At 71.4% G+C, this 57,671-nt stretch carries 40 protein-coding genes, 1 other RNA gene and 1 pseudogene (1 of these 42 running past the window's edge); 23 read left to right on the top strand and 19 right to left on the bottom strand.

All coding sequences use genetic code 11. The features are described from left to right. The 4 genes from ABT137_RS44415 to ABT137_RS44400 all read left to right on the top strand — a co-directional run. On the top strand, nt 1-291 hold the end of the coding sequence (locus ABT137_RS44415) for an LpqB family beta-propeller domain-containing protein (protein WP_351718208.1). 1,548 nt of this gene lie to the left of the window's left edge; only the last 291 of its 1,839 coding nucleotides appear in the window; its start codon lies off the left edge, out of view; its stop codon occupies nt 289-291. 255 nt (nt 292-546) lie between these two features. Further along, nucleotides 547-1,476 carry a phosphoribosyltransferase family protein gene (locus ABT137_RS44410; protein ID WP_351718206.1) on the top strand — a complete coding sequence of 310 codons (930 nt, stop codon included), beginning with the start codon at nt 547-549 and terminating at the stop codon, nt 1,474-1,476. 314 nt (nt 1,477-1,790) lie between these two features. Further along, a complete protein-coding gene (gene hpf, locus ABT137_RS44405; RefSeq protein ID WP_382734141.1) occupies nt 1,791-2,483 on the top strand; it encodes a ribosome hibernation-promoting factor, HPF/YfiA family in 693 nt (230 codons plus the stop codon). A 207-nt stretch (nt 2,484-2,690) separates the two neighbouring features. Continuing rightward, on the top strand, nt 2,691-3,440 hold the full coding sequence (locus ABT137_RS44400; protein ID WP_351718205.1) for a response regulator: 750 nt from the start codon (nt 2,691-2,693) through the stop codon (nt 3,438-3,440). Between the two features lie 36 nt (nt 3,441-3,476). Here the strand turns inward: ABT137_RS44400 and ABT137_RS44395 are convergent, their stop codons facing one another. Together ABT137_RS44395 and ABT137_RS44390 are read right to left on the bottom strand one after the other, a co-directional pair. Next, nucleotides 3,477-4,667, bottom strand: coding sequence for a winged helix-turn-helix domain-containing protein (locus ABT137_RS44395; RefSeq protein WP_351718203.1), 1,191 nt, complete (start codon nt 4,665-4,667; stop codon nt 3,477-3,479). A gap of 49 nt (nt 4,668-4,716) precedes the next feature. Continuing rightward, complete coding sequence (locus tag ABT137_RS44390; protein ID WP_351718201.1) at nt 4,717-5,292, bottom strand: GNAT family N-acetyltransferase; 576 nt, start codon at nt 5,290-5,292, stop codon at nt 4,717-4,719. Between the two features lie 291 nt (nt 5,293-5,583). Between ABT137_RS44390 and secA the strand changes: the two genes are divergently transcribed. Beyond that, nucleotides 5,584-8,427, top strand: a complete 2,844-nt coding sequence (gene secA, locus ABT137_RS44385) for a preprotein translocase subunit SecA (RefSeq protein ID WP_351718199.1) — start codon at nt 5,584-5,586, stop codon at nt 8,425-8,427. Between the two features lie 167 nt (nt 8,428-8,594). Here secA and ABT137_RS44380 read toward each other — a convergent pair whose 3' ends face one another. Continuing rightward, the gene (locus ABT137_RS44380; RefSeq protein ID WP_351718197.1) at nt 8,595-9,056 is read right to left on the bottom strand and encodes an Rv3235 family protein; all 462 of its coding nucleotides are present in this window, start codon (nt 9,054-9,056) and stop codon (nt 8,595-8,597) included. Nucleotides 9,057-9,394: 338 nt separating this feature from the next. Here ABT137_RS44380 and ABT137_RS44375 point away from each other — a divergent pair, with 338 nt between their 5' ends. From ABT137_RS44375 to ABT137_RS44365, 3 genes are all read left to right on the top strand, one after another. After that, nucleotides 9,395-9,910: a DUF6912 family protein gene (locus ABT137_RS44375; RefSeq protein ID WP_351718195.1), complete on the top strand. Its 516-nt coding sequence runs from the start codon at nt 9,395-9,397 to the stop codon at nt 9,908-9,910. 92 nt (nt 9,911-10,002) lie between these two features. Beyond that, complete coding sequence (locus ABT137_RS44370) at nt 10,003-10,668, top strand: HAD family hydrolase (RefSeq protein WP_351718193.1); 666 nt, start codon at nt 10,003-10,005, stop codon at nt 10,666-10,668. A 676-nt stretch (nt 10,669-11,344) separates the two neighbouring features. Then, nucleotides 11,345-16,282, top strand: coding sequence for an NAD-glutamate dehydrogenase (locus ABT137_RS44365; protein ID WP_351718191.1), 4,938 nt, complete (start codon nt 11,345-11,347; stop codon nt 16,280-16,282). A 182-nt stretch (nt 16,283-16,464) separates the two neighbouring features. On the opposite strand, the gene ABT137_RS44360 is transcribed toward ABT137_RS44365, so the two are convergent. Together ABT137_RS44360 and ABT137_RS44355 are read right to left on the bottom strand one after the other, a co-directional pair. After that, nucleotides 16,465-17,355, bottom strand: coding sequence for an ABC transporter ATP-binding protein (locus ABT137_RS44360; RefSeq protein ID WP_502984673.1), 891 nt, complete (start codon nt 17,353-17,355; stop codon nt 16,465-16,467). Between the two features lie 40 nt (nt 17,356-17,395). Further along, complete coding sequence (locus ABT137_RS44355; protein WP_351718189.1) at nt 17,396-18,313, bottom strand: ABC transporter permease; 918 nt, start codon at nt 18,311-18,313, stop codon at nt 17,396-17,398. 381 nt (nt 18,314-18,694) lie between these two features. On the opposite strand from ABT137_RS44355, the gene ABT137_RS44350 reads away from it, so the two are divergent. From ABT137_RS44350 to ABT137_RS44340, 3 genes are all read left to right on the top strand, one after another. Beyond that, entirely contained in the window at nt 18,695-19,321 is a 627-nt protein-coding gene (locus ABT137_RS44350) for a TetR/AcrR family transcriptional regulator (protein WP_234544057.1), read from the top strand. 79 nt (nt 19,322-19,400) lie between these two features. Beyond that, entirely contained in the window at nt 19,401-19,778 is a 378-nt protein-coding gene (locus tag ABT137_RS44345) for a DoxX family protein (protein WP_351718187.1), read from the top strand. Nucleotides 19,779-19,819: 41 nt separating this feature from the next. Next, complete coding sequence (locus ABT137_RS44340) at nt 19,820-20,746, top strand: RNA polymerase sigma-70 factor (protein WP_351718185.1); 927 nt, start codon at nt 19,820-19,822, stop codon at nt 20,744-20,746. A gap of 37 nt (nt 20,747-20,783) precedes the next feature. Here ABT137_RS44340 and galE read toward each other — a convergent pair whose 3' ends face one another. After that, nucleotides 20,784-21,764: a UDP-glucose 4-epimerase GalE gene (gene galE, locus ABT137_RS44335; protein WP_351718183.1), complete on the bottom strand. Its 981-nt coding sequence runs from the start codon at nt 21,762-21,764 to the stop codon at nt 20,784-20,786. 54 nt (nt 21,765-21,818) lie between these two features. After that, nucleotides 21,819-23,036, bottom strand: a complete 1,218-nt coding sequence (locus ABT137_RS44330) for a glycosyltransferase 87 family protein (protein ID WP_351718181.1) — start codon at nt 23,034-23,036, stop codon at nt 21,819-21,821. Nucleotides 23,037-23,391: 355 nt separating this feature from the next. Here ABT137_RS44330 and ABT137_RS44325 point away from each other — a divergent pair, with 355 nt between their 5' ends. After that, nucleotides 23,392-25,002 carry a glycosyltransferase family 39 protein gene (locus tag ABT137_RS44325; protein ID WP_351718180.1) on the top strand — a complete coding sequence of 537 codons (1,611 nt, stop codon included), beginning with the start codon at nt 23,392-23,394 and terminating at the stop codon, nt 25,000-25,002. Nucleotides 25,003-25,010: 8 nt separating this feature from the next. On the opposite strand, the gene ABT137_RS44320 is transcribed toward ABT137_RS44325, so the two are convergent. Continuing rightward, complete coding sequence (locus ABT137_RS44320; protein WP_351718178.1) at nt 25,011-25,511, bottom strand: MarR family winged helix-turn-helix transcriptional regulator; 501 nt, start codon at nt 25,509-25,511, stop codon at nt 25,011-25,013. Nucleotides 25,512-25,647: 136 nt separating this feature from the next. Here ABT137_RS44320 and ABT137_RS44315 point away from each other — a divergent pair, with 136 nt between their 5' ends. Continuing rightward, nucleotides 25,648-26,064, top strand: coding sequence for an organic hydroperoxide resistance protein (locus tag ABT137_RS44315; protein WP_351718176.1), 417 nt, complete (start codon nt 25,648-25,650; stop codon nt 26,062-26,064). Here ABT137_RS44315 and ABT137_RS44310 read toward each other — a convergent pair. The 9 genes from ABT137_RS44310 to ABT137_RS44270 all read right to left on the bottom strand — a co-directional run bounded on the left by ABT137_RS44310 (nt 26,054) and on the right by ABT137_RS44270 (nt 43,444). Continuing rightward, entirely contained in the window at nt 26,054-27,550 is a 1,497-nt protein-coding gene (locus tag ABT137_RS44310) for a hypothetical protein (protein ID WP_351718174.1), read from the bottom strand. The genes ABT137_RS44315 and ABT137_RS44310 overlap by 11 nt on opposite strands. Nucleotides 27,551-27,622: 72 nt before the next feature. Further along, nucleotides 27,623-28,990 (bottom strand): hypothetical protein, encoded by a 1,368-nt coding sequence (locus tag ABT137_RS44305; protein WP_351718173.1) that lies wholly within the window; start codon nt 28,988-28,990, stop codon nt 27,623-27,625. Then, entirely contained in the window at nt 28,987-31,176 is a 2,190-nt protein-coding gene (locus ABT137_RS44300; RefSeq protein ID WP_351718171.1) for a bifunctional glycosyltransferase/CDP-glycerol:glycerophosphate glycerophosphotransferase, read from the bottom strand. Before ABT137_RS44300 ends, ABT137_RS44305 begins: the two co-directional genes overlap by 4 nt. Before the next feature lie 2 nt (nt 31,177-31,178). After that, nucleotides 31,179-33,371 carry a bifunctional glycosyltransferase family 2 protein/CDP-glycerol:glycerophosphate glycerophosphotransferase gene (locus ABT137_RS44295; RefSeq protein ID WP_351718169.1) on the bottom strand — a complete coding sequence of 731 codons (2,193 nt, stop codon included), beginning with the start codon at nt 33,369-33,371 and terminating at the stop codon, nt 31,179-31,181. Between the two features lie 124 nt (nt 33,372-33,495). After that, on the bottom strand, nt 33,496-35,757 hold the full coding sequence (locus ABT137_RS44290) for a bifunctional glycosyltransferase/CDP-glycerol:glycerophosphate glycerophosphotransferase (RefSeq protein ID WP_351718167.1): 2,262 nt from the start codon (nt 35,755-35,757) through the stop codon (nt 33,496-33,498). Nucleotides 35,758-35,947: 190 nt separating this feature from the next. Further along, nucleotides 35,948-36,787 (bottom strand): carbohydrate ABC transporter permease, encoded by an 840-nt coding sequence (locus ABT137_RS44285; RefSeq protein WP_351718166.1) that lies wholly within the window; start codon nt 36,785-36,787, stop codon nt 35,948-35,950. Next, the gene (locus ABT137_RS44280; protein ID WP_351718165.1) at nt 36,784-38,115 is read right to left on the bottom strand and encodes a carbohydrate ABC transporter permease; all 1,332 of its coding nucleotides are present in this window, start codon (nt 38,113-38,115) and stop codon (nt 36,784-36,786) included. Before ABT137_RS44280 ends, ABT137_RS44285 begins: the two co-directional genes overlap by 4 nt. Before the next feature lie 7 nt (nt 38,116-38,122). Then, the gene (locus tag ABT137_RS44275) at nt 38,123-39,499 is read right to left on the bottom strand and encodes an ABC transporter substrate-binding protein (protein WP_351718163.1); all 1,377 of its coding nucleotides are present in this window, start codon (nt 39,497-39,499) and stop codon (nt 38,123-38,125) included. Between the two features lie 153 nt (nt 39,500-39,652). After that, nucleotides 39,653-43,444 carry an FHA domain-containing protein gene (locus tag ABT137_RS44270; RefSeq protein WP_351718223.1) on the bottom strand — a complete coding sequence of 1,264 codons (3,792 nt, stop codon included), beginning with the start codon at nt 43,442-43,444 and terminating at the stop codon, nt 39,653-39,655. A 418-nt stretch (nt 43,445-43,862) separates the two neighbouring features. Here ABT137_RS44270 and ABT137_RS44265 point away from each other — a divergent pair, with 418 nt between their 5' ends. From ABT137_RS44265 to ABT137_RS44250, 4 genes are all read left to right on the top strand, one after another. Next, entirely contained in the window at nt 43,863-45,605 is a 1,743-nt protein-coding gene (locus ABT137_RS44265) for a serine/threonine-protein kinase (protein ID WP_351718161.1), read from the top strand. Between the two features lie 124 nt (nt 45,606-45,729). Next, nucleotides 45,730-46,965 (top strand): serine/threonine-protein kinase, encoded by a 1,236-nt coding sequence (locus ABT137_RS44260; protein ID WP_351718160.1) that lies wholly within the window; start codon nt 45,730-45,732, stop codon nt 46,963-46,965. Between the two features lie 205 nt (nt 46,966-47,170). Further along, complete coding sequence (gene prfB / locus ABT137_RS44255) at nt 47,171-48,277, top strand: peptide chain release factor 2 (protein WP_351718158.1); 1,107 nt, start codon at nt 47,171-47,173, stop codon at nt 48,275-48,277. Between the two features lie 303 nt (nt 48,278-48,580). After that, nucleotides 48,581-49,426, top strand: coding sequence for a hypothetical protein (locus ABT137_RS44250; RefSeq protein ID WP_351718156.1), 846 nt, complete (start codon nt 48,581-48,583; stop codon nt 49,424-49,426). Between the two features lie 110 nt (nt 49,427-49,536). On the opposite strand, the gene ABT137_RS44245 is transcribed toward ABT137_RS44250, so the two are convergent. Further along, nucleotides 49,537-49,731: a hypothetical protein gene (locus tag ABT137_RS44245; protein WP_351718154.1), complete on the bottom strand. Its 195-nt coding sequence runs from the start codon at nt 49,729-49,731 to the stop codon at nt 49,537-49,539. 257 nt (nt 49,732-49,988) lie between these two features. Here ABT137_RS44245 and ftsE point away from each other — a divergent pair, with 257 nt between their 5' ends. Then, the gene (gene ftsE / locus ABT137_RS44240) at nt 49,989-50,678 is read left to right on the top strand and encodes a cell division ATP-binding protein FtsE (RefSeq protein WP_055723621.1); all 690 of its coding nucleotides are present in this window, start codon (nt 49,989-49,991) and stop codon (nt 50,676-50,678) included. Between the two features lie 22 nt (nt 50,679-50,700). Continuing rightward, on the top strand, nt 50,701-51,618 hold the full coding sequence (gene ftsX, locus ABT137_RS44235; protein WP_351486726.1) for a permease-like cell division protein FtsX: 918 nt from the start codon (nt 50,701-50,703) through the stop codon (nt 51,616-51,618). 37 nt (nt 51,619-51,655) lie between these two features. On the opposite strand, the pseudogene ABT137_RS44230 reads toward ftsX, so the two are convergent. Then, nucleotides 51,656-52,449, bottom strand: a pseudogene (locus ABT137_RS44230) (zinc ribbon domain-containing protein); the annotation flags it as partial. A 222-nt stretch (nt 52,450-52,671) separates the two neighbouring features. On the opposite strand from ABT137_RS44230, the gene ABT137_RS44225 reads away from it, so the two are divergent. From ABT137_RS44225 to ABT137_RS44210, 4 genes are all read left to right on the top strand, one after another. Next, entirely contained in the window at nt 52,672-53,841 is a 1,170-nt protein-coding gene (locus tag ABT137_RS44225; protein WP_351718152.1) for a S41 family peptidase, read from the top strand. A gap of 99 nt (nt 53,842-53,940) precedes the next feature. Then, nucleotides 53,941-54,483, top strand: a complete 543-nt coding sequence (smpB, locus tag ABT137_RS44220) for an SsrA-binding protein SmpB (protein WP_351718150.1) — start codon at nt 53,941-53,943, stop codon at nt 54,481-54,483. Nucleotides 54,484-54,584: 101 nt separating this feature from the next. After that, nucleotides 54,585-54,972, top strand: a transfer-messenger RNA (tmRNA) gene (ssrA, locus tag ABT137_RS44215). 516 nt (nt 54,973-55,488) lie between these two features. Continuing rightward, nucleotides 55,489-57,549, top strand: a complete 2,061-nt coding sequence (locus ABT137_RS44210; RefSeq protein ID WP_351718148.1) for a polymorphic toxin-type HINT domain-containing protein — start codon at nt 55,489-55,491, stop codon at nt 57,547-57,549. The last annotated feature ends 122 nt before the right edge of the window (nt 57,550-57,671 follow it).

Genomic DNA, 57,671 nt, shown 5'->3' with positions numbered 1-57,671 from the left:
CCTGGGTCGGAGGAGGTCACCGCGATGTCCTGGGCCGGGGACAGCAGGCTCGTGGTGGTCGGGCGCGAGCAGGGCGGCGTGCAGCAGACGCGGTACGTCCAGGTCGACGGCTCCACGCCGGACGGGCCGGCGCCCGCGGCGCTCACGGGTGTCCTGGCGATCGCCGCGTCCGAGGACGACCGGGTGCCGCTGGTGGCCGACTCGCAGGACGACGGGATCGTCCGGCTGCCGTCCGGGGACCAGTGGCAGAAGGTGGTCAAGGACGGGTCGGTGCCGGTCTATCCGGGCTGAGCCCCGCGCCGTGCGTGAGCGGCCGTCCCGGTCCGGCGTCGAGCCGACGGGGCGGCCGTTTTTTCGAGGGCTTCTCGTGGGCCTTTCGTGGGCCGCGCACGGGAGCTGTCGTGCGCCTCGGGCAACCTTTCTCCGGGCACAGCAACGCCCCTTCTCACCCGTGTGGGTGACGTGCTGTGCGTGTCGCATGGAGTTGTCCACAGGCGGTTGTCCACAGGGGTGGCCGGTCGGGCCGGGCATTGGCACAGTGGGCACATGCGGGGGTGGTGGCAGGACCTCACCGACCTGGTGCTACCGGCCGAGTGCGGAGGCTGTGGGACGCCTCGCACGGTGCTCTGCGACGGGTGCCGTGCCGCCCTGAACGGGGCCGTACCGCGCCGGGTGCGACCGGTGCCGGAGCCGCCCGGGCTGCCGGCGGTGTACGCGGCGGCGCCTTACGCGGACGAGGTACGGGCGGCTCTCCTCGCCCACAAGGAGCGCGGTGCGCTGGCGCTCGCCGGGGCGCTGGGCGCGGCGCTGGCGGGAGCGGTACGGGCCGGGCTTCAGGAGGGGCTTCGGGACGGCTCGGCCGGGCTTCGGGACGGCCGGACCGCGCGGATCGTCGCTTCGTGGAGCGGTACGGCGGGTGGCGCCGGCGCATCCGGGCCCGTGCTGCTCGTGCCCGTACCGTCCGCGCCGTGGGCCGTGCGGGCGCGAGGGCATGACCCGGTGCGGCGGATCGCCCTCGCGGCGGCCGCGGAGCTCCGGCGTGCCGGGGCCTCGGCCCGGGTGGTCCCGGTGCTGCGGCAGCGGCGGGCCGTCGCCGACCAGTCGGGGCTCAACGCCCGGCAGCGGTTCGCGAATCTCGCGGGCGCGCTGGAGATGACGGCGGGCGGTGCCCGGCTGCTGGCCGGGGGCCGGGTCGTCCTCGTCGACGACCTCGTCACCACGGGCGCCACCCTCGTCGAGGCGGCGCGTGCGGTGCGGGAGTTTGCCGGGGCCGAAGGGGCAGGAGAGGCGACAACGACTGTGTATCGGCGCGCGGCTTGGGAAGGAAGGGAGGAACGGAAGACCGGACCGGCGGAAGAGCGGGCGAAGTGGGCACGGAACACACCGGGAATGGCCGAGGTGAACGGCCTCGCAGGGCCGGTCCGTGCCGCCGTGGTCGCGGCCGCACCGGATTCTTTCGAAACGAACCGGAACTGACCGTGAACGTACATCGTTGCAGGCAGTGACGGGGTCAATTCACCTGAATGGAGGTACGCATCAGTAGAGGGTGACGACATCCGTCCGGGCGAGATATGTTCGGTTGTGAGGGAGAAAGCCGCAGGCCATGTCTCCCCTATCCGAATGCCGTGCCGCGGGTTTTCCGCAATCATCGCGGTGCTGGGGTGCAGATCTTGCCCATGGGGGAGGAGGAGGTGAAGTCGCCGAGTCCGAGGCTCCGGGGTTCACCGGAGCTGGGTGCAAAAGGGAGATGCTCCGCAGTGCAGCGGAGTGATCCGGGAACGGAGTTCTGCGTGGACATCGTCGTCAAGGGCCGCAAGACCGAGGTGCCCGAGCGGTTCCGCAAGCACGTGGCCGAGAAGCTGAAGCTGGAGAAGATCCAGAAGCTCGACGGCAAGGTGATCAGCCTCGACGTCGAGGTGTCCAAGGAGCCCAACCCCCGACAGGCCGACCGTTGCGACCGAGTGGAGATCACGCTCCGCTCCCGCGGTCCGGTGATCCGGGCGGAGGCAGCGGCCAGTGACCCGTACGCGGCACTCGACCTGGCGGCGGAGAAGCTGGACGCGCGGCTGCGCAAGCAGCACGACAAGCGGTTCTCGCGCCGCGGCGCACGGCGGATCTCGGCGGCCGAGGTCCCCGACCACGTCCCGGGCGCGGCGACGCTCAACGGGAACGGCAGCCCCGTCCACCCCGAGGACGCGGACGGAGTGCCCACCAAGAAGATGGGCTCCCTCGAGGTGCAGGGCGAAGGCCCCCTCGTCGTCCGCGAGAAGACGCATGTCGCCGCCCCGATGACTCTCGACCAGGCTCTCTACGAGATGGAGCTGGTCGGACACGACTTCTACCTGTTCGTCGACTCCGAGACCAAGGAGCCGAGTGTCGTCTACCGGCGGCACGCGTACGACTACGGTGTCATCCACCTCAACACGGACCCGATGGTCGCCCAGGCGCAACCGCCCGCGGCGGGAGGCACGCTGGGCGGCTGACCGGTCCGGCCGGCAGCTGAGCCTGTGCCCCTGGAAGCGCGTGTGCGCCCCCAGGGGCACCGGTGTGCGACCACTTCGCGCCCCGCTCGGTCACCCCGTTGTCGCCCGGGCATGGAATCATGGCCGCAACGGCCCAATCGGTGGGCCGTTGCCTTGGGTTGGCGGATGGCACAGCACCACAGGCCACAGCCTTCAGGGGGAGGAACGATGGCGGACAGCTTCGGACCGATGCAGGACGGTGATGCCGACGGTGGCGTCGTCGGCATGGGCCCGGACGCGGGCGGTATTCCACGCAAGGAACCGATCAGAGTCCTTGTCGTCGACGACCATGCCCTTTTCCGCCGCGGACTGGAGATCGTGCTCGCCGCCGAGGAGGACATCCAGGTCGTCGGGGAGGCGGGTGACGGCGCGGAGGCCGTCGACAAGGCCGCCGACCTGCTGCCCGACATCGTGCTGATGGATGTCCGGATGCCCAAGCGCGGCGGTATCGAGGCCTGCACCTCCATCAAGGAGGTCGCACCCAGCGCGAAGATCATCATGCTGACGATCAGCGATGAAGAGGCCGATCTCTACGACGCGATCAAAGCGGGCGCGACCGGATACCTCCTCAAGGAGATCTCCACCGACGAGGTGGCCACCGCCATTCGCGCGGTGGCCGACGGGCAGTCGCAGATCAGTCCGTCCATGGCGTCGAAACTCCTCACCGAGTTCAAGTCGATGATCCAGCGCACCGACGAGCGCCGGCTGGTGCCGGCGCCGCGGCTCACCGACCGCGAACTCGAAGTGCTCAAGCTGGTCGCCACGGGGATGAACAACCGCGATATCGCGAAGGAGTTGTTCATCTCCGAGAACACCGTGAAGAACCATGTGCGCAACATCCTCGAGAAGCTGCAGCTGCACTCCAGGATGGAAGCGGTGGTCTACGCGATGCGGGAGAAGATCCTCGAAATCCGCTGAGGCCGTCTGCGCCGGGGGCCTCAGCGCCGGCAGCGGTCAGCGCAGCGCGGCGATCAGGGCGCGGGTCACCTCCTTGAGGAGCGGCTCGCGCAGCTCTGGGGTGTCCACGCGCTCCACGCGCACCGTCGTGCAGTCCACCCAGCTCGCCGCCTCGACCAGCGCCTCCGCCACCGCCGGGACCGCCTTCGGGCCGTCCAGCGTGACCTGGCGGGCGACCAGGATGCCGCCCGCCTCGCGCGCCGGGTCCACCCGGCCCACGAGCCGGCCGCCGGCCAGCACCGGCATCGCGTAGTAGCCGTGCACCCGCTTCGGCTTCGGGACGTAGGCCTCCAGGCGGTGGGTGAAGCCGAAGATCCGCTCCGTGCGTGCCCGGTCCCAGATCAGCGAGTCGAACGGGGAGAGCAGCGTCGTACGGTGCCGGCCGCGCGGGGGTGCGGCCAGGGCCGCGGGGTCCGCCCAGGCGGGCTTGCCCCAGCCCTCCACCTCGACCGGGACCAGACCCGAGTCGGCGATCACCGCGTCGACCTGCTCGCCCTTGAGCCGGTGGTAGTCGGCGATGTCGGCGCGTGTGCCGACGCCCAGCGACTGCCCGGCCAGCCGGACCAGGCGGCGCAGGCACTCGGTGTCGTCCAGCTCGTCGTGGAGCAGCGCGCCCGGGACCGCGCGCTCGGCCAGGTCGTACACCCGCTTCCAGCCGCGCCGCTCGACGCACACCACCTCGCCGTACATCAGCGCGCGCTCCACGGCGACCTTGGTGCCGGACCAGTCCCACCACTCGCTGGTCTTCTTCGCGCCGCCCAGCTCCGTCGCGGTCAGCGGGCCTTCGCCGCGCAGCTGCTTGATGACCTGGTCGTAGACGCCGTCGGGGAGATCGTGGTTCCAGTGCGGGCGGCCACGGTAGGCGCGGCGGCGGAAGGCGAAGTGCGGCCACTCCTCGATGGGGAGGATGCAGGCCGCGTGCGACCAGTACTCGAAGGCGTGCGCGTCCTGCCAGTAGGCGGCCTCGACCGTCCTGCGGCCGACGCGGCCGAGGCGGGCGTACGGAATCAGCTCGTGCGAGCGGGCGAGGACCGAGATGGTGTCGAGCTGGACCGCGCCGAGGTGGCGGAGCACGCCCCGGACGCCGGAACGGCGGTCGGGGGCACCGAGGAAGCCCTGTGCCTTCAGCGTGATACGGCGGGCTTCGTCCGCCGAGAGGGCGGCGGCGGGGCGCGGGAGGGTCGTCATGGATCGGACGATAGAGGGAGGCACTGACAGCCGGGCATGAGCTGGGGTCTCAGCCCCGCGAGGGGGTCGGCAGGTAGGGCGCCGCGGAGGGCAGGCCCAGGTCCGAGGGGAGCAGGGAGCCGACCCAGCAGTCGCGTCGTACGCCCTTGTTGTTGAGGGAGGAGCGGAGGGTGCCCTCGACGGTGAAGCCCGCGCGTTCCGCGACCGCGCGGGAGGCGTGGTTGCCGACCTCGGCACGCCATTCGACCCGGTCGATCGCCATCCGCGTGAACGCCCAACGGGCGGCCGCGAGGGTGGCCTCGGCGGTGTAGCCGTGGCCGCGGTGCTCCTTGGCGGTCCAGAAACCCACCTCGGCCGTCCCCAGGGAGCGCATGGTCAGGGCGAGCATCCCGGCCAGCCCTCCCGTCGGCAGGAAGACGCCGAAGGTGAACATCGAACCCTCGGACCAGCCGTCGGGGACCATCTGCTCCGTGAAGCTCCGGGCGTGCTCGGCGAGGTAGGGCGAAGGAATCGTCGTCCAGCGCTGGATGTCGGGATCCTGGACGGCCGCGTACACCGCGTCGGTGTCCTGCGGGCCGACCGCGCGCAGCAGTAGACGAGGGGTGGTGAGCGTGACGGGTTCCATCGGCTGATTCTGCTCGCCAGGGCGTCCGGTACGCCATAGATTTCGCTCTCCGTGAGTGCGTGATCACATTTCGCGCAATTCCTCGCCCCGGCGCGGCACTATCCGCCTGCCCTGGCCGTTGTCCCGGATGAAGCACGAAGTGGGCCGGCAGGGCCCTCTGAAAGGCGACGGACGGCCGTCGGGCCGACAGGCCTCCCGACACGGCCGGGTCCTCGCATACGATGGCCGTTGCTCAGTACGTCAAATGGAAACCGACCCTCCCAGGCCCGACCGGCAAGGAGACAAACCCCCGTGTCCGTCCTCTCGAAGATCATGCGTGCAGGCGAAGGCAAGATCCTGCGCAAGCTGCACCGCATCGCGGACCAGGTCAACTCCATCGAAGAGGACTTCGTCGACCTCTCCGACGCCGAGCTGCGGGCCCTCACCGATGAGTACAAGCAGCGCTACGCGGACGGCGAGAGCCTTGACGACCTGCTCCCCGAGGCGTTCGCCACCGTCCGCGAGGCCGCCAAGCGCGCCCTCGGCCAGCGTCACTACGACGTGCAGATCATGGGTGGCGCGGCCCTCCACCTCGGCTACGTGGCCGAGATGAAGACCGGTGAGGGCAAGACCCTCGTCGGCACCCTGCCCGCGTACCTCAACGCGCTGTCGGGCAAGGGCGTCCACCTCATCACGGTGAACGACTACCTGGCCGAGCGCGACTCCGAGATGATGGGCCGCGTCCACAAGTTCCTGGGCCTCACCGTCGGCTGCATCCTCGCCAACATGACGCCGGCCCAGCGCCGCGAGCAGTACGCGTGCGACATCACGTACGGCACGAACAACGAGTTCGGCTTCGACTACCTGCGTGACAACATGGCGTGGGCCCAGGACGAGCTCGTCCAGCGCGGCCACAACTTCGCCATCGTCGACGAGGTCGACTCCATCCTGGTCGACGAGGCCCGTACGCCGCTGATCATCTCCGGCCCGGCCGACCAGGCCACCAAGTGGTACGGCGACTTCGCCAAGCTGGTCCTGCGCCTGAAGAAGGGCGAGGCCGGCAACCCGCTCAAGGGCATCGAGGAGACCGGCGACTACGAGGTCGACGAGAAGAAGCGCACGGTCGCCATCCACGAGTCCGGCGTCAGCAAGGTCGAGGACTGGCTGGGCATCGACAACCTCTACGAGTCGGTGAACACCCCTCTGGTGGGCTACCTGAACAACGCCATCAAGGCGAAGGAGCTCTTCAAGAAGGACAAGGACTACGTCGTCATGGACGGCGAGGTCATGATCGTCGACGAGCACACCGGCCGAATCCTCGCCGGCCGCCGCTACAACGAGGGCATGCACCAGGCGATCGAGGCGAAGGAAGGGGTGGACATCAAGGACGAGAACCAGACCCTCGCCACGATCACCCTGCAGAACTTCTTCCGCCTCTACAAGCGTCACGACCACAACGACAAGGAACAGCCCGGTCTGTCCGGCATGACCGGTACGGCCATGACCGAGGCCGCCGAGTTCCACCAGATCTACAAGCTCGGCGTGGTCCCGATCCCGACGAACAGGCCGATGGTCCGCAAGGACCAGTCGGACCTGATCTACCGCACCGAGGTCGCCAAGTTCGAGGCGGTCGTCGACGACATCGCGGAGAAGCACGAGAAGGGTCAGCCGATCCTGGTCGGCACGACCTCCGTCGAGAAGTCGGAGTACCTCTCGCAGCAGCTCTCCAAGCGTGGCATCCAGCACGAGGTGCTCAACGCGAAGCACCACGAGCGCGAGGCGACGATCGTCGCGCAGGCCGGCCGCAAGGGCGCCGTCACGGTGGCCACCAACATGGCCGGCCGTGGTACGGACATCAAGCTCGGCGGCAACCCCGAGGACCTCGCGGAGGCGGAGCTGCGCCAGCGCGGCCTCGACCCCGAGGAGCACATCGAGGAGTGGGCGCAGGCGCTGCCCACCGCCCTGGAGAAGGCCGAGCAGGCGGTCAAGGCGGAGTTCGAGGAGGTCAAGGACCTCGGCGGGCTCTACGTCCTCGGTACCGAGCGGCACGAGTCGCGCCGGATCGACAACCAGCTGCGCGGTCGTTCCGGCCGTCAGGGCGACCCCGGCGAGTCCCGCTTCTACCTCTCCCTCGGTGACGACCTGATGCGCCTGTTCAAGGCCCAGATGGTCGAGCGCGTGATGTCCATGGCGAACGTGCCGGACGACGTGCCGATCGAGAACAAGATGGTCACCCGCGCGATCGCGTCCGCGCAGTCGCAGGTCGAGCAGCAGAACTTCGAGACCCGTAAGAACGTCCTGAAGTACGACGAGGTGCTCAACCGCCAGCGCGAGGTCATCTACGGCGAGCGCCGCCGCGTCCTGGAGGGCGAGGACCTGCAGGAGCAGATCCAGCACTTCACGGACGACACGATCGACGCGTACGTCGGCGCGGAGACCGCCGAGGGCTTCCCGGAGGACTGGGACCTCGACCGTCTGTGGGGCGCCTTCAAGCAGCTCTACCCGGTCAAGGTCACCGTCGACGAGCTGGAGGAGGCGGCCGGCGACCGTGCGGGCCTGACCGCCGAGTACATCTCCGAGTCCATCAAGGACGACATCCACGAGCAGTACGAGTCGCGCGAGACGCAGCTCGGCTCCGAGATCATGCGTGAGCTGGAGCGCCGGGTCGTGCTGTCGGTCCTGGACCGCAAGTGGCGCGAGCACCTCTACGAGATGGACTACCTCCAGGAGGGCATCGGCCTGCGCGCGATGGCCCAGAAGGACCCGCTGGTCGAGTACCAGCGCGAGGGCTTCGACATGTTCACCGCGATGATGGACGGCATCAAGGAGGAGTCCGTCGGCTACCTGTTCAACCTGGAGGTCCAGGTCGAGCAGCAGGTCGAGGAGGTCCCGGTCGAGGACACCGAGGCCGCGGAGGGCGTCCAGGACGCGGTGCCGGCCCAGGCGGGCTCCCGCCCCGAGATCCGCGCGAAGGGTCTGGAGGCGCCGCAGCGGCGTGGCATGCACTTCTCGGCGGCCACGGTGGACGGCGAGGGCGGCATCGTCGAGGGCGAGTTCGACTACGACGACGATGAGCCGGCCCGCTCCGAGGCCGACGGCCTGACCCGCGCCGAGCGCCGCAAGCAGGCGAAGAGCCGCCGCGGCCGCAGGAAGTAACCCCAGCACCAGCGAGCGCTTCGCGAGGGCCGGCCACCTGGAGAGGGGGCCGGCCCTTCGGCTTGCGTGAGGGGCCCGGGGCGGACACCTGCGTGGCCTCGACAGGGCCGCCGCTTCGGCCCGCCCCGCGGTCCGGCCTCGGTCCGGCCCTCCTCTCGGTCCGGCCGTCAGGGGCCGTGTGGCGGGCGTGGGCCGCCCATCTCCACTGCCGTGCAGCGCCAGCGCAGGTCCGCGCCCTGTTCCAGGCGGAAGGCCAGCGCGCGCAGCCGGTCGCCCGCCGCGATGCGGGCGAAGACCTCCAGGGCGCCGCCACGGGGGACGTAGTAGCCGATGTCGCGGACGACGGGGTCGGTGCCGCGGGTGCGCAGGGGGCCGCGTTCGGCGAGGCGGGCCAGGTCGTCGTAGGCGTGGCCCGCGGTGTGCCGGAGCATCCAGTGGACCGGGCGGCGGCCGCTCAGGACGGCCAGCAGGCGCTCCGCGAAGAGGTCGGTGGGGCGGGGGCCCGGCGGGGCCGCCGGAGGCGTGAGCGGCCGACGGGAGGAGGGGGCGCCCGGCCGGCGGGAGTCGCGGCGGCCGGGCGGACGGCCGGCCGGGCGGAGCTGGGCTGTCCTGGTCATGACCTTGTTCATGGGGATCCCCGTTCGGCGGGCCCGGCGGGTACCGGGCGGTAACTTTTGGTTACGGATCTTGTACGGACCGGGACCGGCACAGCAAGGCGGTGGCGGTCCGTGTCGGGGGTCCCGGAATGTTCACCTATCCGAGTGGCCGGGGGTGCCGGAAACCCGCTGGGCGGGCGGTCGCACCGGGTGAATCGCAGGGCGTCGGGTGGACGCCTCCGACGTCACCTCCCGGGACCCGAAAGGGGACGCCCGCACGTATCCTGAAGGCCCTCCGGAAGGCGCCAGGCCCTCCGCGGGGCGTCAATGCCGAAGCAGAGTCGAAGAGCCCGGAAGAGAGCGGCCCAGCCATGCGCGTCTACGTCCCCCTGACCCTCCCCGGGCTCGCCGAGGCGCACAGGACGGGCGAGCTGGGAACCGGTCCGTTCGTCGCCTACGCCGTCACGCCCGCGCTGCGGGAGTGGTACCTCTCCGACGACATAGAGGAACTGGAGTACGCCGCGCTCAACCGGGCCGCGCTGGCCTCCCTGCGGCTGCTGGCCGCCGACCCGGACGCGATGCGGCGCCGGGTCGTGGTCGCCGTCGACGTGCCCGACGGCGCGGCGGCGGCCGACCCGGACCGCGGGCTCGACCCGGCGGCGCTGGGCGAGGTCCGGGTGACCGGGACGGTGGCGCTGGCCAGGGCGGCCTCGGTGCACGTCGACTCCGACGACGCGGAGCAGGACGTGACGGCGGCGGCCGGGGCGCTCAAGGCGGCGGACGGCGGGGACGACGACGCGCAGTTCGTCGTGGACGGGGCCGAGGACCACGAGCTGCTCTGGTACGCCACGCAGGAGATCCCGAACCTGGTGGGGCTCGGCGGCTGAAGCGAGGCCGGCGGGGCCCGACGGTTCGCCTGTGACCTGCGGTGATGTGCCGGAGGTCTTGATTGTCAGTGGTGGCGGGTAGCGTTTTTGGCATGGGGAAGCACGGAAGCGCACACATTGTCTGGGACTGGAACGGGACGCTGTTCCACGACAACGACGCGATCATCGGGGCGACGAACGCGGCCTCGGCCGAGCTGGGCCTGGCGCCGATCACGCTGGAGCAGTACCGGGCGCTGTACTGCGTGCCGGTGCCGAAGTTCTACGAGCGGCTGATGGGGCGGCTGCCGACGGAGGCCGAGTGGGAGGTCATGGACGTGATCTTCCACCGGTACTACGCCGAGCACCGAGCCAGGTGCGGGCTGACCGAGGGGGCGGCCGAGCTGCTGGCCGGGTGGCGTTCGGCGGGGCGCAGCCAGTCGCTGCTGAGCATGTACGTGCATGACGAACTGGTCCCGCTGGTAAGGGGGTTCGGGATCGAGCCGCACTTCGTACGGGTGGAGGGACGGGTCGGGCCGTCGGGGGGAAGCAAGGCCGAGCACATGGTGCGGCACCTGCGACAGCTGGCGGGTGTGGAGCCGGGGCGGACCGTGGTGATCGGGGACGCGGCGGACGACGCGGTGGCGGCGCAGGCGGTGGGGGCGCAGGCGGTGCTGTACACCGGGGGGTCGCACGGGAGGTCGAGTCTGGAGGAGGTCGGGGTGCCGGTCGTGGACTCGCTGGCGGAGGCGGTCGAGGAGGCGCAGCGGTTGGTGGCGTGAGCGGGTGCCGGTGCCGGTGGGCTGAGGCCGGGGGGTGAGGTCGCTTACCGGCGCTTGCGGGGTGCCTCCCCCAGCGGGGGGACCCCCAGCCCACCCGTGCCGCCCTGGGGGCACCTCCCAGGCCCTTGAGGCACTGGGGGAGGCACGACTGCTCGCAGCCATGTTTTTTAGGCGCGGGGAACTGCGCGACCAGCCCCCACGCACCCGCACCATCACCGCCTGTTTTCAGCCACCCCCACCCCCCGTGTCGGCCAGGCCGGCGCAGCGCCCCTGTGCAGAACGTCAAAGTTCCACCCCCTGTTTTGTACACATACGGCTCATGACGGCCCCCCGGTAGGGAGCGATAGCCTTGGTGGCGTGATCAGCGCGATAGTTCGCGGGGGCATCGGTGCCCCTGCCCTGCGCCCGGTGAGCACGGAACACCTCCGTGACCGGGTGGCGGTCGCTGGTCTTCCCGGGCGGAGGGCGCCGAAGGCGGCCCAGGCAGGAGCGCTGCCGAGAGCAGCATCACACCTGCCGAGCAGCTCAAATATGGCTCAATACCCCCCGCTCGTCTCACCTTGCGGCATAGCGTCGGAGCAGACCGGAGAACCCGGCCGTGGCGTCGAGCCGCAGGGGGAAGAGCCCGTACTTCCTTCTACGTCACGCAATGGCGCGCGACAGGAGCCAGAGGACAATGCAGACCAAGCTGGACGAAGCCAAGGCCGAGCTGCTCGATCGGGCCGCCCGGGTAGCTGAGAACAGCCCGGCCGGGGGGCACCTACCGACTGGGACGACGGGAGAGGCGGACCAGGAGTCCGTCTTCGCGTTCCTCCAGCGCTACTACCTGCACACCGCACCGGAGGACCTGGCCGACCGCGACCCGGTCGACGTCTTCGGCGCGGCCGTCTCGCACTACCGCCTCGCCGAGACCCGCCCGCAGGGCACCGCGAACGTCCGGGTCCACACCCCGACCGTCGAGGAGAACGGGTGGACCTGCACCCACACGGTGGTGGAGGTCGTCACCGACGACATGCCCTTCCTCGTGGACTCGGTCACCAACGAGCTGACCCGGCGGGGGCGCGGGATCCACGTCGTCATCCACCCCCAGATCGCCGTCCGCCGCGACCTCACCGGCAAGCTGATCGAGGTGCTGCCCACCCCGACGGTCGGCGAGGAACTGCCGCACGACGCGTACATCGAGTCCTGGATCCACGTCGAGATCGACCGCGAGACCGACCGCTCCGACCTCAAGCAGATCACCGCCGACCTGCTGCGCGTGCTCTCCGACGTCCGTGAGGCCGTCGAGGACTGGGAGAAGATGCGGGAGGCGGCCGTCCGCGTCGCCGAGAACCTCGGCGAGGAGCCGGTCCCCGCCGACCTGCCGCGCCCCGAGGTCGAGGAGGCCCGCGAGCTGCTGCGCTGGCTGGCCGCCGACCACTTCACCTTCCTCGGCTTCCGCGAGTACCAGCTGCGCGAGGACGACTCGCTGGCCGCCGTGCCCGGCACCGGCCTGGGCATCCTGCGCTCCGACCCGCAGCACGCCGGCGAGGAGGGCCACCCGGTCAGCCCCTCCTTCGAGCGGCTCCCCGCCGACGCGCGCGCCAAGGCCCGTGAGCACAAGCTCCTCGTCCTGACCAAGGCGAACAGCCGGGCGACCGTGCACCGGCCGTCGTACCTGGACTACATCGGCGTCAAGAAGTTCGACGCGGACGGCAACGTGGTGGGTGAGCGGCGCTTCCTCGGGCTGTTCTCGTCCGCCGCCTACACCGAGTCGGTGCGCCGGGTGCCGGTCATCCGCCGCAAGGTCGACGCGGTCCTGGACCGGGCCGGCTTCTCGCCCAACAGCCACGACGGCCGCGACCTGCTCCAGATCATGGAGACCTACCCGCGCGACGAGCTGTTCCAGACCCCGGTCCCGGAGCTGGAGTCGATCGTCACGAGCGTGCTCTACCTCCAGGAGCGCCGCCGGCTGCGGCTGTACCTGCGCCAGGACGAGTACGGCCGCTACTACTCGGCCCTCGTCTACCTGCCGCGCGACCGCTACACCACCGGCGTCCGGCTGCGGATCATCGACATCCTGAAGGAGGAACTCGGCGGCATCAGCGTCGACTTCACGGCCTGGAACACCGAGTCGATCCTCTCCCGGCTGCACTTCGTCGTCCGCGTCCCGCAGGGCACCGAACTGCCCGAGCTGTCCGACGCCGACAAGGACCGCATCGAGGCCCGCCTGGTCGAGGCGGCCCGCTCCTGGGCCGACGCCTTCGCCGAGGCGCTCAACGCCGAGTGCGGCGAGGAGCGCGCGGCCGAGCTGCAGCGCCGCTACACCAACTCCTTCCCCGAGGGCTACAAGGCCGACCACACCCCGCGCGCGGCGGTCGCGGACCTGGTCCACCTGGAGCGGCTCACCGAGGAGCCGGGCAACGACTTCGCGCTCAGCCTCTACGAGCCGGTGGGGGCCGCTCCCGGCGAGCGCCGCTTCAAGATCTACCGCAAGGGCGCGGCGATCTCCCTGTCGGCCGTGCTGCCGGTCCTGAACCGGCTGGGCGTCGAGGTGATCGACGAGCGGCCGTACGAACTGCGCTGCGCGGACCGGACGACCGCGTGGATCTACGACTTCGGGCTGCGCATGCCGAAGGTGTCCGGCGGCGGCAACGGCGACTACCTGGGCGACGACGGCCGTGAGCGCTTCCAGGAGGCGTTCGCGGCGACCTGGACCGGTCTGGCGGAGAACGACGGCTTCAATGCGCTGGTGCTGAGCGCCGGGCTGAGCTGGCGGCAGGCGATGGTGCTGCGGGCGTACGCGAAGTACCTGCGGCAGGCCGCCTCCACGTTCTCCCAGGACTACATGGAGACCACCCTTCGCAACAACGTCCACACCACCCGGCTGCTCATCTCCCTGTTCGAGGCGCGGATGTCGCCGGACCGGCAGAAGGCCGGCCTGGAGATCACCGACGCCCTCCTGGAGGAGCTGGACGCGGCGCTGGACCAGGTGGCGAGCCTCGACGAGGACCGCATCCTGCGTTCCTTCCTGACCGTCATCAAGGCGACGCTGCGCACCAACTTCTTCCAGGACACGGTCGACGGCAAGCCGCACTCCTACGTCTCCATGAAGTTCGACCCGCAGGCCATCCCGGACCTCCCGGCGCCCCGCCCGGCGTTCGAGATCTGGGTGTACTCGCCGCGGGTCGAGGGTGTGCACCTGCGCTTCGGCAAGGTCGCGCGCGGCGGTCTGCGCTGGTCCGACCGGCGTGAGGACTTCCGCACCGAGATCCTCGGCCTGGTCAAGGCGCAGATGGTGAAGAACACCGTCATCGTGCCGGTCGGCGCCAAGGGCGGCTTCGTCGCCAAGCAGCTGCCCGACCCGGGCGTGGACCGGGACGCGTGGCTCGCCGAGGGCATCGCCAGCTACAAGACGTTCATCTCGGCGCTGCTCGACATCACCGACAACATGGTGGCCGGCGACGTCGTGCCCCCGCAGGACGTGGTCCGGCACGACGAGGACGACACCTACCTGGTGGTCGCGGCCGACAAGGGCACGGCGACGTTCTCCGACATCGCCAACGAGGTCGCCGGCAGCTACAACTTCTGGCTCGGCGACGCCTTCGCCTCCGGCGGCTCCGCGGGCTACGACCACAAGGGCATGGGCATCACCGCGCGCGGCGCCTGGGAGTCCGTCAAGCGGCACTTCCGGGAACTGGGCGTCGACACCCAGACCGAGGACTTCACGGTCGTCGGCATCGGTGACATGTCCGGTGACGTGTTCGGCAACGGCATGCTGCTCAGCGAGCACATCCGCCTGGTCGCCGCCTTCGACCACCGGCACATCTTCATCGACCCGAACCCGGACGCGGCCACCTCCTACGCCGAGCGCCGCCGCCTGTTCGACCTGCCCCGCTCCAGCTGGGGCGACTACGACACCGGCCTGCTCTCGGCCGGCGGCGGGATCTTCCCGCGCAGCGCCAAGGCCATCCCGGTCAACGGCCACATCCGCGAGGCCCTCGGCATCGAGGAGAAGGTCACCAAGCTGACCCCGGCCGACCTGATGAAGGCGATCCTCGGGGCGCCGGTCGACCTGCTGTGGAACGGCGGCATCGGGACGTACGTCAAGGCGTCGGCCGAGTCCAACGCGGACGTCGGCGACAAGGCCAACGACGCCATCCGCGTCGACGGCGCCGACCTGCGCGTCAAGGTCGTCGGCGAGGGCGGCAACCTGGGCCTGACCCAGCTGGGCCGGATCGAGTTCGCCCGCCAGGGCGGCAAGATCAACACCGACGCCATCGACAACAGCGCGGGCGTGGACACCTCCGACCACGAGGTGAACATCAAGATCCTGCTCAACGGCGCGGTCGCGGACGGCGACATGACGGTCAAGCAGCGCAACAAGCTGCTCGCCGAGATGACCGACGAGGTCGGCGCCCTGGTGCTGCGCAACAACTACGCGCAGAACGTGGCGATCGCCAACGCGCTCGCCCAGTCCGGGGACATGCTCCACGCCCAGCAGCGCTTCCTGCGCCACCTGGTCAGGGAAGGCCACCTCGACCGGGCCCTGGAGTTCCTGCCCACCGACCGCCAGATCCGCGAGCGCATCGGCACCGGCCAGGGCCTGACCGGCCCGGAGACGGCCGTCCTGATGGCGTACACGAAGATCACGGTCGCCGACGAACTGCTGGCGACCACGCTGCCGGACGACCCGTACCTGAGCAGCCTGCTGCACGCGTACTTCCCGACGGCCCTGCGCGAGCGGTTCGCCGCCGCGCTCGCCACCCACCCGCTGCGCCGCGAGATCACCACCACGGTCCTGGTCAACGACACGGTCAACACCGGTGGTACGACCTACCTGCACCGGCTGCGCGAGGAGACCGGGGCCTCCCTGGAGGAGATCGTCCGGGCGCAGACCGCGGCCCGCGCGATCTTCCGCTCGGCCGCGGTGTGGGACGCGGTCGAGGAACTGGACAACAAGGTCGACGCGGCCGTCCAGACCCGGATCCGGCTGCACTCCCGCCGCCTGGTGGAGCGCGGCACCCGCTGGCTCCTCAACAACCGGCCGCAGCCGCTCCAGCTCCTGGAGACCGTCGACTTCTTCTCCGAGCGGGTCGAGCAGGTCTGGCAGCAGCTGCCGAAGCTGCTGCGCGGCGCGGACCTGGAGTGGTACCAGCACGTGTACGACGAGCTGTCCCTCGCCGGTGTGCCCGCCGAGGTCGCGACCCGCGTGGCCGGCTTCTCCTCCGCCTTCCCGGCGCTGGACATCGTCTCGGTGGCCGACCGCACCGGCAAGGAGCCGCTGGACGTCGCCGAGGTCTACTACGACCTCGCCGACCGTCTCGGCGTCACCCAGCTGATGGACCGCATCATCGAGCTCCCGCGCGCCGACCGCTGGCAGTCGATGGCCCGCGCCTCCATCCGCGAGGACCTGTACGCGGCCCACGCGCTGCTCACCGCCGACGTGCTCGCCGCGGGCAACGGCACGTCGACACCCGAGCAGCGCTACCAGGCCTGGGAGCAGAAGAACGCCGCGATCCTGGGCCGGGCCCGGACCACCCTGGAGGAGATCCGCAGCTCGGACTCCTTCGACCTGGCCAACCTCTCGGTGGCCATGCGGACGATGCGGACGCTGCTGCGCACGCACGCGTAGCCGTACGAAGCGGCCGTACGCAGCGGTAGTACGACATGAAGGGCGCCCCGGGCCGGTGACGGTCCGGGGCGCCTCTCTTCTGTCTCTTCTGCCGGTGGTCCGTTCCCGCCGACAACGGCGTGAGCCGCGCCGGGTGGCACCGGCGCGGCTCACGGTCGTACGGCTGCTTCAGGAAGGCTGCTTCAGGAAGGCTGGGCGATCTTCGGGGCGTCGGCCTGCGCCGGGGGCGTGGCCTTCGGCTTCGGCTTCGGCTTGGGCTTCGCCTTCGTCTTGTCGGACTTGTCGCCGGTGAAGGCCTCGTACTCGGCGAGGACGTCCTCGGTCAGCCCGTCCATGCGCAGCACACCGCGCTCCAGCCACAGCACCCGCTCGCAGGTGTCGCGGATGGACTTGTTGTTGTGGCTGACCAGGAACACCGTGCCCGCGTGCTGGCGCAGCTCGCGGATCCGCTCCTCGGACCGCATGCGGAAGGACGCGTCACCGGTGGCCAGGGCCTCGTCGATGAGGAGGACGTCGTGGTCCTTGGCGGCGGCGATGGAGAACCGCAGCCGGGCGCCCATGCCGGAGGAGTAGGTGCGCATCGGGAGGGTGATGAAGTCGCCCTTCTCGTTGATGCCGGAGAAGTCGACGATGTCCTGGTAGCGCTCCTTGATCTCCTCGCGGGACATGCCCATGGCGAGACCGCCGAGGTAGACGTTCTTCTCGCCGGTCAGGTCGCCCATCAGGGCCGCGTTGACGCCGAGGAGGGAGGGCTGGCCGTCGGTGTAGATGGCGCCGTGCTCCACGGGCAGCAGGCCGGCGACCGCCTTGAGCAGGGTGGACTTGCCGGAGCCGTTGGTGCCGATCAGGCCGATCGCCTCGCCCTTGTAGGCGACGAAGGAGACGTTCTTGACCGCGTGCACCTTGCGGACGCCGGCCGCCTGCTCGGCATGCTTGCGGCGCAGCATACGGTTGAGGGCGGCGGTGGCGGAGCCGCGGCCGGCGCCGGTGCCGTTGACCCGGTAGACGATGTCGACGCGGTCGGCGACGACGGTGGGGATCTGGGTGCCGCTCACACCGAGGGCGTCGCTCACGCTGGGGATGTCGTTCACGCTGGAGGTGTCGCTCACGTTCTCAGCCACGGCCGTACGTCTCCTCAGCCTTCCAGAAGTAGATGAACCCGCCGACGCCGACGACCAGCGCCCAGGCGGTCGCGATGATCCACACGTGCGCCGGCAGCTGGTTGGCGTGGAAGCTGTCGATCAGGGAGAAGCGCATCAGGTCGATGTAGACGGCGGCCGGGTTGGCCTTGAGCACCGGGTTGACCCAGGTCGGTAGACCGTGGTGGTTCTTGGTCAGCTTGTCGATGTTCCACATGACGCCGGAGATGTACATCCAGGTGCGGAGCACGAACGGCATCAGCTGGGAGATGTCCGGGGTCTTGGCGCCCCATCGGGCCATGATCAGCGACATGCCGGTGTTGAAGGTGAACTGCAGGATCAGCGCCGGGATCGCCAGCAGCCAGGAGGCGGCCACCGGCACGCCGAAGCAGAGCAGGATGACGACCAGGGCACACATCGAGAACAGCAGTTGCTGCAGCTGCTGGAGGCAGAAGGAGATGGGCAGCGCCGCCCGCGGGAAGTGCAGGGCGCGGACGAGACCGAGGTTGCCGGCGATCGCGCGGGTGCCGGTCATGATCGAGCTCGACGTGAACGTCCAGATGAACACCCCCGTGACCAGGAACGGGATGTAGTCCGGTACGCCCTTCTTCGTGCCCAGCAGGATACCGAAGATGAAGTAGTACACCGCGGCGTTCAGCAGCGGGGTCATGATCTGCCAGACCTGGCCGAGCTTCGCCTGGGCGTACTGGGCGGTGAGCTTGGCGGTGGCGAACGCGACGATGAAGTGCCGTCGCGCCCACAGCTGGCGGATGTACTGGGGCAGGGAGGGACGGGCGCCGCTGACCGAGAGACCGTGCCGGGCGGCGAGCGCCGCGAGGTCGTCCTCGGCCGTGACCGGGGCCGGGGGCGGTGTGTGAAGGACCTGGGTCACATCCGCTGCTTTCACTCGGGGGGTGGGGGTGCGGCGTCCGGCTGGGCGCCGGGCCCGTACATCCGGCGTTTCCTTACGCTTCTCTTCACGTTTTCTTACGTCGGGACGGGACCGTATCGTCGCAACGGGAGCGTAGGCCGAGTTGGCGTCGGAACGCAACCGTTTCGTCGTCACGGACGGATGTGTGCCGTAACACTTTCGAGGTCGGGGCGCGACCGATTCGTTGCGGTGTGTTGCGGGTGCGTGTTCGATACGGCGGTGAGCTGGGGCGTGTTCAGTGCGACCGCGCTGCGACCGCGTTGCGGCGTTCGGGTGGCGGCTCGGTGTCGGTCCGTCGTCGGAACGCAACCGTTTCGTCGTTACGCCCCTATGCTGGGATACATGACGACGAACGCCGAGGAGCCCCAGACGCGTCCGCGCCGACGAGCCCCTGCCGGGGCGGCCGTCCTCCGCGAGGACGTGACCGAGGCCATCCGGGCCGCCGTCTTCGAGGAACTCGCGGCGGTCGGGTATGCCCGGATGTCCATCGAGGGCATCGCGCGCCGCGCCGGCGTCGGGAAGACCGCCGTCTACCGCCGCTGGCGCTCCAAGCTGCACCTGGTCCTCGACGTCGTCTCGGCCCTCGCCGTGATGGGCCTGCCGGTACCCGACACCGGCTCCCTGGAGGGCGACCTGCGGCTGCTGTACGAGGTCACGTCCCGGGCGCTGCGCCACCCGGTCGCCTCGCAGATCATCCCGGACCTGCAGGCCGAGGCGGCCCGCAACCCCGACATCGCCGAGGCCATGCAGAAGACGCTGCGCGAGGGCCAGGAGGGCGTCGCCAGCAAGATCATCGAGGCGGCGCAGCGGCGCGGCGAACTCGCCGAGGGCCTCGACGACGACCTGGCCATGGACCTGATCTCCGGTCCGCTGTACTGGCGCTCGGTGGTGATCCGCACCCCGAAGCTTCCGAAGGGGTACCTGGCGGCGCTGGCCCGCGGGACCACGGAGGCGCTCAAGGCGCTGTAACCACTTGACCGTGGATGTCACAGGTGCGGCGCCCGTCTCGTCGTAGAGGGCGCAGACATCCTCGATCAGGGAGTGGACGATGAACCTCGCGCTGTGGATCACCGCCGGGCTGCTCGCCGCGGTGGCGCTGGCCGGTGGGATCAGCAAGACGTTCGTGCCGCGGGAGAAACTGGCCGCGGCCCATGGCGGCGGCTGGACCGGTGACGTCGGCGACGGCTTCGTGCGGACGCTCGGCATCCTCGAACTCCTGGCCGCGGCGGGCCTGGTCCTGCCCGCCGTCACCGGCATCGCGCCGGTACTGGTGCCGGTGACCGCCACCGCCTGGATCCTGCTGATGATCGGCGCGATGATCACCCACGGCCGGCGTGGCGAGCGGGCGTTCGTGGCGCTGAACCTGTGCTACCTGGCACTGGCACTGCTCGTCACGGTGGGCCGGTTCGGCCCGGGCTCCTTCTGACGGGGCATGGGGCATAGGACATGGGACATGGGGGAGTGGACATGAAGACCAGGGCCGAGGAGTTCCAGGAACTGCGGCCGCTGCTGTTCTCGATCGCGTACCGGCTGCTCGGCAGCGTCGGTGAGGCCGAGGACGCCGTCCAGGAGGCCTGGCTGCGCTTCGCCGGCTCGGCGACCGAGGTCAGGTCGCCGAAGGCCTTCCTGTCGGCCGCGGTGACCCGGATCTCGATCGACGTACTGCGCTCGGCCCGGGTCCGGCGCGAGGAGTACGTCGGCCCGTGGTTCCCCGAGCCGCTGCTCACCGACCCCTACGAGGACCCGGTGCGGTCGGCGGAGCTGGCCGACTCGGTGTCGATGGCGGCCCTGCTGCTCCTGGAGCGGCTCAGCCCCCTGGAACGCGCGGTCTTCGTCCTGCGCGAGGTGTTCGACTTCGGCTTCCCCGAGGTCGCGTCGGCGGTGGGCCGCTCGGAGGCCGCCTGCCGCCAGCTGGCGGTCCGGGCCCGGCGCCACATGGCCGACGGCCGCCCCCGCTTCGAGGCGGACCGCAGGGAGCGCGTCGAACTGGCCGCACGCTTCTTCGAGGCCCTCCACGAAGGCGACCTGGCCGGCCTCCAGGACCTGCTCGCCGCCGACGTGTCGCTCGTCAGCGACGCCGGCGGCAAGGCCCCGCAGCTGGCCCGCGCCGTGCTGGGCGCCCCGAACGTGGCCCGCCTCCTCGCCGCCGTCATCCCGTTGCTGTTCCGGATCGAGGTGACCTGTGAGCAGCACGAGGTCAACGGCCAGCCCGGCGCGATCTTCCGTGACCGCCACGGCAAGGTCCTGCAGACCTTCGCCCTCGACATCCTCGACGGCCGCGTCCAGGCGATCCGCCTGGTCCTCAACCCCGAGAAACTCGGCCACGTGGGCCCGGTGGCGGACGCCTGGGCCCTCGCCGAGGAGGTCAAACAGGCCCGCAGGACCGCGGAGTGACGAGGCCTCACACACCCGGCGACCGGGCGCCGGTGCGTCAGCCCCGGCCCGCCTCCGGATGCAGGCGTACCCAGCCGTCCCAGGCCGAGGTGATCATGTCCTGGACGTCGTGTTTGGCCTTCCAGCCGAGTTCGGTGGTGATGCGGTCGGCGGAGGCGACGACGCGGGCCGGGTCGCCGGGGCGGCGGGCGGTGACGGCCGGGGGGAGGTCGTAGCCGGTGACGGCGTTGATGCGGTCGATCATCTCGCGGACCGACACGCCCTCGCCGCGCCCGATGTTGAGGGTGAGTGCGCGGCCCGGCTCGGCCTGGAGGGCACGGGCCGCGGCCACGTGGGCCTCGGCGAGGTCCACCACGTGGATGTAGTCGCGGACGCAGGTGCCGTCCGGTGTCGCGTAGTCGTCGCCGAAGACGCGCGGCGGGGCGTTCTCCGTGAGCTTCTCGAAGACCATCGGGACGAGGTTGTAGACGCCCACGTCGGCGAGTTCGGGGCGGGCCGCGCCGGCCACGTTGAAGTAGCGGAGCGAGGCCGTGGCGAGGCCTGTGGCCCGGCCCGTCGCACGGACCAGCCACTCGCCCGCCAGCTTCGTCTCGCCGTACGGCGACATCGGCACGCACGGCGTCTCCTCCGTCACCAGGTCGACGTCCGGCATGCCGTAGACCGCGGCCGAGGAGGAGAACACGAAGGACGGGACCTGGGCCTCCGTCACGGCCTGGAGCAGGACGCGCAGGCCTTCGACGTTCTCGTGGTAGTAGTGCAGCGGGCGGTCCACCGACTCGCCGACCTGCTTCTTCGCCGCCAGGTGCACGACCCCGGTCACCTCGTGCTCGGCCAGGACGCGCGCGACCTTCTCACCGTCGAGGGTGGAGCCCACCACCAGCGGCACGTCCTGCGGCAGGCGTTCGGCGATGCCGGTGGACAGGTCGTCGTAGACCACCGTCCGCTCGCCCGCCTCCGCCATCGCGCGTACGACATGCGCCCCGATGTAACCGGCGCCGCCGGTGATCAGCCAGGTCATGTGCGGCCGTCCCCTCCGTGAGTTGGCCCGTGGTGTCCGTCAGCCGCGGGTTCGTCAGCCGCGGTCACTCCTCAGTGAAGCAGGTGCCGCCGACATCTGCGGACGGCCGACATGACGCACCGCGGTCATACGGACACCTGACGTGTCCTCGCGGCGCCGGGTGGCGCGCCACAACCGGGTCAGGGAGAGCACGGCGGCCGTGGCCAGCAGGCCGTTGCGGGCGAGCATCAGCAGGCAGCCGGTCCAGGTGCAGTGGACGACCTCGGCGTAGAACGCGGGGTAGGCGACGGCACTGAGCGCGGTCGCCGCCAGGACGAGCGCGGCGACCGGACGCTGGGTGGTGTGCCGTGAGGTCAGGCAGACGGCGGCCAGGCCGAGCAGCCAGATCATGTACTGCGGGCTGATCACCCGGCTGGTGACGGTGAAGAGGAGTACCGCGCTCAGCGCCGCGTCGTACGGGGTGGCCGGCGTCCAGTGCCGGGCCCGTACCCGCCAGAGCAGCAGCAGCGCGAAGGCGGCCGCGGTGAGAACGAGGGAGGCGGTGGCGACCGCGCGCACATGCGGGCCGACCAGTTCGATGGCGCCGTACTGATAGCGGGTGGTGCCCCGCCAGCCGGCGTGCCGCGCGAGGCTCAGCGCGGTTCCGCCGAGCGACTCGATCTGCACGCCACGGCCGCCCTGCTGACGGAGGAAGGCGAGCGGGTTGCGGAACGACACCACGAAGACGGCGAGGGTCACGGTCCCCGTCAGGGCCGCGGTCAGCCACGCCGTGCGCGTCGGACGTCCGCGCTCCAGGCCCAGCAGCACCAGCGCCGGCCACACCTTCACCAGCGCGCCCAGTGCCGCGAGCGCACCGCACGCGCGCGTGGAGCGCGACAGCGCCAGCAGGGAGAGCACGGCGAAGGCGGTGACCTCCACGTCGTAGCGGGCCAGCGGGAGGTGCAGCAGGAGGGGCAGGCCGCCGGTCCACAGGGCCGCGCCGAGCAGGGAGCGGCCGGGGCGCCGGCCCGCGCGGGCGAGTGCGGCCGTGACCAGCGCGTCGGTGGCCAGGGTGAGCGCCACGAACGCCTGGAAGTAGCTCAGTCCGGGCACCAGCCCCGGCGCCAGCAGCACCGCGCCGGCACCCGGCGGGTACTGCCACAACGTGTCGTGCGCGGGGAACGCGCCGTGCGACAGCACGCCGTACCAGTGGAAGTACAGCCGCCACACTTCGCGCGCGACCGATCCGTGGCCCAGGGGTCGCTCGTTGTTGTGGGCGAGGAGCCACAGCATCAGCGCGCGCGTGGCGGCCCAGACGACGGCGAGGCGGAGGAGCGGCGGGGAGAGGCGCGGCCGGAGACGCGAGGGGAGACGCGGGGGGCCGGACGGGCGGCGCAGACGCGGGAGTCGAACAGGCGGGGCGAACGGGACGCGCGGAAGCGGAGTGTACGGGTGACGATTCATCGACCGCGAGCGTAAGCCGCGCGGATGGTGTATCCATGCCGATACGCCGTCAATACCCGGCAAAGGTTGGCTAATCGCAAAAGATCGGGCCGTGGTGAGTATCGGGCCTCTCGTGAGAACACATCCGCGAACGACACGAACAGAAGACGACAGCCGGCCGGCTCCACGGAGTCGGCCGCGCCCGTTGGGCGGTCGGCCCCGGTGGCCGCGGGCCGCCCGGTTCCTCGCCGTGGCCGTCCCGGCCGCGGCGATGCTCGCCGTCGGGCTCTGGGGGCTGCACCGCGGCGGCATGTGGCGCGACGAGGCCGTCACCTACCAGGTCGCCCGGCGCACGGTGCCGCAGATCTGGCGGCTGCTGCACGACGTCGACGCGGTACACGGCCTGTACTACCTGCTGATGCACCTCGTCCTCGCCGCCGACCCCGGCCACCCCGGCGAGGTCGTCCTCCGGCTGCCCTCGGTGTGCGCGGCGGCCGGCACCGCGGGCCTGGTCGCCGCCCTCGGCAGCCGCCTGGCCCGGCCGCGCGTCGGCCTGTGGGCCGGGCTGCTGTACGCGGTCACCCCGCTGGTCGGCCACTACGCGCAGGAGGGCCGCTCGTACGCCCTGGTCGCCGCGGGCGCCACCGGCGCGACGCTGCTCCTCGTCCGGGCGGTGCGGGAGGAGGGGCGGCGGGCCTGGTGGTGGTACGGCGCCGTCCTCGGAGTCACCTGCTGGCTGCACGAGTTCGCCGTCCTGCTGCTGCTCGCGCACGCGGGAACCCTGGCGCTGGCCCGTTCGTCGGGAAAGGTGTGGCGGGGGTGGGGCTGCGCGGCCGGCGGCGTGGCGCTGTCGCTGCTGCCGATGGTCGTGGTCTCGCGCGGGCAGTCGGCCCAGGTGGCCTGGCTGCGGGAGCCGGACGTGGAGACCGCGCAGGAGTTGCTGCGCCAGTACCTCGGACCGACCGACGGGGTGTACTGGGCGTGCCTGGCGCTCGGGCTGCTCGGGCTGACGCGGCTGGTGGGCCGGCGTGGCGAGGTGACCCTCGCGGCGGTCGCGCTGCCGCTCGCGGTGCTGCCACCGGTGGCACTGATGCTGGCCTCGCAGTTCACACCGCTGTACGTCGACCGGTACGTGCTGTACGCGCTCGCCGGGGCGCCGCTGCTGGTGGCGCTCGGCGCGGACCAGGTCGCCCGGGTGCTCGGCCGGCTCTGGTCCCACGGCGCGCGGACGGCGCCCCGGTCGCCCGCGCTCACCCTGGCCGGGGTCCTGGCGGTTCTCCTCGCCTTCGTCCACCAGGTCCCGCTGCTGCGGGCGGACCGGGTGCCGGGCACCCGTCCGGACGACCTCGGGGCGGTCGCCGCGGCGGTGGCCCGTGTGCTGCGGCCCGGCGACCCCGTGCTGTTCCTGCCGGCCCACGCGCGCGGGGCGGAGCTCGCGTATCCCGCCGACTTCAAAGGCACGCGGGACGTCGCACTGGCCGAGCCGGGGCCGGCGTCGGGGACGCTGTACGGGCGTGAGGTGGGGGCGGGGGTGCTGCGGCGGCGGTTGGCGGGGGCCGACGAGGTGTGGGCCGTGATGGAGAAGTACGCGCTGGTGAGCGGGTATCGGCCGCGGCTCGGGACGGAGCGGGCCAAACTCGCCGTGCTGAACCAGCAGTTCGTGCTGCGGGAGGAGATGGTGATCGACCGGGTTGCGCTGCGGTTGTATGTGCGGCCGATTCGGGTGGGTGCGGCCGAGTCCGCAGTGCAGGCCGGTGGGGGCTGGTCGCGCCCACGCGGCGGCAGCCGCACATCGACAACAGCCCCGCGCCCCTGAAGGGGCGCTCAGCGCGCCCCTTCAGCCGCGGCCGCCGCATCCAGAGTCCCCGTCAGCTGGTCGAGCCGCGCCTTCAACTCCCTGATCTCCTCCACGTCGAACCCCGTCGCCGCCACGATCCTCCGCGGTACCTCCAGCGCCCGCTCGCGCAGCGCGGCCCCCTCCTCCGTCAGCCGCACCTCCACCGAGCGTTCGTCCCGGGCGCTGCGCTCGCGGTGTACGAGACCCGCCGCCTCCAGGCGCTTGAGCAGCGGGGACAGGGTGCCGGAGTCCAGGCGCAGGTGTTCGCCGAGCTTCTTGACCGGCAGGTCGCCCTCTTCCCACAGCACCAGCATCACCAGGTACTGCGGGTAGGTGAGCCCGAGGTCCTTGAGGATCACGCGGTAGACGCCGTTGAAGGCGCGGGACGCGGCGTGCAGGGAGAAGCAGATCTGGCGGTCCAGGCGGAGCCACTCCGCCTCGGGGGCGGGGCTCGGGGTGGGGCTGGGGGTCGAGGTCGTCGCGGTCATGGCTCAATCGTAGCGCTTGTGGGTCATTTAGTTGTGTGCAATTGAATTGTGTGCTCTACTTGTTGTCGTGAGGGCGGCCGGAACGGGAGCCGCCGGAACACCGATACTTCGAGTACTTCGAGAGGGATGGTCTTCCATGGACGCCATCTACACCGCAGCCGCCACCGCCACCGGCCGGGAAGGACGGGCGGTCAGCTCGGACGGCCAGCTGGACCTCACGCTGGCTTTCCCGCCCGCGCTGGGCGGCAACGGCGAGGGCACCAACCCCGAGCAGCTCTTCGCCGCCGGTTACGCCGCCTGTTTCGCCAGCGCCCTCGGCGCCATCGGCCGTCAGGCCAAGGTCGACACCGGCGAGATCTCCGTCACCGCCGAGGTCGGCATCGGCAAGGACGAGTCCGACGGCGGCTTCGCGCTCAAGGTCACCCTGCGCGTCGAGCTTCCCGAGGCGCTCGCCAACGAGACCGGCGAGAAGCTGGTCCACCAGGCCCACGCCTTCTGCCCCTACTCCAAGGCCACCAAGGGCAACATCCCGGTCGAGCTCGTCATCGAGTAACCGATCGAGTGACCAGCGGTACCGGGGACGCGTCCCCCGTCCGGGTGAGCCGCGCGAGCACCTCACCGGTGCGCCGGCTCCAGTCCACCACCACCGCCTCCGCGGGCAGCCGCTCCTGCCGGGTCAGCAGCAGCCAGCGCACCCGGGGGCGGTGGTCGTGGCCGTCGGCCAGGTCGATGCCGTACCCGGGGAGCAGCCGGACGGCGTAGTAGGCGTCCGTGACCACCGGTTCCCCCGGGCCGATGTGCCGGGCCGCCCAGTCGTACGACGGCCAGCGCGGCGGCTGGGCGAAGCCGACCGGGTCCACCGAGCGAGGTACGACCGCCCCGGCCTGCGCGGCCAGGAAGCCCACGCAGACCCCGCCGGCCGCGGCCCAGCCCAGCACCCCCCGCCACCCCGGCCAGGGCCGCTCCGCCGCCAGCTCCACGGCGAGCGCACACTGCGGCGCCAGCAGGACCAGCCCGAGCAGCCCGACGAGCCGCCCGCACACCAGCACCAGGCACCCCAGGGCGAACAACAACACCAGCGGATCACGCCAGGCCGGGGGCCCCACCGAACCGCGCGGCGCCGACCCGCCCGCCCGCCGGGCCCGCAGCCACAGTGCCGGGAGCCCCAGCAGGGCCAGCCAGCACTGGCCGGTCAACCCGGCCAACTCGCCCAGCCCGCCCGACCCGGCGTACGGCCCGTACGCCCCAAACACCGACGGCGGCGGCACGCGCGCGTGCGTCCCGAAGGCCGGCGCTGCCGCCGCCACCGCGCACATCAGCGCCCACCGCCCCCACACCGCGGCCCGCCAACCCCGCTGCCACCCCGCCACGAAGGCCACCGCCCCGGCCGCCGCGCCCACTCCGGTCACCGGGTCGATCAGCGCCACCGTCCCGTACAGCAGACCGAGCGCCGCGTATCCGGACAGGCTGCGCAGGCCGCTCGGGCCGACATAGCGCACCCGGCGCAGATCGCGGGCGCGGGCGCCGGTCAGGGCCCAGGCCCAGAGGGTGAGGCCGAGGGCGAACGCGGACGGATAGCCGAGGCTGCCGGTCAGCGGCAGCAGGGCCAGCGAGCCCCCGCCCCACGCCGGCCGCGTGCCCCACAGCAGGGACAGGAAGGCCAGCGCCAGCACCGGAGCCCACGGGCGCGGGGTGAGGACGCGGACCAGCCGGCCGAGACCCGTCAGCAGCACCAGCAGGTTCAGCGGGCCGCCCACCCGCAGCAGCTGCCACCCCGTCAGTCCGGTCAGCCGGGCGAGCGCGCCCTGGGCGAGTACGTAGGGGGAGACGGCGGTGTCCGTCAGGCCCGCCCGCAGCCGGGCCACCGCCGCCGCGTGCAGTCCGGCCTCGCAGCACGGCGGCACCCGCCAGTACGCCAGGGTCATCAGCAGCCAGAACAGCAGGCCGAACACCTGGTACGGGGTGAGTCTGCGGACTCGGCCGCCGCGCAGGGCGGTGGAACCACGCGTGGCGCGCCGGAGCAGGGCGCCGGTGCTCACCGGAGGAAACGGACGGGGCGGACCATTTGCCAAGTGTTCCCGTCCGCCCCGACCGCGTTGCCGCCCATCACCTCATCGAGTGACGCCGACCGCCCTGGGCGACCCCTGCACGGGAACCGGGACCGGCCGGCGCACCAGCGGTTCGAGAAGCAGCGGCACGCCCACCACCGGCAGCAGCCACGCCAGCACGATCAGCCGGTCGCCGAAGACGGTGATGTCGGGGTGCCCGGCCTGGGTGAGGATCCCGGTTCCGGCGGCCGCCAGCAGGAAGACGCCGAAGGCGGGCCGCCGCCGCGCTCCCCACGCCCCGGCCGCCAGCGCGGCCGGGAACAGCGGCGCCAGCAGCTGCCGTCGCAGCCACTCCACCCAGAAGTCGAACTCCAGATGGAGGAACTCCCGCCACGGGTGGGCCCGGTCCGGGTGGGTGTAGTGGCCGGTCAGCAGGTCCTGCACGCTCTCCGCCTCGGAGGGGTAGCGCAGCAGCCGGGCGAGGAGCAGGGTGCCGGCCACCGCCCCGCACCCCACCGCCGCGATCGCGGCCACCCCGCGCCCGGAACTCCGCTTGCGCCCGGGGTTCCGCCCGTGCCGACGGCGCCGCCACAACGCGACCACCGCCGCGGCCCCGGCCAGGCACGCACCGAGAAAGAGCGCCTGCGAGTGCTTCACGGCGAACAGCGCGAGCAGCGCACCCGTCACCAGCGCCGTCCCCACCAGGGTCGTCCTCGCCCGCGCCGTCCCCACCAGCGTCGTCCTCGCCCGCGCCGCCTCCGACGCCGCCGTTCCCGCCCGCCCTGTCAGAACCAGCGCGCAGCCCCACAGCGCCGTCAGGGTCAGGGCCAGCATCAGGCCCTCCGTCATCGGCCGCATCGCGGTCGTGCCGACCGGCAGGACGTAGTAGAGGGCCTGCCCGGTCAGCGCGAGCGGCACCGGTACCGACACCGTCCGCAGCACCAGGAAGACCAGCACTCCGCCCGCGCCCGCGACCAGCACACTCGCCAGCCACACCCCCCACGTCACCCCGAACACGGTGACGAACGGCACCAGGAACAGCGGATACCCCGGCCGCACCTCGAAGATCCGCCGCAGCCGAGGGGCCACGAACGGCACGACGTGCCCGTCCGTCTGCGCGCCCCCGGCCCGCAACCGCCGCTCCACCCGCCGCAGTTCACCGGCCCGGCACTCCGCGAACACCCGGCCCGCCGGACTGGGCGCGTGGAAGCGCAGCACGTCCACGCGTTGCGCGTGCTCCGCCGCCGACGCCTTGCCGGCGCACACCCAGTCCACCGTCTCGGCCGCCGCCTCCCGCTTGCCCGCCCCGGCCAGGGTCAGCGCGTACGACACGTAGTTCTTGGAGTCCGGCGTGTCCCGGCCGGTCACATTCACGAGTTGCAGCACCGCGAAGGCAGCGGCCAGCACCAGCACCCAGGTGCGCGGTCTCACGTCGACGCCAGCAGGTCACGCGCGCCGGCCGGGCCTGGCACCCGGCCCGGCGGCTCCGGCATCGACTCGCCGAGCAGCAGCGTCCGTACGACGCGTTCGGCGGCCCTGCCGTCGTCGAACTCGCAGAACCGGGTTCGGAAGTCGGCCCGCAGCCGCGCCGACTCCTCGTCCCGCCAGCCGCCCGAGGCGAACAGCCACGCCAACTCCCGGTAGGAGCGCGAGACATGGCCCGGCGCCTCGGCGGTGATGTCGAGATAGGCGCCCCGGCTCGCCGTGCAGGCGGCCCAGTCGTCGGCGTGCACGACGATCGGCCGGTCCAGGTTGGCGTAGTCGAACATGATGGAGGAGTAGTCGGTGACCAGGGCGTCCGCGGCCAGCATGACCTCCTCGGCGTGCGGTTCGCCGGTCGCGTCGACCACGATGCCGCGCCGGTGCAGCTCGGCCAGGCCCATCCCGCGCGCCGGACCGGTCGCGAGGGCGGGATGCAGGCGGACCACCAGGGTGTGCCCCTCACCGAGGTCGGCGGCGAACCGGGCCAGGTCGATCCGGTCGACGTGACCGCCCCGGACGTAGTCGCGGCGGGTCGGCGCGTAGAGCACCACGGTGTGGTCGGCCGGAATGCCGTACCGGGCCCGGAAGTCCGTCGGGCCGCCGGTGACCAGGACGTCGTTGCGCGGGCTGCCCGTGCGGGCCGACGCGAAGTGGCAGGGGTAGGCCCGCTCCCACACCAGCTCCGAGTGGCGGTTGGCGACCAGGCTGTGGTCCCAGCGGTCGGCCCGCCGCAGCATCTGCGGCACGTCGAAACCGAGCCGGGCCCCGGGCTTGCCCAGCAGGTCGGCGCCCTGGTACTTGAGCGGGGTGCCCCGGTGGGTGTGGACGTGCACGCTGCCGGGCCGTTTCACCAGCGCGCCGGGCCAGTTGACGTCGTTGACGAAGAACTTCGCGCGCGCGGTCAGCCGCAGGTACTCCGGGGAGTCCAGCAGCACGTGTTCCACGTCGGCCGGCAGTTCCGCCGCGACCTCCGCGTCCCGCACCACCCAGACGCCGCGCAGCCGCGGGGCGAGCTCCCGGGCCGCCCGGTACACGGCCGCCGGGTCGCCGCACAGCCCCTGGTGCGAGGCCGCCGAGTACAGGACCAGGTCCTCGTCCAGCGGACGCAGGCCACGGAGCCCGGTCAGCGCGCGCCGGGCCCGGGCCCCCGCCGCCCGCCGCACCCGCAGCGCCTGCCGGCCGCCCTCCCGTCCGGCCCGCCCGGCCTGCAGCCCCAGCAGGTACGACACATACGACCTGCCGAGCACCCCGAGGTCGGCCCCCTCCGGCCGGAACGCCCGGTACAGCTCCGCGGTCCGCCGGAAGAACTCGCCCCTGGCGGCGGGCGGCAGCCGGTCCGGCTTGGCGAGGATGTCCAGGCAGTGCTCGCCCATCTTCCGGTGCAGGCAGGGCCGCCAGCCGGCCAGTTCCGGGCGGGCGTCGACGAAGGCGAAGACCCGCTTGTACTGCTCGTGGACGTCGAAGTGCTTGCGGCTGGTGGTGGAGAGGATGTTGCCCTGCCGGCGCTGGCGGTAGTTGACGCAGATCCGGTCGAGGGTGGCGATCCGGGCCGCGCTGAGCATGACCGGGAAGGTCCAGGGGGTGTCCTCGTAGTAGCCCGGCGGGAAGGCGAAGCCGTTCTCCTCGACGAAGTCACGCCGGTAGGCCTTGTTCCACACCACCATCAACAGGTCGAGGACCTCCGGGCGTTCGGCTGCGGTGAAGACGCCGTCGGTCGAACCCAGCACCTCCGCGAGGGCGTTGCGCCGGGTGCCGCCCCACCAGTAGGTGCGGGCGTAGTCGAAGACCAGCACGTCCGGGTCGCCGGTCTCCGCCAGCCGGTCGGCGACCGCGCGCAGCGCGCCCGGCGTGAGGGTGTCGTCGCTGTCGAGGAAGAGGAGGAAGTCACCGGTGGCGTGCGGGAGTCCGGCGTTGCGGGCGCGGCCGAGTCCGACGTTCTCCGGCAGGTGCAGGACCTTCACGCGCGGGTCGCGGGCCGCGTACTCGTCGAGGATCGCGCCGCAGCCGTCCGGGGAGCGGTCGTCGACGGCGATCACCTCGATGTCGTGGAAGGACTGCTCCAGCACCGAGTCGAGGCACTCGCGGAGGAACCCCTGCACCTTGAAACAGGGGATGATCACACTGAGTCGGGGCACGGTCAGCTCCTGACGAGGGTCGCGGCCGGGGCGGGCAGGCGTTCGGCGAGCGGGATCACCGCCGGGATCTCCTCCGGCGGCCGGCCGAGGAACACCCGCCGTACGACCCGTTCGGCGGCCAGGCCGTCGTCGAACTGGCAGAACCGCGCGCGGAAGCCGGCCCGCAGCTGCCGGGACTCCGGGCCCTGGTAGGAGCTGTCGCGGAAGATCCGGGCCAGCTCCTCGGGGGTGTGGGCGACCGGTCCCGGCGGCTCGGCCATCAGGTCGAAGTAGACGCCGCGGGTCTGCCGGTAGACCTCCCAGTCGTCGGCGTAGACCACGATCGGCCGGTCCAGGTTGGCGTAGTCGAACATGATGGAGGAGTAGTCGGTGATCAGCGCGTCCGCGGCCAGGCACACGTCCTCGGCGGAGCGGTGCGCGGTGACGTCGATGACCCGGCCGGTGCCCGCCGAACGGCCCCGGTCGTAGAAGTAGTGCGCGCGCAGGAGCACGACGACGTTCTCGCCGGCCGCCTCGCAGAACGCCTCCAGGTCGAGGCCGGGCTCGAAGCCGGTGTGGTGGTCGCGGTGGGTGGGGGCGTACAGCACGGCCGTCCTGCCGTCGGGGACACCCAGCCTGCGACGGGCCCGGACCACGTCGTGGGCGGTCGCCGTGTAGTAGACGTCGTTGCGCGGATAGCCGTACTCCAGGGACTGGTACGAGCCGGGGAAGGCGCGTTCCCACGTCTGGGTGGAGTGGCGGTTGGAGGAGAGGTTGAAGTCCCAGCGGTCGACGCGGCCGAGCAGCTTGGTGAAGCTGCCGGTCTGCGCGGCGACCACCGGGTACGTCGACTGGTCGACGCCCATCTTCTTCAGCGGGGTGCCGTGCTGCGTCTGGACGTGCACGCTGCCCGGCCGCTTGACGACCCCCTCGGCGAAGTTGGCGTTGTTGACCAGGTACTTGGCGCGGGCCAGCACCTCCCAGTACCGGCGGCTGCCGATCACCGCGCACTCCACGTCGTCCGGCACGCTGTGTTCCTGGCCGGCCTCGACCAGGAACACCGAGTGGACGTGCGGGGCGAGTTCGCGGGCCACGGCGTGGATCGCGGCCGGGTTGCAGACGTAGCCGCGCCCCCAGTAGGCGCAGTACACGGCGAGGTTCGCATCCAGCGGGCGGCGCAGGTCGAGGGCGTACCGCAGCCGGGTGAGCGGCATGTGCGGGCGGGGCAGCCGTCCGGCGGCCCCGGCCGCGATCCGGTTGGCGCCGCGGAGCACGCGGAACGCCGTGTACGCGCCCGCCGCGAGGAGCCGGTGCTGGACACCCACGCTTCCGCCCGGCATCCGGAACCCGTCCGGGCGGTGGGTGCGGTGCAGCCGGGCCGCCCGCCGGAAGAACGCCCGGTGCCCGGACGGCATCCGCTCCGGCCGCGCGGCCGTCCTCAGCACCACCGCGAAGACCTGCTCGAACAGCGCCCGCGCCCGCTCGCCGGGCACCCCGGCGGCCCGCTCCAGCACCAGCTCCACCTGGTCGAGGAGTTCGTGCTGGTGGGGTCCCGGCAGGTTCAGGCGGCTGCCCTGCCGGCGCAGCCGGTGCCGTACGACCACCGAGCGCAGCACCGCGATCCGCTCGGCGGCGACGGTGGTCAGGCCGCCCCAGCCGAGGTCCGTGAAGTGCCCGTCCGGAAAGCGCAGGTGCCGCTCGGTGAGGAAGGACCGGCGGTAGACCGCGCTCCAGGCCGGCAGGGCCACGCCCGTCAGCCGCGGCGCCCGGTCCGGGGCGAACGCGCCGCTCGGGAGACCGGCCAGCAAGGGCGCCGCCGGGTTGGCCGGCTCGCCCTCCCACCAGGGTGTCCGCTCGTGCTCGGCATACAGGACGTCCACGTCACCGGTCTCGGCGAGCCGGGCGTCGAGCAGCGCCAGCGCGCCCGGGACCAGGACGTCGTCGCCGTCGAGGAAGAGCAGGTACGTGCCGTGTGCCGCCCGCATCCCGGTGTTCCGGGCCCCGCTCAGCCCGGCGGACGGCGGTGAGTGCACCGGGGCGACCCGGGAGTCCCGCTCGGCGTAGGCGGCGGCGACCGAGGCGGCCGGGGCGTCGGGCGCGTCGCAGACCGGGATCAGCTCCAGGTCGCCGAAGGACTGGGCGAGGACCGAGTCCAGCGCCTGGGACAGCCGGCCGGCGACCCCGTGGGACGGGACGATGATGCTGAAGCGGGGCATGCTGCTCTTTCTCAGGTGTGCATGCGGCCCGGCCTTCCCGTCGGCCGCCAGGTGGACGGCCGGGACGGAGCGGGCCGCGAGGTGTTCGGGGGCATGAGGGAACTCCCTGCAAGGCAAACGGCGCTCAGCGGCTCTCGGTGACGGGTGGATGTCCGGAAGGTTGCGAAACGGTGGCCAACGGGGAGTTGGCCTGCCCGGAGGCCGCCGAGGGCACGGGGTGCCGTTCCGCCAACGGGGTGAACTCCGGCAGCCCGGCCGTCTCGCCGAGCACCACATGCCGTACGACCCGCTCGGCGGCGCGTCCGTCGTCGTACCGGCAGAACCGCTCGCGGAACGCGGCGCGCAGCTGGGCGGAGCGGGAGCCGCGCCAGTGGCCGCTGGCGAAGATGTCGATCAGCTCGTCCTCGGTGCGGGCGACCGCGCCCGGCGGGCTGGAGCGCAGGTCGAAGTAGGTGCCGCGGGCCGCGTGGTAGGCGTCCCAGTCCTCGGTGTGCACGACGATCGGCCGGTCCAGGTTGGCGTAGTCGAACATCAGGGAGGAGTAGTCGGTGACCAGTGCGTCCGCGGCCAGGCAGAGGGACTCCACCCGGGGGTGGTCGCTGACGTCGATCACCCGGTCCCCGGACGCGAGCGGGCCGCCGTGCCAGTAGTGGGCGCGGGCCAGGATCACGAACCGCGGGCCGAGGCGGCGCACGATCCGGTCCAGGTCGAGGGCGGGGCGCTGGGTGCGCCGGTAGTCGCGGTGGGTGGGCGCATAGAGGAGGGCGACCGTGCCCTCGGGGATGCCGAGCGACTCGCGGATCCGGGTGACGTCGGCCGAGGTGGCCTTCTGGAAGACGTCGTTGCGCGGGTAGCCGTATTCGAGGGTCCGGTATCCGCCGGGGTAGACGCGCTCCCAGGTCAGGGTGGTGTGGCGGTTGGCGGACAGGAGGTAGTCCCACTTGTCGATGCCCCGCTGGAGCTCCTCGAAGTCGGTGCCGGCGGCGGCCGCCGGGTGTTCCTGGAGGTCGAGGCCCATGTGCTTGAGCGGGGTGCCGTGCTGGGTCTGCACGAACACCTGGCCGGGGCGCTTGCGCAGCCGCCGGTCGAAGTTGACGTTGTTGACCAGGTACTTGGAGCGTGCCAGCGCCGTCCAGTAGGCGAAGGAGCCCGGCCGCAGCCGGCGCGGGCCCGGCGGGATCGTGTGGTGGTGTTCCGGGCGGGCGATCCACGCGGTGCGGATGTGCGGGGCGTGCGTGCGGAACGCCTCCTCCAGGGCGCCCGGGTTGCAGCTGTGCCCGCGGTTCCAGTAGGCGGCGAAGACCGCGCGGTCGGCGCGCAGCGGGAGGCGCAGCTGGACCCGGTAGTGCAGCTGGAGCAGGGCCGAACGCAGCCCGCGGGCGAACTTGACACCGGCCTTGAGGGCGCGGCGGCGGCCGGACATCACCAGCTGGAGGGCGCGGTAGGTACGGTGCAGGCCGTAGTGGACGAGGCCGTGGCGGAGCCGGGTGCGGAGGGGGACTTTCGAGCCTGCCGAGTGAAAGCGCCGGTAGTGGGTGCGGGCCGTGCGCAGGAACTCCCCGCGAGTGCCCTTCGGCAGCCGGTCCCGGCTGGTGAACACCGTCGAGAAGTGGTCGATCATCCGGCGGAACAGCACCGGCCGCCAGCGCGCCAGTTCGGGCCGCTCCTCGACGAACGCGAAGACCCGGTCGTACTGGTCGAAGATGTCGAAGTGCCGGCGGCTGGTGGTGGAGAGGATGCTGCCCCGCCGCCGCTGCCGGTAGTGCACGCAGACCCGGTCGAGGGTCGCGATCGACTCGGCGGTCATCAGGGCCGGGTAGGTCCAGGGTGTGTCCTCGTAGAAGCCGGGCGGGAAGGCGAAGTCGTTCTCCTCGACGAACTCCCGCCGGTACGCCTTGTTCCAGGCCACCATGAGCACGCGCAGCAGACCGGGCCGGTCCTCGAGCCGGAAAGGCGCCGGACCCTGTTCGGCCAGTTGCGGCGCGACCTTGTTGCGCTCCGCCCGGCCCGTCCAGAACGTCCGCGCGTAGTCGTAGACGAGCACGTCCGGATCGCCGGTCTCCTTGATCCGGTCGGCGATCGCCCGCAGCGCGTCCGGCGTCAGCGTGTCGTCGCTGTCCAGGAAGAGCAGGTAGTCGCCGCGCGCCTGCGCCATCCCCGCGTTGCGGGCACCGCCCAGGCCCTGGTTCTCCGGCAGGTGCAGGGCCTTCACCCGCGCGTCCCGGGCCGCGTACTCGTCGATGATCGTGCCGCAGGCGTCCGGTGAGCAGTCGTCCACGGCGATCAGTTCGAGATCGGGGTACGACTGCGAGAGCACCGAGTCCAGGCACTCGGGCAGATACGCCTGGACCTGGTACGCGGGGACGATGACACTGAACCTGGGCAAGGCACATCCATGGGTCGGTCGGCGCGGGCGTTCTGCCCGGGAACGGCCAATGGAGTGATTTGGTTACGGTTCCTTACGGCATGTGGGTTACGTTCCGTGAACGGACGGGGGCGAGCCGATGGCCGACTCGCCCCTTTTGAGAGTCCTTTACGTGGCTATTTGTGCGGAGATTGTACGGTTGCTTGTGCGGTTATTTGACCGCGCCCGCCATCACCCCCGACACGAACTGCCGCTGGAACGCGAAGAACACGGCCAGCGGGATCACCATCGAGATGAAGGCGCCGGGGGCGAGGACGTCGACGTTGTTGCCGAACTGGCGTACCTGGGTCTGGAGCGCGACCGTGATCGGCTGGGTGCCCGACTTGGTGAACACCAGCGCGACCAGCATGTCGTTCCACACCCACAGGAACTGGAAGATGCCCAGGCTCGCGATCGCCGGCCCGCCGAGCGGCATCACCACCCGGGTGAACAGCCGCAGTTCACCGGCCCCGTCGAGGCGGGCCGCCTCCAGCAGCTCGCGCGGGATCTCCGCGAAGAAGTTCCGCAGCAGGAACACCGCGAACGGCAGCCCGAAGCCGACATGGAAGAGGATCACCCCGAAGATCGTCCCGAACAGGCCGATCTTGCCGAAGAGTTCGGCGATCGGGATCAGCGCCACCTGGACGGGCACGACCAGGAGACCGACCACGACCAGGAACCACCAGTCCCGGCCCGGGAACTCCATCCACGCGAACGCGTAACCGGCCAGCGCCCCGATGATCACGACCAGGATCGTCGCCGGGACGGTGATCAGGACCGTGTTCCAGAGGGAGTTGGTGATGTCACTGTTCTCCAGGAGCTTCTGGTAACTGTCGAAGGTGAGCTGGGACGGTTTGGCGAACACCTGCCACCAGCCGCTCCCGCTCATGTCCTCCGGGGATCTGAGCGAGGACGCGAGCAGCCCGATCGTCGGCACCAGCCAGAACAGGGCGACGACGATCAGGAAGACCCGCACCAGACCGCCGTTGATCTTCTCCAGCAGCCGGCTCATCGCCGCTCCTCCCGCCGCAGCCTGCGGACGTTGAACCACATCACCGGGATGACGAGAAGCAGCAGGAACACCGCGATCGCGCTCGCGATGCCCGGCTGGCCCTCCGAGAAGCCCTTGCGGTACAGCTCCAGGGCGAGCACGTTCGCGTCGTCCTGCGAGGAGCCCGGCGCGATGATGTACACGAGATCGAAGACCTTCAGGACGTTGATCATCAGGGTGACGGTGACCACCGCGAGGACCGGTGCGAGCAGCGGCACGGTGACCTTGCGGAACACCTGCCACTCCGTCGCCCCGTCGACCCGCGCCGCCTCCAGGAGCTCCCGGGGCAGCCCGGCCAGGCCGGCCGCGATCAGCACCATCGCGAAGCCGGCCCACATCCACACGTACGACCCGATGATGGCCGGGGTGACGAGGGACGGGCCGAGCCAGTCGACGCCGTTGTAGGGCTGTTTGAAGTTGCTCGCGGGCAGGCGGAGCCGGGCGCCGTCGGCGGCGGCGGGCAAGGTGAAGGTGCCGTCGGCGGCGGCCTTGGTGGACGCCACCACCGTGCCGTTCCTGACCGCCTCGATACGCATCCCGTCGTAGCCGAGCTCGGACGGGTCGGGGGCGCCGAGGGTGCCGACGCCCTTGCCGCGGGTGAAGTCCTGCCAGGTGGTGCCGGTGATCTTCCCCGGGTCGGGCTTGGCCGCCACGGCCTTCTTGGCGCCGCCGGGCATCTGGTCCGGGGCGACGCCGACGAGGGGGAGGGTGACGGCCTGGCCGGTGTGGACGGTGGTCGTGGTGATGAAGCCGCCCTGGTCCGGTTTCAGGGGCGACTCGCGGCCGGGGTGGGCGTTCGGGAACGCCGAGGACTGGGCGAAGGTGTCGTGGATGCCGACCCAGACCGCGTTGGCGACCCCCTTGTCCGGATCCTGGTCGTAGACGAGACGGAAGATGATCCCGGCGGCCAGCATCGAGATCGCCATCGGCATGAAGACGACCAGCTTGAACGCCGTGCCCCAGCGCACCCGTTCGGTCAGCACCGCGAAGATCAGGCCGAGGGCGGTGGAGACCGTCGGCGCGAACACCACCCAGATGACGTTGTTCTTCAGGGCGGTGCGGATGCCGTCGTCCGTGAAGATCGCCTTGTAGTTGTCGAAGCCGGCGAAACCGTCGCCGTTCGCGTTGTAGAAGCTGCGGATCAGCGAGTACCCGATCGGGTAGACCACGAGCGCGCCGAGCAGCACCAGGGCGGGGAGGAGGAAGAGAACCGCCACGCTCCTGCGGGTGCCGGTCACGCTTCTGCGGCGGCCCGGTGGAGCGGGGGCCGTGGTCGAGGGTGCGGCCATCGCCGGGTCAGCTTCCGCTGCCGTAGGCGGCCGCCGCGTCCTTCTCCAGTTTCGCCTGGGTGCCCGCGACGTCCGTCGGGTTCTGCAGGAAGTCCTGGAGGTCCTTCCACTCGCCCTTGCCCGGGGTGCCGCCGAACGCCTGCGGGGCCTGGTCGGACATGTCGAAGCGGAAGTCGTCACCGGACGCGATCAGGGACTTGGCGATCGTGCGCTGCACCTCGTTCGGGTACGCCGAGTTCGGCACGCTCTTGTTCGGCGAGAGATAGCCGCCGAGCTTCGCCTGGATCGTCGCCGCGTCCGGGGAGGCCAGGAACTTCGCCAGCGCCTGGGCGCCCTTGGAGTCCTTGAAGACGACCGCCGCGTCGCCGCCGGAGACCACGGGGGCCGTGGAGCCGACCGCCGGGAACGGGAACACCTTGGCGTCCGTGCCCACCTTCGCCTTGGTCTCACCGATGTTGACCTGAACGAAGTCGCCCTCGTACACCATGGCCGCCTTCGGCTGGTCGCCGCCGGTGAAGGTCTGGGTGACCGAGGCCGGGAACTCCGTCTGCAGCGCGCCGGACGCGCCGCCCGCGACGTACCCCTTCTTGCCCCAGATCTGGGCCAGCGTGGTCAGTGCCTGCTTCACCGACGGGTCGGTCCACTTGATCTTGTGCTGGGCGAGCTGGTCGTACTTCTCCGGGCCCGCCTGGGAGAGGTAGACGTTCTCGAACCAGTCGGTCAGCGTCCAGCCGTCGGCGCCGCCGACCGAGAACGGGGTGACACCCGAGTCGTACACCGCCTGCGCCGTCGTCAGCAGGTCCTGCCAGGTCTTGGGCTCCTTGGCGCCCGCGTTCTCGAAGACCTTCGCGTTGTACCAGACCAGCGACTTGTTGGCGGCCTTGTAGTAGACGCCGTACTGCTTGCCGCCGACCTTGCCGATGTCCTGCCAGCCCTGCGAGTAGTTCTTCTGCACTTCCGTGATCGTGTCGGCGCTCAGCGGCTTCGCCCAGCCCTTCTGCACGGCCTGCTTGATCGCCCCGGGCTGCGGCAGCAGCGCGATGTCCGGCGGCTGGCCGCCCGCGATCTTCGACCCCAGGAAGTTGATGATCGGGTCCTGGGCGGGCACGAAGGTGACCTTCGCGCCGGTGCGCTTCTCGAACTCCGCGAGCACCTGCTTGAAGTTCTTCTGCTCCTGCCCGGTCCAGACGGCGGCCACTTCGAGGGTGGTGCCGTCGAGCTTGGGAAGGGTGAGGGTGCTGGTCTCGGTGGCGCCGGTGCTGGTGTCGCCGTCGGATTTCTTGTCGTTGCTTCCGCACGCGGTGAGCGCGAGGGATCCCGCGAGCAGGGCGGCGAGTGTGGTGACGGCCCTGTGTGTCCGGATGGTGTTGCTCATGACGCGCATCACTTCCCCGTTCTTCGTTCCTCGTTGAACGTCAGAACTCTGTCCCGTGCGCTCCGGTGTACGCGGGGGCCGCTTGCGCGGCAAGGGTGCCTACGGGGGAGGGCCGGGGATCGTGATCCCCTCGTGATCAGTGACCCGAGGTTGTGCACTCACTCACAAAAGTGACGGAACCTCCGCCGCCGAGACCTCCTTCGCCGCCCTCTCCACCGCGCTCGCCAGCAGGGCCAGGTCGGTCGGGCCGTTGCCCAGCTCGCGGATCGGGCGGCGGGTCGGGGGGTCGCCCATGCGGTGCCAGTCGAGGGCGACCACCGTGGGGCGCTGGGTCGCCGTGCGGGGGATGCGGCCCGTGACACGGCCCGTCTGGAACTCCGTGGTCCGGCCGTCCGGTGTGGTCAGACGACCACGGCCCGGCGCCGGTTCGTCGGGGCCGCCGGCCGGTGTGTCCAGGGTGATGCGCAGGGTGGCCTGCCGGGCCGGTTCCGTCTCCGCCGTACGGCCGCCGGTGCCGGCCGCAGCGACCAGGTGGACGCCGAGCCGCTCGCCCTCCTTCGCCACCGCCTCCAGCGCCCGCATCACGGAACCGGCGGCCGGGCGGCCGGGCGAACCGAGCGCGGGGGAGACCAGGGCGTCCAGATCGTCGACCACGACCACGAGACGGGGAAGCGGGGGCGGCGCCTCCGTACGCCCACGGGCCGCGGCACCGGCCGCCGGGCGCAGCCGGAGCGTCGAACTCGGCGGGGCCTCTATGTCGGCGGCGCCCGAGGCGGCGGGCCGGGCGCGCTGCGGGACGATACGGCCGGAGATCTCGCGCTGCGCGTGCCAGTCGGCGAAGTCGGAACGGCCCAGCAGTTCGGCCCGCCGCTTCAGCTCGGCGCTCAGCGACTGCGCCAGCTCCCGCATCCGCACCGGGTCGTTGGCGGTCAGGTGGGTCGTGACATGCGGTATGTCCGTGCAGACCCGCAGGCCCTCGCCGTGCCCGGCACCCGTGCCGACGCCGTCCCGGCCGTCGATCAGGACGATCCCGAGCCGGTCGGGGCGCTCGGCGGCGGCCAGCGAGGCGACCACCGCCCGCAGCAGCTCCGTACGGCCGCTGCCGGGCGGGCCCTCGATCAGCAGATGCGGTCCGTCGGTCACCAGGTCGGCGGTGAGCGGGCCGCGCGGTCCGGCGCCGAGCACCGCCCGGGCCCGGCCGCCCAGCGACTCGGTGTCGTCGGCCGCGTCCGCCCAACGGGCCATCAGCGAGGCCGGGGTGGCCCTCGCCAGTCCCAACTCGTCCAGCAGCCGGGCGGACTGGGGGAGCGGGGCGGCCAGCCGCGTGTGCCGGTCGGCGCCGGGGCCGTCGGGGCGCAGCGGTGCCAGTGCCCGCGCGAACCGCTCGGCCCAGGCGGCGGAGACCGCGTCCACCGCGGCCAGGGTGCCGGGGCCGACCGGGCCGACGGAACCGGCGTGACCGGTGCGACCGCCGGCCGAGACCCGCAGGAGGTGCAGCGCCGTCGCCACGTCGCCGCCGAGCAGGGCCACCGCCCCGCACTCCCGGAACGTCGGCGTCACCGCGCACGCCTCCTCGTAGGTCTGGTCGACCGGGGAGGTGGGCGAGGCGGGGGCCGTCTCCGCGAGGCAGACGACGTGCACTCCGGCACGCGGTCCGGCCACGGTCAGCCGCGCCACCGCGTCCCGCAGTGCCGAGCCACCGGGATCGCCGTCCACGACGACGACCGTGTACGGGCCCGGGAAGCCGCCCTTGCCGTCGTCGTCGCCGCCGAGGCCGGGGCGGGCCCAGGAGGGGCGGTTGGCGGCTTCGGCGGACGCGGCGTCCGCCGCCGTACGGGCCTGGGCGGGGACCGGTGCCGGGGCCGGGCGGTCGGACGGGGTGGCCGGCCTGCGGGGGGCGGACAGCTCCTCCGTCCGCCGCAGCAGTTCCTCCACGCGGGCCGCCGCCTGTTCACGGTCGTAGGCCAGCAGCAGGCGGCAGTCCTGGCCGTGCCCCGGGCGGACGTGCGGGAGCCAGCCGAGCCACGACCACTCGGCCGTGCGCTCCTCCAGGGGGCGGGCCCGGTCCGCGCTGATCAGGACGATCTCCAGCAGGTCGGGCGAGTGCAGCGCGGCGAGCTGGGCCAGGACCGCGCGGGCCAGGCCGGCCAGGCGGGTGCGCGGACCGGCCAGGCCCAGGGCGCCGGCCTCGCGCAGATCGGCGGTGACCGGGACGGCGGGCAGCAGGCCCGAGCCGTCGGGCGTCGGGCGGTCCGCCGTACCGAGCCGGACGGTGAGTGCCTCCGGGTGACCGGGGCCGCGCTCCCAGAGGCGGGGGCCGGGGCCGAGCGCGGTCAGCAGCAGGGCGGCGGCGTCGGGCCAGGTCTCCGGTTGGGCGGGCAGACCGGCGGACGCGGCGCCGCCGTCCTGCGCCGCGGTCTCGTCGTCGGCGGCCGTCGGCGGCTCACCGCGCCCGCCGGCCAGTCGCCGCGCCCAGGCCCCGAGCCCGCCGCGCCTGCGGGCGCCGGGCAGGGCGGGGGCTTCGGTACCGCGGAGGGGGGTGCCTTTGCGCCGGCCGGAGGGGGCGGAGGCGTCGCCGGGGGTGTCGGCGGCGGTGTCGGCGAGGGGGCCGCCGTCGGTGCGGGTGGTGCCCGTCGGGTGCCCCGCCGTCGGAGTGGCGGCCGGTGAGCGGTGGTGCGCGCTTGTGGGGGCAGAGGCAGGGGCAGCGGGGCGGGTGGCGGTACTGCCGCCACTTCCGGTGCCCGCGGAACTTCCGGTGCTTCCGGAACCGCCGGCGGAGCTCGGGCCGCCGAGCACTCCGGATCGGCCGGCATGCGTGTCACCTGAACCGTGCTTCACGGTGAAGCCGGGCGCGGCGCCCGAACCGCCGCGTGGGCCCGGCAGCGTGCCGTACTCGCCGGCCGGCGGGTGTCCGAGGCGGCCGCCGTCGTCCCCGCGCCCGGCCGACGGCGGCTCGGTCCCGTGCCCGGCGGCCGACGGGAACCCGCCCGCGTGCCCGCCGTGCCCGGCCGGCAGCCCGGCTTCCCGCCCGGTCCGGTCGGTCCGCGGCGTTCCGTCGCCGCGGCCGGCCGTCGGCAGCCCGCCCCGGCTCTCGATCCTCGGTGCGTCCCCCTGTGCCGGCACGACCGGTGGCTCCACCGGGCCGTGCTCCTGGCTCCCGGCGGCCCCGCCCGCGGCTCCCCAGCCCGCCGTGCCGTACGCGTGATGGGTACGGCCGGCCGGCGCGGGCGTACCGCTCCCCGGGGCTGCGGAACCGTCGCCGTCGACCCCCTCGCCGCCCGTCAGCACCCGCACGCACCCCTCCCCGTCGGGTGCCGTGCCCACCCGGGCCCCCGGGCCCCCGGACGGCGTAAGCCGCAGGGCCGACTCCCCGATGCGCAGGAGCGAGCCCGGGGTGAGGCGGACCGGGCGGTCGGTGACGCGGGTGCCGTCCAGGGCCGTGCCGTTGGTGGAGTGCAGGTCGGCGACCGAGACCCGGCCGTCGGCGGCGACCGTGACCGCGCAGTGCAGCCGGGAGACGTCCGGGTCGTCGAGCGGGACGTCGGCGTCGGCGGAGCGGCCGATGGTGATCTGGCCGCCGTGCAGGAGGTGGACCCCGCCCGCGTCCGGGCCGGCGATCACGTGCAGCTGGGTCGGGGCGTCGTCCAGCTCGGGATGCGGCTCGGGGGCCGCGGGCGCGCCCAGGGACAGCACGGCGCCGTCGACCAGCGGGGGCTCGCCCAGGATGCGGCGGCGGGCGTCCAGCCGCTCCGTCCCGGCGTACAGCACGACCGGGGCGCCGCTCGGCTCCCGGCCGCCCAGACTGCCGTCCCCGGTGACCGCCGAGGCCAGCCCCGACGCCACCGCGGCCAGGTCCGTGCCCGCGGGCGCCGTCACCAGCACGTCCCGGCTCACGGCCCGGCCCCGCTGCGCGGCAGGGCCCAGCGGGTCTACGACGGTCAGCCGGATCTGCATCGCCGTCAACGGTCCCTTCTGCGCGGGCGCGGAATTCCCCCCACCGCCACGAGCACGTCGGCCAGTTCTGCTGTCAAACGCATCCTCGCACCTGCCACTGACAACGCGCCCACGCCCCGATGGTAAGTGATCTTGATTGGTCAGCTCTGCCCCCAAAAGTGCCTGACCAATATCGTGCGGGCGATCACTTGAGATCGGTCACGTCCGAGCCCGGCAACCAGCGGACCGAAGCAAGCGTCTTTCCATCGAACGCAGGCCGGAACGCCAACGTATGGGGATACGTCGGGAACGCTTATCGGCTCCCTACGAGGGAGGGGAAAGCAGAGCCGGGCGACAGCCCGGTCCCAGGCATCACGGCACTACAGTGGGTCGGACACATGGGTCGGAGACATTCAGCAAGCAGCAGGGAGTGCATGACGTGCGGCCGGTAGGCAGCAAGTACCTCCTGGAGGAGCCGCTGGGACGCGGCGCCACCGGTACCGTCTGGCGTGCCCGCCAGCGGGAGACCGCGGGCGCCGAGGCGGCCGTGCCCGGCCAGCCCGGCGAGACCGTCGCGATCAAGGTCCTCAAGGAAGAGCTCGCGAACGACCCCGACATCGTGATGCGCTTCCTGCGGGAGCGCTCCGTCCTGCTCCGGCTCACCCACCCGAACATCGTCCGGGTCCGGGACCTCGTTGTAGAGGGCGATCTCCTTGCCCTGGTCATGGACCTCGTCGACGGCCCCGACCTGCACCGCTACCTGCGCGAGAACGGCCCCTTCACGCCCGTCGCCGCCGCCCTGCTCACCGCCCAGGTCGCCGACGCGCTCGCCGCCAGCCACGCCGACGGCGTGGTGCACCGCGACCTGAAGCCCGCCAACGTGCTGCTCGCGCAGTACAACGGCCAGATGCACCCGATGCTGACCGACTTCGGCATCGCCCGCCTCGCCGACTCCCCGGGCCTGACCCGCACCCACGAGTTCGTCGGCACGCCCGCGTACATCGCTCCGGAGTCCGCCGAGGGCCGCCCGCAGACCGGCGCCGTCGACATCTACGGCGCAGGCATCCTGCTGTACGAGCTGGTCACCGGCCGCCCGCCGTTCTCCGGCGGCAGCGCCCTGGAAGTCCTCCACCAGCACCTCAGCGCCGAGCCCCGCCGCCCCTCGACCGTCCCCGACCCGCTGTGGACGGTCATAGAACGCTGTCTGCGCAAGAACCCCGCCGAACGCCCGAGCGCCGAGAACCTCGCGCGCGGCCTGCGGGTCGTCGCCGAGGGCGTCGGCGTGCACGCGAACTCCGCGCAGATCGCGGCGGCCGAGGGTGTCGGCGCGCTGCTGGCCCCCGACCCGGCACCGCCGGCCGTACCGGGCGCGGCCGACCCGACCCAGGTGCTGCCGAACACGGGCACGCCGATGGGCGCGTACGACCCGAACGCGGCGACCAGCGTCCTCCCGCACACCGGCCAGCCGGCGCCGTTCGGCGCCGCCGACCCGACCGCCGTACTGCCGAACACCGGCGCCGCCGACCCGACGGCCGTCATGCCGCCGATGCCCCAGGGCCAGCCCGGCCAGCCGGGGCAGTCCGGCCAGCAGCAGCCGGAACAGCCGCACCCCTGGCAGACCCAGCTCCGGGCGGCCCGCGACCGCAACGAGCAGACCCAGGTCCAGTACCTCGACCCGGGCGAGGATCCGCTGCGCCGCCGCCCCCAGCGCCAGGTGGCCCGGCCGCAGCAGCAGCCGCCGCGCCAGGCCCCGCAGCAGCAGCCGGTACGCCGGCCGCAGCCGCGCGGCGGACAGGGCGGGCAGCAGGGTGGGTACGGGCAGCAGCAGCCCGCCGGCTACGGCCAGCAGCAGCCCGCCGGGTACGGCGGCGGCCGGCCGCAGCAGTACGCCCCGCCGCAGCAGCCCCAGCAGCGCTACGCGCCCCCCGCCGAGCCGCAGCAGCGGGCCCCGCGCGAGCCGCGGCAGCGCAGCGCCAACCCGATGCGGATCCCCGGGCTCGGCTGCCTCAAGGGCTGCCTGTTCCTGGTCGTCATCCTCTTCGTCGCGGGCTGGCTGATCTGGGACCTGACCCCGGTCCACACGTGGGTCGGGCAGGGCCGGGGCTACTGGAACCAGCTGAGCCACTGGGCGAACTCGGTCAGCAACTTCATCGGCGACCTGGGCAACGGCTCCGGCAACTGACCGCGAGAACCGACCGCGACTCTGGGGATTTGTCGACACCTGGCGGGTGATTTCCGCCTTCGTGGTGAAGGTTGGCTCGTCGGACGCGTACTTTTGTCGGCAACACGCGTCTGTAGGAGCAGTCTTGGCACGGAAGATCGGCAGCCGGTACACCGCCAACCAGATCCTGGGGCGGGGCAGCGCCGGCACGGTGTGGCTGGGCGAGGGGCCGGAGGGGCCCGTCGCCATCAAGCTGCTGCGCGAGGATCTCGCCTCCGACGAGGAGCTGGTGGGCCGCTTCGTGCAGGAGCGCACGGCACTGCTGGGCCTCGATCACCCGCACGTGGTGTCCGTCCGCGACCTCGTCGTCGACGGCAACGACCTCGCCCTCGTCATGGACCTGGTCCGCGGCACGGATCTGCGCACCCGCCTGGACCGGGAGCGGCGGCTCGCGCCCGAGGCGGCCGTCGCGATCGTCGCGGACGTCGCGGACGGGCTGGCGGCGGCGCACGCGGCGGGGGTCGTCCACCGGGACGTGAAGCCGGAGAACGTCCTCCTCGACATGCAGGGTCCGCTGGGTCCTGGCGGCTCCCACCCGGCCCTGCTGACCGACTTCGGCGTCGCGAAGCTCATCGACTCCCCGAAGCGGACCCGCGCCACGAAGATCATCGGCACGCCGGACTACCTGGCCCCGGAGATCGTCGAGGGCCTGCCGCCCCGCGCGTCGGTGGACATCTACGCGCTCGCGACGGTCCTGTACGAGCTCCTCGCGGGCTTCACCCCGTTCGGCGGCGGCCACCCCGGCGCGGTGCTCCGCCGCCACGTCACCGAGACCGTCGTCCCGCTCCCCGGCATCCCCGAGGAGCTCTGGCAGCTGCTCGTCCAGTGCCTGGCGAAGGCGCCGGCGTCCCGGCTGCGGGCCTCCGAGCTGGCCGCGCGGCTGCGCGAGCAGCTGCCGACGCTGGTGGGGATGCCGCCGCTGGACGTCGACGAGCCGGACACGGAGACGCCGGAGGAGGCCGAGGAGTCGGCGGCCGCCGCCGCTCCGGCCGCGGAGGAGCAGCGGGTACGGCGCCGGGGGGCCGTCTCCCTGGTGCCGGGCGCGAAGCCGGACTCCAACCGGGACACGCACACGTCGATGCGGGTGCCGGGCCCCGACGAGCTGGCGGGCGGCGCCCGGGGCACGGCGCGGGCGCCGAGGGCGTCGGGGGCGCCGCGGCCGGGGTCGGCACGGCACCGTGTGGCGGCGCGGCGGCGGAGGGTGACGTTCGCGGTGGCGGGGGTCGCGGTGGCGGCGGCGGTCGGCGTCGGCGCGTGGCTGGCGTCGTCCGGCGACGACTCGGCTCCGCCGCAGGAGACGCACAGCACGTCGGCGCCGTGAGGGGGCGGGTGCGGGCCGTGCCTCCGCCGGTCTTCCTCCCACCCGACCACCTGACTCGGCAGGCCGCAGGGGTGCCGCCACGGGGCTCCGCCCCGGAACCCGCCGGAAGCTCGGACGCCTGCCGAGGCCCGGACCCGACCGGGACCCGAACGGGCGGGGATGCCCGTCGGCCATCCTCGGTTGGCGGAGCCGTTACGCTGGAGGCGTGGCAGTCGTCGATGTATCCGAAGAGCTCAAGTCCCTCTCCTCGACCATGGAGTCGATCGAGGCCGTTCTGGACCTCGACAAGCTGAGGGCAGACATCGCCGTGCTCGAGGAGCAGGCGGCCGCGCCGTCCCTGTGGGACAACCCGGACGAGGCGCAGAAGATCACCAGCAAGCTGAGCCACCTCCAGGCCGAGGTCAGGAAGGCGGAGGCACTGCGCGGACGGATCGACGATCTCTCCGTGCTCTTCGAGATGGCCGACGAGGAGGACGACCCGGACACCCGTACCGAGGCCGAGTCCGAGCTCGCCGCCGTCAAGAAGGCGCTGGACGAGATGGAGGTCCGCACCCTGCTCAGCGGGGAGTACGACTCCCGGGAAGCGCTGGTGAACATCCGCGCCGAGGCCGGTGGCGTCGACGCCGCCGACTTCGCCGAGAAGCTGCAGCGCATGTACCTGCGCTGGGCCGAGCAGCACGGCTACAAGACCGAGCTCATCGAGACGTCGTACGCCGAAGAGGCCGGCATCAAGTCGACCACCTTCGCCGTGCAGGTGCCGTACGCCTACGGAACCCTCTCCGTGGAGCAGGGCACGCACCGGCTCGTCCGGATCTCGCCCTACGACAACCAGGGGCGCCGGCAGACCTCCTTCGCCGGGGTCGAGGTGCTCCCCGTGGTCGAGCAGACCGACCACATCGAGATCGACGAGTCCGAGCTGCGGGTCGACGTGTACCGGTCCTCCGGGCCCGGCGGCCAGGGCGTCAACACCACCGACTCCGCGGTGCGCCTCACCCACCTCCCCACCGGCATCGTCGTCTCCTGCCAGAACGAGCGGTCGCAGATCCAGAACAAGGCGACCGCGATGAACGTCCTCCAGGCCAAGCTCCTCGAGCGGCGCCGCCAGGAGGAGCAGGCCAGGATGGACGCCCTCAAGGGCGACGGCGGCAACTCCTGGGGCAACCAGATGAGGTCGTACGTCCTGCACCCGTACCAGATGGTCAAGGACCTGCGGACCGACTACGAGGTGGGCAACCCCGAGGCCGTGTTCAATGGCGAGATCGAAGGCTTCCTGGAGGCCGGAATTCGCTGGCGCAAGCAGCAGGAGAAGTAACTTTGTCGACTTGCCCACGGCGAGTCGACCGACCTGGAACTGCCGCCCCTCGGGCGGCAGTTCTTGTATGTCTGGGTTTTACGTCACACTCACACGCTTCAACTCCCGGCATTGGGTGCGCAACTGGACATCGCGCGCGCAACGGCCTTGACGTGCTCTTGGAAAATGGGAAGGGTGAAGTGTGGCATGCGTATCTCTGGGGCGCATGTGAACCGGGGGCCTTGAATATTCGTAGCTGTCTCCGTCGAGCACCGGCCCCGAGCGCCGCCGCACTGACGATCAGCTACTGGGGGTAGCAACCATATGACGAAGAAGACGCGTCTCCGCGTCGCGCGGATAGCCGCCGGCGCTGTGATCGCAGCCGGCGCCTCTCTCACGGCCGCCGGCGCCGCTTCCGCCTTGGACATCGGCGTGAGCGTGACCGACAGCGGTGTCAGCGCGACCGTCGACACCGGCAATGACGATGGCGGAACGGGCGGCACGCCCTGCGACATCGTCGTAGACCCGACCTGTGACACCGGTGGCACCAGCGGCACCGGTGGTACGGACACGGGTGGCACCGACACTGGCGGTACGGACACTGGCGGTACGGACACCGGTGGCACCGACACGGGTGGCACCGACACTGGCGGTACGGACACTGGCGGTACGGACACCGGTGGCACCGACACTGGCGGTACGGACACCGGTGGTACGGACACGGGTGGCACCGACACTGGCGGTACGGACACCGGTGGTACGGACACGGGTGGCACCGACACCGGCGGTACGGACACGGGCGGCACGGACACCGGTGGTTCGTCCACCGGCGGTTCGACCTCGGGTGGCTCGTCCACCGGTGGTTCGTCCACCGGCGGTTCGACCTCGGGTGGCTCGTCCACCGGCGGTTCCTCCACCGGCGGTTCGACCTCCGGCGGTACCGGCACCGACGGCAACTCCGGCACCTCCGCGCAGGAGGCCGGCTCCTCCGCCCTCACCGACACCGGGTCCTCGAACACCGAGGCCCAGGGTGGCGGCGACCAGCTCGCCGAGACCGGTGCCGGGCAGACGGCCTTCCTCGTCGTCGGCGCCGCCACGATGATCGCCGGCGGTATCGGCTTCCGCATCCTGCCGCGCCTCGTGGGCGGCCGCGGCGGCGCTGCCGCCTGACGGTAGGCAGCTGCTCACGGAGCGTATGCGCATCGCAACGGACGAAGGGCCCCGAGCAGTGGCTCAGGGCCCTTCGGTCGCTCTTGGGTGAGCTTCGTGTGTGAGCTTCGTTACGCGGTCTGGTGCGCCGCCAGCAGCGCCACCGCGGCGATCAGCACCGCCAGCAGCCCGATCAGCGCCATCGGGTTCAGACCGCCGAGGAAATTCTCCTGCTGAAGACGCTCGCGATTGGCACGGCACACGGGGCACCGGCCTTCGCTCACGGGCGCCGCGCAGTTCGCGCACACCAACCGGTCGTACGTCATGCGCTCGCCCTCCTTGCACCGGCCATTACCTACTCAACGCTCCGCGGAACGAGAACGTTCCCCTCCCACTGTGCCAGGTTCCCCCGGAAAGAGCGCGGCCGTCCGCAGACCTCGCCCCGGCACTCCTGGGCGCTCCGGAGAGACTGCCCCGGAACAAAACCGCACAAGCCTCACCCAACCGTGACCGGCGCCTGCGCTTCCTCACCCGACTCGCGTATGGTCACGCTCATCTACCCCCGGCGACCCGTGGTGCATCCGTGATCCGATTCGACAATGTCTCCAAGGTCTACCCCAAGCAGACCCACCCCGCACTCAGGGAAGTGTCCCTGGAAGTGGAGAAGGGCGAGTTCGTCTTCCTCGTGGGGTCCTCCGGCTCCGGAAAGTCCACCTTCCTGCGGCTGATCCTCCGCGAGGAGCGATGCAGCCACGGCCAGGTGCACGTCCTCGGCAAGGACCTCGCCCGGCTGTCCAACTGGAAGGTGCCGCAGATGCGCCGCCAGCTCGGGACGGTCTTCCAGGACTTCCGCCTGCTGCCCAACAAGACGGTCGCCGAGAACGTGGCCTTCGCCCAGGAGGTCATCGGCAAGTCGAAGGGCGAGATCCGCAAGTCCGTCCCCCAGGTGCTCGACCTCGTCGGGCTCGGCGGCAAGGAGGACCGGAGGCCCGGCGAACTGTCCGGTGGTGAGCAGCAGCGCGTGGCCATCGCGCGCGCCTTCGTGAACCGGCCCAAGCTGCTGATCGCGGACGAGCCCACGGGCAACCTCGACCCGCAGACCTCGGTCGGCATCATGAAGCTGCTGGACCGCATCAACCGCACCGGCACCACCGTGATCATGGCCACCCACGACCAGAACATCGTCGACCAGATGCGCAAACGCGTCATCGAGCTGGAGAAGGGCCGCCTCGTCCGCGACCAGGCCCGCGGCGTCTACGGCTACCAGCACTGACGGAAAGGCACAACTCGACGCCATGCGCGCCTCGTTCGTAATGTCGGAGATCGGAGTCGGTCTCCGCCGGAATCTGACGATGACCTTCGCGGTCGTCGTCTCGGTCGCCCTGTCCCTGGCGCTCTTCGGTGGGTCGCTCCTGATGAGCGACCAGGTCAACACCATGAAGGGCTACTGGTACGACAAGGTCAACGTCTCGATCTTCCTCTGCAACAAGAGCGACGCCGAGTCCGACCCCAACTGCGCCAAGGGCGCGGTGACCGAGGACCAGAAGAAGCAGATCCAGGCGGACCTCGGCAAGATGTCGGTGGTCGAGAAGGTCACCTACGAGTCGCAGGACGAGGCGTACAAGCACTACAAGGAGCAGTTCGGCGACTCGCCGCTCGCCGACTCCCTCACGCCGGACCAGATGCAGGAGTCGTACCGGATCAAGCTCAAGGACCCGGAGAAGTACCAGGTCGTCGCGACCGCCTTCGACGGGCGTGACGGGGTCCAGTCGGTCCAGGACCAGAAGGGCATCCTCGACAACCTCTTCGGCCTGCTGAACGGCATGAACTGGGCGGCCCGCATGGTCATGGCCCTGATGCTGGTGGTCGCCCTGATGCTGATCGTCAACACGGTGCGCGTCTCCGCGTTCAGCCGTCGGCGCGAGACCGGCATCATGCGCCTGGTCGGCGCCTCCGGCTTCTACATCCAGGCCCCGTTCATCGCGGAGGCCGCGGTCGCCGGCCTGATCGGCGGCACGGTCGCCTGCGGATTCCTGGTGATCGCCCGCTACTTCATCATCGACCACGGCCTGGACCTGTCCCACAAGCTGAACTTGATCAACTTCATCGGCTGGGACGCGGTGTTGACCAAGCTCCCCCTCATCCTCGCAACGAGCCTCCTGATGCCCGCGCTTGCCGCGTTCTTCGCGCTGCGCAAGTACCTGAAGGTTTGACCGCTCCCCTCCCGAGAGGGAGGGGATTCCTGGCTCGGGCCGCCTCCTGGAGCGGCGCTCCAGGAGGTCTTGTGCCTTCGACACCAGCCGGGTCCAGACCGGCCCGGACGAGCATCACGCGTGCGGAGTTCTTGTCCCGCGGGGACACCGCTCCGCACGCGGTGCACGTGTAGGTACGTTCTGACAGCGGGAGGGCGTGCTTGGTTCTCGCTCCGCACCTTCCGCAGCCCATGGTCGTGTGCGCGGGATGTACGAGGCGAATGTCCCGCCCATGTTTGCGAGCCATCTCGACCAGGGCCTTCTTCGTCGTACCGATGAGGGTGCGGCCGGCAGCTTCCGCGACCACACGACTGTGAGCACGATCCCGTCGGCGAGATGCAGGCGGCCGCCCTTCAGCTGGGGGTACCTCCCGCTTGCGGGGGAGAAACCCCGTTTCGTGTAGTTGAGACTGGGCGAGGCGTCGTGCTTCTTCTTGTGCTTGGGCATTCCGGCCCGCTGCCGCTGCGGCAGGCGGCCCTTGATGTCTTTCTGCGCCTTTGCCCGGGACTTGCCGAAGTCACGGATGACCTGCTGCTGCGGCACGCTGGAGCCCGCGGCCAACCAGGGGGCGACAGCACGAGCCGCAGTCAGCATGCGATCCAGTCGTGCCGGACCGCAGGTCTCCGCCGCCAGGTGGGCCCTCTTCGATCGGGCCACGCATTCGTTCCAGACCCATCGGCAGCGCCCCCACTCGGCCAGCAGTGCCCTGCGGGCGGAAGATGACACCCGCAGCCGATAGGTGTACCGGACATGCCCGGCTGCCGCCTCGGCCTCCCGTCGTGTCCGGGTCAAGTCGGTGCCCCCTTTGCTCGGTCGCTCTGCGTCCGTCACCAGACCGTATGCGCGAAGTCCGAACGTCCGGACGCCGTCGGGGTATTGCCACTCTCGCGAGTGAACCCTTGATCACCGCATGGACGATGTGTTCTCCGTGGGACAGAGACGCGTGATGGATGCCACGAGGGCCGTACGAACAACCACCCGTGCGGCCCTTCGGGTTGTCCTAGACTCACCCGCATGTCAGGCCGAGAGCTGTTCTGTCAGCCCCGCCGGGTTCGCCGGGGGGCGGCTCTGACGTTGGTGTTTGCAGGGCTGTTGGTGACGGGGGCGGCCACCGGGGCGTTTCCGGATCCCGGGCAGTCCGACCGGAAGACGCCCACGGGGGCCGCGCGTCCGGCCGCCGGGCACGAGGACGTCGCGAAGGCCGCCGCCGAGGCGATGGCCGACGGCAAGTCCCCCATGGAGGCGGCGGAACGGGCCGTGAGCCGCAGCGGGGACCGGTGGGCCGCGGTCTACTCCGAGGGCGAGTACCAGGAGTTCGAGGAAGCGCTCGACGGTCAGTACACGGGCGTGGGGCTGTGGGCCCGGCGGACGGCGGACGGGCGGATCGACGTGACCAAGGTGCAGGCCGGGTCGCCCGCGGCCGAGGCGGGGATCAAGAAGGGCGACCGGCTGCGCAGCATCGACGGCGAGGACGTCGACGGGCGCCCCGTCACCGACGTCGTCTCATTACTGCGCGGTGACGCCACCGACGCCCGCGCCGGTACGACCGTCACCCTCGGGCTCGAACGCGGTACGCGCGCGTGGAGCGAGACCCTGCGCCGGGCGCTGCTGTCGACGGACTCGGTGACCGTGCACAAGCTGACCGCCGGCATCACCGTCATCAAGATCTCCGCCTTCACCAGGGGCTCCGGTGAGCTCGTGCGCACCGCCGTCCGGCAGGCCCCGGCCGACGGCGGCATCGTCCTCGACCTGCGCGGCAACTCCGGCGGCCTGGTCAGCGAGGCCGTCACCGCCGCCTCCGCCTTCCTCGACGGCGGCCTGGTCGCCACCTACGACGTCGACGGTGCCGAGCGGTCCCTGCACGCCGAACCCGGCGGCGACACCGCGAGACCCCTGGTCGCGCTCGTCGACGGCGGCACGATGAGCGCGGCCGAGATGCTCACCGGCGCCCTCCAGGACCGCGGCCGCGCGGTCGTCCTCGGCTCCCGCACCTTCGGCAAGGGCTCCATCCAGATGCCCACCCGCCTCCCCGACGGCTCGGTCGCCGAGCTCACCGTCGGTCACTACCGCACCCCCTCGGGCCACGCCGTGGACGGCCGGGGCATCACCCCCGACCTGGAGGTGTCCTCCGGGGCGCTGGAGCGGGCGGAGACGGTTCTGAGCGGCCTCGGAGATCCGTCGTAGCCCGTCGCAGGTCGTGCGGAACCCGCGGAACCCGCTGCTAATCCGCTTCCCCCGCACCCCCTCCGTAGTGCGAAAATGGATGGCACTATGGCCAAGGGAATGTACGTACCGAAAGAGTCCCAGCAGAAGCAGCAGGGGACGGCCGCCAAAGCCAGGGACGGCGAGAAGGGCGGCAAGCGCAAGATCGTCGCGCAGAACAAGAAGGCGCGGCACGACTACGCGATCATCGACACCTACGAGGCCGGCATCGTCCTGTCCGGCACTGAGGTGAAGTCGCTGCGCCAGGGCCGCACCTCGCTGACCGACGGCTTCGTGCAGATCGACGGGAACGAGGCGTGGCTGCACAACGCCCACATCCCCGAGTACAGCCAGGGCACCTGGACCAACCACTCGGTGCGCCGCAAGCGCAAGCTGCTGCTGCACCGGGAGGAGATCGACAAGCTGGAGGCCAAGTCCCAGGAGGCGGGCCACACGATCGTGCCCCTCGCCATCTACTTCAAGGACGGCCGCGCGAAGGCGGAGATCGCCCTGGCGCGAGGCAAGAAGGAGTACGACAAGCGGCAGACCCTGCGTGAGCAGCAGGACCGGCGGGAGTCGGACCGGGCGATCTCGGCGGCGAAACGGAAGCAGCGCGGCCAGTAGGGCGAAGGCGCGGGGAATACGGTGGCATCGGCGTGCGTTGGTCACGTACGATGGGACCAACACCAGGGGAAGCCCGGGTGTGCGCATTGAAAAATCAACATGGGGATGATCGGTTTCGACAGCGGATGTTGAAACAGGGGAAGCGTGTCGAGGAAGCGGCAATGATCTCGTTAACCATATGTCGCAACCAATAATCGCCAATTCCAAGAGCGATTCCCGCGCCTTCGCCCTCGCTGCCTAATAAGCAGTGAGTGAAGGCCCTTAACGGGTGTCAGCCCGGGGATGTTCCCGACCCGGACCCTGGCATAATCTAGGGGACTAAACCATCGAGCCCGGTCACGGGGTTCGATGGGAAATCAAACAGTGACTGGGCCCGTCGGCGACTTGTTCGCGAGATCACCGGGGCCGAGAAAATCACAGCGAACTGCACACGGAGAAGCCCTGTTTTTGCACCGTTGGACGCGGGTTCGATTCCCGCCATCTCCACAATCTCCATGTTGCGAGGGCCCGGTGGTCGCAGACCACCGGGCCCTCGTCGTGTTCGCGGGGCCGGGCGGCCAGGTGAAGGTTGATCTCGCTCGGTCAAAAACTCTTCACAGGTGTCGCACAACTTTACTAAAGTTGGGTGCGCGCGCTGGGCTGAGCCGACCACTCCGCCGCCGCGCACGTCCATCAGCGACCGGGGGAACGTCGTCGCCATGGGGAGGGGCATGCGGGCCTGACCGCTGCCACGGCATACGTCACCTTTTCGAGCCGGGACCCCGTCTGCCCTCTTTGCGAAGAACGGGGTGTCCCTTTGCGTTCCAGGCCCGGGCTTGTCATGCCCCTTGCACGAAAAGCCGGCCGTCTCAAGCGACTCGTCCCCTCCGTCCTCGCGCTCGCCGTGCTCGCCACGGTCGCCGGCCGGCCGGACCTGCCCCACGACCGGGCCGCCGACTTCAGCCCGGTGGCCGACAGTTACGACGGCTTCGACGCCAAGGCCGCCGAGCAGCTCCGCCAGGACCAGTGCCTGATGGCGGAGGTGCTGCGCACGGGCGGCGTGGCCATGTTCGGCACCGCGCAGGACGGGCTCGACCAGACCCCGGACAAGCTGCACACCGCGGCGAACCGCGAATACTGGAACACCACCCCGCTCTCGACGGCGTACGACAAGGACAAGGACACCGCCGACAAGGCGGGCGACGCCCTCGGCGCGTACGTCGACGTCTGGGAGAAGCCGCTCGACGGCCTGAGCACGCGGCGACCGGCGACGCGAAGGCCGCGTACACGATCGCCGCCGAGGCGGCCGGGCACGCCGCAGACGCCCGTAAGTCGTCGAAGGAGGCGCTGGGTTACGCGTCCGAGGCGGCGCAGTACGCGGCGGACGCGCAGAAGTCACTGGCGCGCACCATCGAGTACGACCAGCAGGCCACCGCGGACGCGGCAGCCGCCGACCGGGCGGCCGGCAACGCCGAGGGCTACGCCAAGGACGCCCGGGACTCCGCCGACCAGGCGGCCCTGGACGCCGACGCGGCCCGTACGGCGGCCGCCGAGGCCGAGCAGTCGGCGAAGGACGCCCGTGCCGCGGCCGACCGCGCCGACGCCGAGGCCACCGCGGCCGAGGAGGCGGCGAAGGACGCCCAGAAGTACGCCGAGTCGGCGCAGCAGGCGGCCGACCAGGCGGCGGCCGCCGACGCGAACAAGCAGGTACAGACCGGCGCCGGGACCGGCACCGGGATCGGCGGCGTGTTCTCCGTCATCGACGACATCAAGCAGCAGGGCGACCCGCAGCGGCTTCCGGACGACTGCTCCCGCCTGCCCTGCGACCTGGTGTTCGAAGTGCACTTCGACGCGGTCGTCAGCTACTACTTCTGCGACAACCCCGACGTCCCGGCCACCGAGGCAGGCTGCCCGGCAGAGGACACGTACTTCCTCACCACCAAGTCGTTCAAGGACCTGAAGAAGACGGTCAAGATCTCCTCCTGGGAGGCGACCAAGGAGCTGTGGAAGGGCCTCTACAACTCGATCATCAAGGACTTCACCGGCTGCTACCACAAGGCCACCGGCTCCGGTGACGGGAGCTACGGCGACTGTGCCTGGGCCGCCACCTGGCTCCCCCTCGGCGGCCCGATCGGGAAGATCACCGAGGCGATCCGCGCCGTCGACGCCGCCCTGCGCACCGGCATCGGGGTCGAGGACGCCCTGAAGGCGCTGCGCGCGCTCGACATCGACGCGGAGGCGTTGGCGAGCATCGAGCGGTCGGTGAACGCCTACGAGGAATTCCGCCTGGCATGCCGGCCCAACAGCTTCCCCGGCGACACGCACGTGTTGATGTCCGATGGCACGACCAAGGAGATCAAGGACCTCCGTACCGGTGACGCGGTCCTCGCCACCGATCCCCGAAGCGGCCGGACCGCAGGCCGCACTGTCACCGACACCATCTACACGCCGGACGACACCGACTTCGCCGACATCACGATCGACGCCGGCCGGTCACGGATCACCGCCACCCAGCACCACCCGTTCTGGTCGCCCAGCGCCCACCGCTGGATCGACGCCGGCGATCTCAGCCCCGGCCAGACGCTGCGCACCAGCAGCGGCGAGACCGTCACCGTCGTAGGCGTCCACCGCTATCAGCGGCTCCACTCGGCCTACAACCTCAGCGTCGCCGACATCCACACCTACTACGTGCTGGCGGGGACCACCCCGGTTCTCGTCCACAACACGTTCTGCCCGGTCGGTTTCGCCGACCTGGGCGGCGGCAGGCTCCAGTCGCCGGGCGGGCTGATCTATGGTTTCGACAGGAGGTTCGGCAACAAGATCGACCATGTGCTCGCCCACACGGTGCCCGACGCCTCCAGAGCGACACACACGGTGTTCGTCGAGAAGGACCCCGGCAAGGTTCTCGCCCTGGTGGACGAGGCGTGGGCCATGCAGAGCAAGGCGATAAAGGACCCCGCGGACGCTTTCAAGTTCGTCTTCCCCATGGGAAGAACAATCGGAACCAGGGGAGAGAAGTACCTGCAGATTGCGGTCAATCCGCAGGCCAAGGAGATTCTGAGCGCCTATCCGGTGGCTGCCCCGTAATGGTCGGCGTCGCGTCGTAGAAGAAGCAGAAGAACGGGATTCGGCCGACGCCGTACGGCGTCGCTGCCCGGTGCTGGAAGGTTAAGGAGAGGGGTTAGCGTAAGCGAAGCTCTGAACTGAAG

Source organism: Streptomyces sp. NPDC001980, assembly GCF_040296885.1.
Taxonomy (GTDB): Bacteria; Actinomycetota; Actinomycetes; order Streptomycetales; family Streptomycetaceae; genus Streptomyces.
Note: the sequence above shows the minus strand (reverse complement) of the source record. Positions and strands in the feature narration are given on the sequence as shown.

Bases quoted from the DNA above. Each gene is read 5' to 3' on its own strand.
- ABT137_RS44340 (WP_351718185.1), top strand. From the start codon at position 19,820: ATGAAGACCAGGGCCGAGGAGTTCCAGGAACTGCGGCCGCTGCTGTTC.
- ABT137_RS44245 (WP_351718154.1), bottom strand. From the start codon at position 49,731: ATGACGTACGACCGGTTGGTGTGCGCGAACTGCGCGGCGCCCGTGAGC.
- ABT137_RS44380 (WP_351718197.1), bottom strand. From the start codon at position 9,056: ATGAACAAGGTCATGACCAGGACAGCCCAGCTCCGCCCGGCCGGCCGT.
- ABT137_RS44375 (WP_351718195.1), top strand. From the start codon at position 9,395: ATGCGCGTCTACGTCCCCCTGACCCTCCCCGGGCTCGCCGAGGCGCAC.
- ABT137_RS44390 (WP_351718201.1), bottom strand. From the start codon at position 5,292: ATGGAACCCGTCACGCTCACCACCCCTCGTCTACTGCTGCGCGCGGTC.
- ABT137_RS44275 (WP_351718163.1), bottom strand. From the start codon at position 39,499: ATGCGCGTCATGAGCAACACCATCCGGACACACAGGGCCGTCACCACA.
- ABT137_RS44270 (WP_351718223.1), bottom strand. From the start codon at position 43,444: ATGCAGATCCGGCTGACCGTCGTAGACCCGCTGGGCCCTGCCGCGCAG.
- ABT137_RS44410 (WP_351718206.1), top strand. From the start codon at position 547: ATGCGGGGGTGGTGGCAGGACCTCACCGACCTGGTGCTACCGGCCGAG.
- ABT137_RS44225 (WP_351718152.1), top strand. From the start codon at position 52,672: ATGTCAGGCCGAGAGCTGTTCTGTCAGCCCCGCCGGGTTCGCCGGGGG.
- smpB (WP_351718150.1), top strand. From the start codon at position 53,941: ATGTACGTACCGAAAGAGTCCCAGCAGAAGCAGCAGGGGACGGCCGCC.
- ABT137_RS44315 (WP_351718176.1), top strand. From the start codon at position 25,648: ATGGACGCCATCTACACCGCAGCCGCCACCGCCACCGGCCGGGAAGGA.
- ABT137_RS44250 (WP_351718156.1), top strand. From the start codon at position 48,581: ATGACGAAGAAGACGCGTCTCCGCGTCGCGCGGATAGCCGCCGGCGCT.
- ABT137_RS44350 (WP_234544057.1), top strand. From the start codon at position 18,695: ATGACGACGAACGCCGAGGAGCCCCAGACGCGTCCGCGCCGACGAGCC.
- ftsX (WP_351486726.1), top strand. From the start codon at position 50,701: ATGCGCGCCTCGTTCGTAATGTCGGAGATCGGAGTCGGTCTCCGCCGG.
- ABT137_RS44365 (WP_351718191.1), top strand. From the start codon at position 11,345: ATGCAGACCAAGCTGGACGAAGCCAAGGCCGAGCTGCTCGATCGGGCC.
- ABT137_RS44280 (WP_351718165.1), bottom strand. From the start codon at position 38,115: ATGGCCGCACCCTCGACCACGGCCCCCGCTCCACCGGGCCGCCGCAGA.
- galE (WP_351718183.1), bottom strand. From the start codon at position 21,764: ATGACCTGGCTGATCACCGGCGGCGCCGGTTACATCGGGGCGCATGTC.
- ABT137_RS44345 (WP_351718187.1), top strand. From the start codon at position 19,401: ATGAACCTCGCGCTGTGGATCACCGCCGGGCTGCTCGCCGCGGTGGCG.
- ABT137_RS44285 (WP_351718166.1), bottom strand. From the start codon at position 36,787: ATGAGCCGGCTGCTGGAGAAGATCAACGGCGGTCTGGTGCGGGTCTTC.
- ABT137_RS44400 (WP_351718205.1), top strand. From the start codon at position 2,691: ATGGCGGACAGCTTCGGACCGATGCAGGACGGTGATGCCGACGGTGGC.
- ABT137_RS44330 (WP_351718181.1), bottom strand. From the start codon at position 23,036: ATGCTGTGGCTCCTCGCCCACAACAACGAGCGACCCCTGGGCCACGGA.
- ABT137_RS44395 (WP_351718203.1), bottom strand. From the start codon at position 4,667: ATGACGACCCTCCCGCGCCCCGCCGCCGCCCTCTCGGCGGACGAAGCC.
- ABT137_RS44320 (WP_351718178.1), bottom strand. From the start codon at position 25,511: ATGACCGCGACGACCTCGACCCCCAGCCCCACCCCGAGCCCCGCCCCC.
- ABT137_RS44370 (WP_351718193.1), top strand. From the start codon at position 10,003: ATGGGGAAGCACGGAAGCGCACACATTGTCTGGGACTGGAACGGGACG.
- ABT137_RS44295 (WP_351718169.1), bottom strand. From the start codon at position 33,371: ATGCCCCGCTTCAGCATCATCGTCCCGTCCCACGGGGTCGCCGGCCGG.